55 protein-coding genes, 2 pseudogenes and 1 riboswitch (2 of these 58 cut by a window edge) are annotated in these 57671 nt (G+C 40.1%); of the genes and pseudogenes, 35 read left to right on the plus strand and 22 right to left on the minus strand.

What is annotated here, in order from left to right; translation table 11 throughout:
* The 6 genes from QI031_RS30635 to QI031_RS30660 all read right to left on the minus strand — a co-directional run.
* On the minus strand, positions 1–713 hold the 5' portion of the coding sequence (locus QI031_RS30635; protein WP_281486358.1) for a class I SAM-dependent methyltransferase. 148 nt of this gene lie to the left of the window's left edge; only the first 713 of its 861 coding nucleotides appear in the window; the start codon lies at positions 711–713; the stop codon falls past the left edge of the window.
* A gap of 185 nt (positions 714–898) precedes the next feature.
* On the minus strand, positions 899–1324 hold the full coding sequence (locus QI031_RS30640) for a QcrA and Rieske domain-containing protein (protein WP_281486359.1): 426 nt from the start codon (positions 1322–1324) through the stop codon (positions 899–901).
* 138 nt (positions 1325–1462) lie between these two features.
* Positions 1463–1852: a hypothetical protein gene (locus QI031_RS30645; protein WP_281486360.1), complete on the minus strand. Its 390-nt coding sequence runs from the start codon at positions 1850–1852 to the stop codon at positions 1463–1465.
* A gap of 341 nt (positions 1853–2193) precedes the next feature.
* Entirely contained in the window at positions 2194–2658 is a 465-nt protein-coding gene (locus tag QI031_RS30650) for a hypothetical protein (protein WP_281486361.1), read from the minus strand.
* Entirely contained in the window at positions 2642–3700 is a 1059-nt protein-coding gene (gene cobW, locus QI031_RS30655; protein WP_281486362.1) for a cobalamin biosynthesis protein CobW, read from the minus strand. The genes QI031_RS30650 and cobW overlap by 17 nt, the downstream gene beginning before the upstream one ends.
* Positions 3701–3814: 114 nt before the next feature.
* Positions 3815–4804, minus strand: coding sequence for a methyltransferase domain-containing protein (locus tag QI031_RS30660; protein WP_281486418.1), 990 nt, complete (start codon positions 4802–4804; stop codon positions 3815–3817).
* A 92-nt stretch (positions 4805–4896) separates the two neighbouring features.
* Between QI031_RS30660 and QI031_RS30665 the strand changes: the two genes are divergently transcribed.
* Complete coding sequence (locus QI031_RS30665; protein ID WP_281481729.1) at positions 4897–6237, plus strand: transposase; 1341 nt, start codon at positions 4897–4899, stop codon at positions 6235–6237.
* A gap of 59 nt (positions 6238–6296) precedes the next feature.
* Here the strand turns inward: QI031_RS30665 and QI031_RS30670 are convergent, their stop codons facing one another.
* From QI031_RS30670 to QI031_RS30690, 5 genes are all read right to left on the minus strand, one after another.
* On the minus strand, positions 6297–6551 hold the full coding sequence (locus QI031_RS30670; RefSeq protein ID WP_281486363.1) for a hypothetical protein: 255 nt from the start codon (positions 6549–6551) through the stop codon (positions 6297–6299).
* Positions 6552–6990: 439 nt separating this feature from the next.
* Positions 6991–7133: riboswitch (cobalamin riboswitch) on the minus strand.
* A gap of 208 nt (positions 7134–7341) precedes the next feature.
* The gene (locus QI031_RS30675; protein ID WP_281486364.1) at positions 7342–7581 is read right to left on the minus strand and encodes a hypothetical protein; all 240 of its coding nucleotides are present in this window, start codon (positions 7579–7581) and stop codon (positions 7342–7344) included.
* A gap of 62 nt (positions 7582–7643) precedes the next feature.
* Positions 7644–7856, minus strand: coding sequence for a chlorophyll a/b-binding protein (locus QI031_RS30680; RefSeq protein WP_281486365.1), 213 nt, complete (start codon positions 7854–7856; stop codon positions 7644–7646).
* 254 nt (positions 7857–8110) lie between these two features.
* Complete coding sequence (locus QI031_RS30685; RefSeq protein ID WP_281486366.1) at positions 8111–9292, minus strand: MFS transporter; 1182 nt, start codon at positions 9290–9292, stop codon at positions 8111–8113.
* 78 nt (positions 9293–9370) lie between these two features.
* Positions 9371–11878 carry a TonB-dependent siderophore receptor gene (locus QI031_RS30690; RefSeq protein WP_281486367.1) on the minus strand — a complete coding sequence of 836 codons (2508 nt, stop codon included), beginning with the start codon at positions 11876–11878 and terminating at the stop codon, positions 9371–9373.
* Positions 11879–12850: 972 nt separating this feature from the next.
* Here QI031_RS30690 and QI031_RS30695 point away from each other — a divergent pair.
* The 7 genes from QI031_RS30695 (at position 12851) to QI031_RS30725 (ending at position 26667) form a co-directional block, all read left to right on the plus strand.
* Positions 12851–14428, plus strand: coding sequence for a long-chain-fatty-acid--CoA ligase (locus QI031_RS30695; RefSeq protein ID WP_281486368.1), 1578 nt, complete (start codon positions 12851–12853; stop codon positions 14426–14428).
* Between the two features lie 93 nt (positions 14429–14521).
* The gene (locus tag QI031_RS30700) at positions 14522–15778 is read left to right on the plus strand and encodes an MFS transporter (RefSeq protein ID WP_281486369.1); all 1257 of its coding nucleotides are present in this window, start codon (positions 14522–14524) and stop codon (positions 15776–15778) included.
* A 54-nt stretch (positions 15779–15832) separates the two neighbouring features.
* Complete coding sequence (gene scoE, locus QI031_RS30705; protein ID WP_281486370.1) at positions 15833–16711, plus strand: (3R)-3-[(carboxymethyl)amino]fatty acid oxygenase/decarboxylase; 879 nt, start codon at positions 15833–15835, stop codon at positions 16709–16711.
* Between the two features lie 173 nt (positions 16712–16884).
* Complete coding sequence (locus QI031_RS30710; protein ID WP_281486371.1) at positions 16885–17442, plus strand: FcoT family thioesterase; 558 nt, start codon at positions 16885–16887, stop codon at positions 17440–17442.
* Between the two features lie 81 nt (positions 17443–17523).
* Positions 17524–17814 carry an acyl carrier protein gene (locus QI031_RS30715; RefSeq protein ID WP_281486372.1) on the plus strand — a complete coding sequence of 97 codons (291 nt, stop codon included), beginning with the start codon at positions 17524–17526 and terminating at the stop codon, positions 17812–17814.
* Complete coding sequence (locus QI031_RS30720; RefSeq protein ID WP_281486373.1) at positions 17811–25154, plus strand: non-ribosomal peptide synthetase; 7344 nt, start codon at positions 17811–17813, stop codon at positions 25152–25154. Before QI031_RS30715 ends, QI031_RS30720 begins: the two co-directional genes overlap by 4 nt.
* 235 nt (positions 25155–25389) lie before the next feature.
* Positions 25390–26667, plus strand: a complete 1278-nt coding sequence (locus tag QI031_RS30725; protein ID WP_281486374.1) for a condensation domain-containing protein — start codon at positions 25390–25392, stop codon at positions 26665–26667.
* Between the two features lie 7 nt (positions 26668–26674).
* On the opposite strand, the gene QI031_RS30730 is transcribed toward QI031_RS30725, so the two are convergent.
* Positions 26675–27940 (minus strand): IS701 family transposase, encoded by a 1266-nt coding sequence (locus tag QI031_RS30730; RefSeq protein WP_281480781.1) that lies wholly within the window; start codon positions 27938–27940, stop codon positions 26675–26677.
* Between the two features lie 94 nt (positions 27941–28034).
* Between QI031_RS30730 and QI031_RS30735 the strand changes: the two genes are divergently transcribed.
* From QI031_RS30735 to QI031_RS30745, 3 genes and pseudogenes are all read left to right on the plus strand, one after another.
* On the plus strand, positions 28035–30908 hold the full coding sequence (locus tag QI031_RS30735; RefSeq protein ID WP_281486375.1) for a non-ribosomal peptide synthetase: 2874 nt from the start codon (positions 28035–28037) through the stop codon (positions 30906–30908).
* 30 nt (positions 30909–30938) lie between these two features.
* On the plus strand, positions 30939–31538 hold the full coding sequence (locus tag QI031_RS30740) for a hypothetical protein (protein WP_281486376.1): 600 nt from the start codon (positions 30939–30941) through the stop codon (positions 31536–31538).
* 39 nt (positions 31539–31577) lie between these two features.
* Positions 31578–32162, plus strand: a pseudogene (locus tag QI031_RS30745) (transposase); the annotation flags it as partial.
* Here QI031_RS30745 and QI031_RS30750 read toward each other — a convergent pair.
* The 5 genes from QI031_RS30750 to QI031_RS30770 all read right to left on the minus strand — a co-directional run bounded on the left by QI031_RS30750 (position 32158) and on the right by QI031_RS30770 (position 38149).
* Positions 32158–32484 carry a helix-turn-helix domain-containing protein gene (locus QI031_RS30750; RefSeq protein ID WP_281486419.1) on the minus strand — a complete coding sequence of 109 codons (327 nt, stop codon included), beginning with the start codon at positions 32482–32484 and terminating at the stop codon, positions 32158–32160. The pseudogene QI031_RS30745 and the gene QI031_RS30750 sit on opposite strands and share 5 nt — an antisense overlap.
* Before the next feature lie 177 nt (positions 32485–32661).
* The gene (locus QI031_RS30755) at positions 32662–33531 is read right to left on the minus strand and encodes a choice-of-anchor A family protein (protein WP_281486377.1); all 870 of its coding nucleotides are present in this window, start codon (positions 33529–33531) and stop codon (positions 32662–32664) included.
* Between the two features lie 953 nt (positions 33532–34484).
* Positions 34485–35561, minus strand: coding sequence for a hypothetical protein (locus QI031_RS30760; protein ID WP_281486378.1), 1077 nt, complete (start codon positions 35559–35561; stop codon positions 34485–34487).
* Between the two features lie 32 nt (positions 35562–35593).
* Complete coding sequence (locus QI031_RS30765; RefSeq protein WP_281486379.1) at positions 35594–36397, minus strand: hypothetical protein; 804 nt, start codon at positions 36395–36397, stop codon at positions 35594–35596.
* Positions 36398–36493: 96 nt separating this feature from the next.
* The gene (locus QI031_RS30770; RefSeq protein WP_281486380.1) at positions 36494–38149 is read right to left on the minus strand and encodes a hypothetical protein; all 1656 of its coding nucleotides are present in this window, start codon (positions 38147–38149) and stop codon (positions 36494–36496) included.
* On the opposite strand from QI031_RS30770, the gene QI031_RS30775 reads away from it, so the two are divergent.
* Positions 38148–38345: a hypothetical protein gene (locus QI031_RS30775; protein WP_281486381.1), complete on the plus strand. Its 198-nt coding sequence runs from the start codon at positions 38148–38150 to the stop codon at positions 38343–38345. The genes QI031_RS30770 and QI031_RS30775 overlap by 2 nt on opposite strands.
* 125 nt (positions 38346–38470) lie before the next feature.
* On the opposite strand, the gene QI031_RS30780 is transcribed toward QI031_RS30775, so the two are convergent.
* Positions 38471–38725, minus strand: coding sequence for a helix-turn-helix domain-containing protein (locus tag QI031_RS30780; protein ID WP_281486382.1), 255 nt, complete (start codon positions 38723–38725; stop codon positions 38471–38473).
* A gap of 525 nt (positions 38726–39250) precedes the next feature.
* On the opposite strand from QI031_RS30780, the gene QI031_RS30785 reads away from it, so the two are divergent.
* On the plus strand, positions 39251–39820 hold the full coding sequence (locus QI031_RS30785) for a hypothetical protein (RefSeq protein WP_281486383.1): 570 nt from the start codon (positions 39251–39253) through the stop codon (positions 39818–39820).
* A gap of 493 nt (positions 39821–40313) precedes the next feature.
* Positions 40314–41585 carry an RNA-guided endonuclease IscB gene (gene iscB / locus QI031_RS30790; protein ID WP_281486384.1) on the plus strand — a complete coding sequence of 424 codons (1272 nt, stop codon included), beginning with the start codon at positions 40314–40316 and terminating at the stop codon, positions 41583–41585.
* A 187-nt stretch (positions 41586–41772) separates the two neighbouring features.
* On the opposite strand, the gene QI031_RS30795 is transcribed toward iscB, so the two are convergent.
* Entirely contained in the window at positions 41773–42564 is a 792-nt protein-coding gene (locus QI031_RS30795; protein ID WP_281486385.1) for an Rpn family recombination-promoting nuclease/putative transposase, read from the minus strand.
* A gap of 216 nt (positions 42565–42780) precedes the next feature.
* Here QI031_RS30795 and QI031_RS30800 point away from each other — a divergent pair, with 216 nt between their 5' ends.
* From QI031_RS30800 to QI031_RS30850, 11 genes are all read left to right on the plus strand, one after another.
* On the plus strand, positions 42781–42984 hold the full coding sequence (locus QI031_RS30800; RefSeq protein ID WP_281486386.1) for a hypothetical protein: 204 nt from the start codon (positions 42781–42783) through the stop codon (positions 42982–42984).
* A gap of 28 nt (positions 42985–43012) precedes the next feature.
* Positions 43013–43486 (plus strand): hypothetical protein, encoded by a 474-nt coding sequence (locus tag QI031_RS30805; RefSeq protein WP_281486387.1) that lies wholly within the window; start codon positions 43013–43015, stop codon positions 43484–43486.
* A gap of 78 nt (positions 43487–43564) precedes the next feature.
* Positions 43565–44446, plus strand: a complete 882-nt coding sequence (locus QI031_RS30810) for a hypothetical protein (protein ID WP_281486388.1) — start codon at positions 43565–43567, stop codon at positions 44444–44446.
* A gap of 366 nt (positions 44447–44812) precedes the next feature.
* Complete coding sequence (locus tag QI031_RS30815; RefSeq protein ID WP_281486389.1) at positions 44813–45775, plus strand: DUF5895 domain-containing protein; 963 nt, start codon at positions 44813–44815, stop codon at positions 45773–45775.
* A gap of 78 nt (positions 45776–45853) precedes the next feature.
* The gene (locus QI031_RS30820; RefSeq protein ID WP_281486390.1) at positions 45854–46294 is read left to right on the plus strand and encodes a hypothetical protein; all 441 of its coding nucleotides are present in this window, start codon (positions 45854–45856) and stop codon (positions 46292–46294) included.
* A gap of 67 nt (positions 46295–46361) precedes the next feature.
* Positions 46362–46592 (plus strand): hypothetical protein, encoded by a 231-nt coding sequence (locus QI031_RS30825; RefSeq protein WP_281486391.1) that lies wholly within the window; start codon positions 46362–46364, stop codon positions 46590–46592.
* A gap of 137 nt (positions 46593–46729) precedes the next feature.
* Positions 46730–47020 (plus strand): hypothetical protein, encoded by a 291-nt coding sequence (locus QI031_RS30830; RefSeq protein WP_281486392.1) that lies wholly within the window; start codon positions 46730–46732, stop codon positions 47018–47020.
* 9 nt (positions 47021–47029) lie between these two features.
* On the plus strand, positions 47030–47410 hold the full coding sequence (locus tag QI031_RS30835; protein ID WP_281486393.1) for a hypothetical protein: 381 nt from the start codon (positions 47030–47032) through the stop codon (positions 47408–47410).
* 381 nt (positions 47411–47791) lie between these two features.
* Positions 47792–48067: a hypothetical protein gene (locus QI031_RS30840; RefSeq protein ID WP_281486394.1), complete on the plus strand. Its 276-nt coding sequence runs from the start codon at positions 47792–47794 to the stop codon at positions 48065–48067.
* A complete protein-coding gene (locus QI031_RS30845) occupies positions 48068–48325 on the plus strand; it encodes a hypothetical protein (RefSeq protein ID WP_281486395.1) in 258 nt (85 codons plus the stop codon).
* Between the two features lie 5 nt (positions 48326–48330).
* Positions 48331–48642 (plus strand): hypothetical protein, encoded by a 312-nt coding sequence (locus QI031_RS30850; RefSeq protein WP_281486396.1) that lies wholly within the window; start codon positions 48331–48333, stop codon positions 48640–48642.
* Positions 48643–49036: 394 nt separating this feature from the next.
* On the opposite strand, the gene QI031_RS30855 is transcribed toward QI031_RS30850, so the two are convergent.
* Positions 49037–49486, minus strand: a complete 450-nt coding sequence (locus tag QI031_RS30855) for a hypothetical protein (RefSeq protein WP_281486397.1) — start codon at positions 49484–49486, stop codon at positions 49037–49039.
* Between the two features lie 6 nt (positions 49487–49492).
* Positions 49493–49819, minus strand: a complete 327-nt coding sequence (locus QI031_RS30860; RefSeq protein WP_281486398.1) for a hypothetical protein — start codon at positions 49817–49819, stop codon at positions 49493–49495.
* Between the two features lie 122 nt (positions 49820–49941).
* Between QI031_RS30860 and QI031_RS30865 the strand changes: the two genes are divergently transcribed.
* Positions 49942–50364, plus strand: coding sequence for a hypothetical protein (locus QI031_RS30865; RefSeq protein ID WP_281486399.1), 423 nt, complete (start codon positions 49942–49944; stop codon positions 50362–50364).
* Here QI031_RS30865 and QI031_RS30870 read toward each other — a convergent pair.
* Positions 50317–51786: pseudogene (locus QI031_RS30870) on the minus strand (ISLre2-like element ISCst1 family transposase). The gene QI031_RS30865 and the pseudogene QI031_RS30870 sit on opposite strands and share 48 nt — an antisense overlap.
* A gap of 127 nt (positions 51787–51913) precedes the next feature.
* Here QI031_RS30870 and QI031_RS30875 point away from each other — a divergent pair.
* The 9 genes from QI031_RS30875 to QI031_RS30915 form a co-directional block, all read left to right on the plus strand.
* Positions 51914–52066 (plus strand): hypothetical protein, encoded by a 153-nt coding sequence (locus tag QI031_RS30875; RefSeq protein WP_281486400.1) that lies wholly within the window; start codon positions 51914–51916, stop codon positions 52064–52066.
* A gap of 65 nt (positions 52067–52131) precedes the next feature.
* Complete coding sequence (locus QI031_RS30880) at positions 52132–52446, plus strand: hypothetical protein (RefSeq protein ID WP_281486401.1); 315 nt, start codon at positions 52132–52134, stop codon at positions 52444–52446.
* The gene (locus QI031_RS30885) at positions 52440–52880 is read left to right on the plus strand and encodes a hypothetical protein (protein ID WP_281486402.1); all 441 of its coding nucleotides are present in this window, start codon (positions 52440–52442) and stop codon (positions 52878–52880) included. Before QI031_RS30880 ends, QI031_RS30885 begins: the two co-directional genes overlap by 7 nt.
* Before the next feature lie 8 nt (positions 52881–52888).
* Entirely contained in the window at positions 52889–53074 is a 186-nt protein-coding gene (locus QI031_RS30890) for a hypothetical protein (protein ID WP_281486403.1), read from the plus strand.
* Positions 53075–53350: 276 nt separating this feature from the next.
* Positions 53351–54886 (plus strand): hypothetical protein, encoded by a 1536-nt coding sequence (locus QI031_RS30895; RefSeq protein WP_281486404.1) that lies wholly within the window; start codon positions 53351–53353, stop codon positions 54884–54886.
* Positions 54887–55208: 322 nt separating this feature from the next.
* Positions 55209–55520 carry a hypothetical protein gene (locus tag QI031_RS30900; RefSeq protein WP_281486405.1) on the plus strand — a complete coding sequence of 104 codons (312 nt, stop codon included), beginning with the start codon at positions 55209–55211 and terminating at the stop codon, positions 55518–55520.
* Entirely contained in the window at positions 55513–55806 is a 294-nt protein-coding gene (locus tag QI031_RS30905; protein WP_281486406.1) for a hypothetical protein, read from the plus strand. The genes QI031_RS30900 and QI031_RS30905 overlap by 8 nt, the downstream gene beginning before the upstream one ends.
* A 181-nt stretch (positions 55807–55987) precedes the next feature.
* Positions 55988–56620: a hypothetical protein gene (locus QI031_RS30910; RefSeq protein WP_281486422.1), complete on the plus strand. Its 633-nt coding sequence runs from the start codon at positions 55988–55990 to the stop codon at positions 56618–56620.
* A gap of 185 nt (positions 56621–56805) precedes the next feature.
* Positions 56806–57671: the 5' portion of a hypothetical protein gene (locus QI031_RS30915; RefSeq protein WP_281486407.1), read on the plus strand. It continues 1 nt past the right edge of the window; the window shows 866 of its 867 coding nt (coding positions 1–866); its start codon is at positions 56806–56808; its stop codon straddles the right edge of the window (only 2 of its three bases are visible, at positions 57670–57671).

Below are 57671 nucleotides of genomic sequence, written 5' to 3' on the forward strand. Positions count from 1 at the left end.
ATCGCCACCAAATCTGCAATATATTTGATGGTAGTTAGCCCAAAAGTACCGAATTTTTCAACACACAAATCAATTGTTGGTGCAATATGGGTGGAGATGTCCTCAGTCTTGATTAACTCGAACCCAGCTTTTAGTAAAGCCGCTTGGAGTTCACCAGCGACATGACAATTGGAAAAGATACCCTTTTGGTATTCAGCATGAGAACGCATCATATCTGCAAGCAGCAGGTAGCCACCGCTATGTAGTAAACGAGCCGCACCTTCGGCTAAATCGTCAACAGCAATATATTGACTGCTTTCACTCAACAGAACTAAATCGTAGGAGTTTGAGGTGTGAAAATCTTCAAATCTCGTTAAATAGAAAGCTACTTGAAAGTTGGTATTCTTGATAAACTTTTCTTGCTGGAGTGTGTCAGGTGCTAATCCCTCAACAATGAAACCGCGATCGCGTAAATACACTGCATTCCCACCAATCCCGCAGCCGACATCCAGCACAGTTTTTATACCCTCTGGAATAAAACTAAAAAGCTTGGCTGCATAAGCTTCCTGCGCCGCACGCAGACGAGTTAGAGTCAATTCCTCACCCACAGTAGGTAGTGGCTCCCAATACCCGTAATGGAGATAGGAGGAATTTGTAAGTCCCATGTAATAATCTATCGCCGCATTTTGGTAGCGAGTCGATTTGGGAATATTGATTAGTTTTGGTTTTTGCATTTATAAAATGGTAGAAACAGTGACCGAAGCCCCGTTGGGGTGGGAGTAGGGAGTAGGGAAAGAGATAGCCCAAATATTGGAGTGGATCTTTGATTAACTAACGTATTACTATTAGCAAATTGCCACATAATAATTTTATTAAAAACTTAAAGCCACAAATAAAAACTGAGATTATTAATTACGAATTACGAATTACGTTTCACAATAACTAAATTGCCTTCTATTTTTGTCTCGTAATTTGATAGTGGTTTTGTAGCTGGCCCCATTTGCACATTACCATTGGCAGCAAATTCAGAAGCATGACAAGGGCATAAAAATATCTTTTCTTCTGCAAGCCACTCTAATGTGCAACCCATGTGAGTGCAGGTAGGGTTCACAGCCACTAGATTTTTGCTTTTAGAAGTACCAATTACCAATACTGAACCAACAGATGAGTTTTCATTTAATAGCTGACCAGTTTTATCCAATTCGGCAACTGTTCCTACTGGTTGCCAATCTCCAGATGTTGATGATATTGCTGTAGTTTCTGGAGCATAAGCCACAACTTTTTCAGGTAGGCTACTTGCCAAATAACCTAAACCAAAGCAAGTAATAAAGTCACGACGTTTCATATTATTTAAGTTTTATAGAAACAATTTATTGCACTCTGAAACTTCTAAACACAAAACTGTAAAACAGTGAGGGAAGAGAGAAAAACTCTTCCCCTATCCCCTACTTTTGGAAAGATAAAAAACCAAGGAAATTAAATTCTACGGGAGGCTATTCCGCAGACGGCGTAAACAATTTATCGATGCAGCACAATCACAACCAAACATAGCTACAGCAGCATCACTTTCTGCATCCGTAACCCCAAGCAGAGCCTTTTCACTGTCATCCGATGTAACATCAATTTCTGCTACGCCTTTTTGCAAATGAGATAATTCTTCAGCATGAGCGCAGAAAAACTTACCGAGTTTCGGATGTCTTACACAAGCTTTTTGGTCTGATGCTGATACTGGTGTAGTAGCAGCATCAGGACGGTCTACTGGTTGCGGATTTACTGGTTCACCAGCTGTGGTCACTTTACTGGTCATTACCAATGATGCTAGGGACATCAAAGCTGCGGATTTGGTAGTTAAAGTTATTAAAACTTTCTTCATACAATTGTCCTAGAAGTAGGTTGACAATTAAGGTTAATGTTCTCTCAGCTTGGTAGGGGAATGATGTTTTCTAAAAACCTAGATCCTCGAAGCAATTCACCCATAATATACACCAGAAAATAAATTGCTATCTAAGATTCACATATTCTTGAAAAAGTAGTTGTAAAAAATCCAAGTAAAATCTTTTATTTTTCACTTTGTATCTCTTACATTGATTTATTTCCCAAACAGGAAGTTTTCCTGTTTTATATACTTAATAGCTACTTGGTAGAGAGATAGCAATCGATTATACTCCAACTTTCACGCATCGCAACTATATATGTTGATATCCTGTATATCTTCTATGGCGTTAAACTTGGTTTAAATTCTGACCAACGCTTGCGAACTTGTTCGTAGCAATCGGGTGGAGTAATTTTTAGTTGGTGTAAAAAATTCACCTCAAATTGAGGATCTGCCTTTAGCACCAAAAGAATATCTTGATGGGGATTGTATGTTGCAACTGCTGGGGAAATTGATGAAATCATGGATGAGCAGATTGATTGCGATATAAATCCGCAATCCTGAAACGAACGCAAGTAAAACCCAATCAGATCGGAGGGGAGAAATTGCAGGGTGAAGGGAACTGTATCAAGACTTGTATTTGTAGGGTGAGTAACTTTAGTATCCACATCACAAATGACAACTCCTCGCCCAAATGACTGAAATCCCTTCCATCCGGTGTAACCGATTACCAGTAGATTATTATGAATAAAGTTGTTTTGCCAGTAGCCGAAATTTCCTTGCCAAACACTATTGGATGGTCGCACTTACTTCCTCCCCCAACACCAATGATTCAATGCGAACCTGATTGAGTTCCTGTCCAATGAATACTAATCTTGTTTGACGGAGTTCGTCGGGTTTCCAAAGACGATCGTAAAAGTAGTCAAATCGATTACCAACACCCTGTAATACCAGACGCATGGCTTTGTTTGGAACTACTACAAATCCCTTAATTCGATAAATTTCTTGCTGCTGCACCAATGTTTGCAAGCGTTTTACTAGGACAGTTGGCTCAAATGCTTGGTCTAGCAGTAGTTGTACTGCATTAATTCCTTCATCATGTTCGTGGTCTTCTTCAGTATCGTGATGACTAGGACGACTATCTAAGTTGTCTTCTACCGCAGCGTTGAAACCGAGTAACAAATCGCCACTGATTTTACCATCCTGGCAAGGAATGATTTTTACACCAGGGGATAAGTTCTGCTTTAACCAATCCTGTACTCTAACCTGCGTTTCTTCATCAACGCGATCGCTCTTAGTCAGCAATACTAGATCAGCACAAGCCAGTTGATCTTCAAACAGTTCCTCAATGGGTGTTTCGTGTTCTAGACTAGAGTCGGCTTGTCTCTGTGCTAAAACGGCTGCTAAATCACCTACATATTGATTAGTTGCCAAAGCTTCACAGTCAACCACAGTAATTACGCTGTCTACGGTAGCGCCTGTGCGAATCTCCGGCCAACGAAATGCTTGCACCAATGGTTTTGGTAGTGCTAGTCCAGAGGTTTCAATCAACATACAATCAAGGCTCGCGCGTCGCTTCAACAATTCTTGCATCGCTGGGAGGAATTCTTCTTGCACCGTACAGCACAGACAACCGTTGGTGAGTTCAACAATATTACTGTTGGAGTCTTCTTCATCGTCACATACTTGGCAATCACGTAAAAGTTCGCCATCAATTCCGATTTCTCCAAATTCATTCACCAAAACAGCAATGCGTCGTCCTTCATTGTTTTGGAGTAAATGGCGAATTAACGTCGTTTTGCCTGCGCCGAGAAATCCTGTAATTACTGTGACGGGAATTTTTTGCATATAAAGTGTGTCGTTTGTTGATTAATTTTGCGATGTGCAGAAAGAAGTTTTAATCGCAGATATCACGCAGTCAGTTGGTGTTAAAATCCAAATATTTATCACTAGCTGCGATCGCTACCTAACCAAGCTTGAGGGATTTTGGTTGGCAAAGTTTCTGTCCATCAATTCTGTGTGTGAGTTTGCCCGCACAGCCCGGAACATTCCAAATCGACATAGCCCTGCACCAAACGCCAAACGCATCAGTAAAAGCGTTGGCACTTCGCGCACAGACTTGACAAAACCAGACAGCCCAAAACGCACTAATCCCTGTGGTCGAGCTATCCCTTGCCAAATCGAATCGAACCAAGAAGGAAGGGTTTCTTGAGTCCAGTCTGCCGTAATTACCTCCCCCTCAACTAATTCTGTCTCCGCCAAAAGCTCAGAAAAGCCTTCAATACTGGAAAAAGCTGGATGAGACCACTGTTCGAGCAGTTGCCGCATTACTGGTTTCTCCCAAAAATTTAGGGGTTTTTGGCGGTCATCTCTCTGATTCCAGTCAGCTACAACCAAGACCCCACCAGGCTTTAGCACCCGCATTAGTTCTCTAGCAAAAACGGTTTTATCTGGCATGTGGGGGCCTGCTTCGATTGACCAGACTACATCAAAACTGGCATCTGGAAACGACAATGCCATCGCATCATCGACCGCAAACTGGGCATTTAGCCCAAGGGGTGTTAACTCCTGGGCGCGGTTAACCTGAATAGGACTAATGGTAATCCCTGTGACAGCAAATCCATAATCTCGCGCTAAAATCCGGCTGCTACCCCCGATCCCACAGCCAACATCTAAGACGGTAGTACCAGGAGGTAATTTTTCTAAACCTCCCCATTTAACCATTTCATGCACAAAATCAGATTTAGCAGTCAAAAAATCCTTTCGTCGTGGCGGCGAACCGTAATGACCGAGGTGAATGTGTTCCCCCCAATAAAACTCTAGGATGCCGTCAAGCGTCCATTGGTCGTAGGAATTGGCGACTGTGGCTGAGGATTCATACTTGCGGGCAGTTAGGAAATAAGCCGCAATTCCAATCACCAAAATCAGAAGAAAACCAATTACAGAATCAATACCTTCGCCAAAAAAAGAGTATGAAGAGAGAGGGCGCTTTGTAGTAGAGTTGTTGTCTTCCCAAACGACAACTCAAAAGCTACAATTCGCCCATGTTGGACATCCTATCACTGTTACAATGCCTGCTACCGCAGATCAACGCTACGACGATGCGCCGAATGAACCAGATCATCATGGCCATGTTAGCAATGAGCGGCCGAGCCACCATGTTGGGAATTTCTCGTTGGACAGACATTGGTGGTAGTTATCGGACAATGTTGAGATTTTTTCATACAGTAATACCTTGGGCAACATTGTTTTGGCTGTTTTTTCGTAAACATTTATGGCGAAAGGATGAAGTATATTTGCTTGCCGGAGATGAAGTTGTAGTCAGCAAGTCGGGTAAACAGACTTATGGGTTGGATAGATTCTTCTCTAGCCTAGTAAACAAACCTATATCAGGGCTATCTTTCTTTGTCTTGTCGTTAGTAAGTGTTGAGCAAAGACAGTCATTTCCGATTCAAATAGAACAAGTAATCAAGAGTAATACTAAAACAAATATTCAGTTGTCAAGCGAAAAAATAAAAACCAAAGAAAAACGTGGACGTGGACGACCAAAAGGGAGTAAAAACAAAAATAAAACCGAAGTGATATTCACATCTGAACTATTGCTAATTAAAAAGATGATTAATTCACTATTCAAGTTAGTAGCTAATTTTATTCCCCTAACATACTTGGTAGTAGATGGTCATTTTGGTAACAACAACGCTTTACAGATGGCACGACAAGTGAACTTGCACATAATTTCCAAGTTGCGCCACGATTCAGCATTATATATCCCTTATGAAAATCCTGACTATCATAAACGCTCTCGTCGTAAATACGGTGACAAACTAGACTATAGTAATATACCTGACAAATATTTATCTAAAAGTAGCATTGAGGATGAGATTCAAAGTGATATTTATCAAGCCACTCTCCTTCACAAAGAATTTGCCCAAGCTCTAAATGTAGTGATTTTAGTCAAAACCAATCTTAAGACTAATGTTCGTAGCCATGTAGTTCTATTCTCCAGTGACCTGGAATTATCATTTGAAAAAATAATTGATTATTACAAACTCCGCTTTCAAATCGAGTTTAACTTCCGTGATGCAAAGCAGTTTTGGGGGTTGGAAGATTTTATGAATCTGAGGCAAACTGCGGTAACTAACGCTGCTAATTTCGCATTTTTTATGGTTAATTTATCTCATCATCTTCTCGCTGATTTTCGCCTCATTAATCCCGGCTCCGGCATTATTGACCTTAAGGCTCATTATCGTGGCTTTCGATATATCCATGAAATTTTAAAAATGCTTCCAGAAATCCCTGAGCCTATTTTATTAAACCAGATTTTTGCCAAGCTTACTTCTTTAGGACGCATTCATCCCGTTTCTACGGGCGTTGAACCCTCGTAATTTGGCAGAGGTATTGAGAATATAATAAAGTTGACATTTTTTTGAATGCTCCTATACACCTATTTGAGTCGAGCTAATGGTTTACTCATGGCTGCTCGTCCTGAATCAGACGAGCGATGTCGTAACCGCCCGACGGATGCAATCGCAATATAAATCATCCGATACATCGACATTGCAATGTTTTGAACATCTTGAATAATTTTCCCTTGAGGTAGACTGGGCTTGTGTTTATCTTGGAGGAGGGCCGTTTGTTTGACAAAGGGATGAATAGCAGTAGGAATCTTCCCAGTTCGGTGAAGATAGAATTTCGGCATGATGATTAACCGAGTCAGAATTTAACTAAAATACAGAGAAGTTATGCACGCCAGAGATAGCGATGAAAAGTTAGTGCCATACCTCGTTGAAAATATTTCTCTTTATCAAAGTAAAAGAAATACCTGAATACTCACAAAGTAATTACTGTAAGACTTACACAAATAAAGGCTTCGTCATTGCGACCATAGGGAAGCAATGACGAAAATAAGTTAGTTTTGCGTAAGTCCTGTACTAATTGAAATTTAATATTAAAGCTTCGGATACCTCGGCTACGCTCGGTACAAGTTCTTTCAGCTTTAACGTTGAGCAAAGTTGAGACATTAATTACTTATTTCGTGGAAAGCCGCCACTTGTAGCGTTTTTATGTGCAGTGCTTTCAAAATATCAAACCTAGCGATCGCCATGTAATAAACCATCCGTGCCTCGCAGATGTACAAAATTTACAAGTCAACTTCGGCGGGCATTCTGACTCACAAGGTAAACCTTGATTACAGCTGCGGGACAATGCCGGATTCGCACCGGACTTTCCCCCTTACCTCTAGTGGCTGACCCCCACTAGAACCGAGTTGCTATTGAGAAAATAGTACCACAGCAATGATGCTGAAATTCAGCAGCTACTTAAAACGTAAAGTAATCCCCACCGTACCAAAATCAGCAAAAGCTAGGACGATCGCATAATTAAGAATGAAAGCTAATCACCAGACATACCCAAATACTAAAAGAAGTCTTGGTTATAGCAACCAAGACTAAAGAGCGAATTTATTCAATTGAACACGCTTACACAATTGCTTATCCCAAATTACTGAAGAAAGTCCCCCAAATGGTTCCTGTTACTCCCACAGCAATTAAAAGGTTAGTGAAAAACTTGCCTAATTCAGTTGATTCTCCCAGTACTTTATCATCTTGACCTGCACTGAAAAATAATGACCAGGCTTGGTTAACGTTAATTGTTTCAAAGTTGTTGAAATCGGGTCTAAAAACAACGGGGCCAATTAAATCTTTTTTAGGGAAATCAAAATCAGTTTTCATAGCAATCCTCTGGTAATTTTTTATCGGTTAATTGAGTGAAATTCTTAAATATTCAGATTTAGTTATAGGTTTGTCAGCCATCCAATCAAGCCGTGTCCTGTGACAACTTCTACAGCTATGAGTGAGACAAAACCAATCATCGCCAAACGTCCATTGAGTTTCTCGGCGTACTCGGTAAAACCTGCTCTTGGGGTTTTATCTACATAAACCTTTGGTTCAATTGCAAAGTTGTTGAGTTGACCGAGTTCGTTCATGGTAAAGCCTTTGCTTGTCATGTCTTTTTTCCTTTACTTGCTTATGTAACTAAATATAACAATATGTAAATATTTTTTGCAAGCGCTTGACACGAATAAAAATGACGGTTATCCGTACTAAAAGAAATCGAAGATACCGTAACTTTCGCGTAGCGTCTCCGTTGTGGGAGAATCGCCTCTGACAATTTAAAGAACATGATTAGTAGGACTTTGGTCAGGTTTTTTAACCAATCCGATGTAGCGAGAGGGCTGTATACCTTGTAAATGTGTTGCTTCTATGACCGCAAGTTGATTATTAGTAATACGCTCAATAAACTCAAGGCTGCACTAATGATAAACATAAACGTATATCCCGTAGCACTGGCGATCGCACCACTCAAAACTGAAGCAGCAATTCCGCCAATGTATACTACTGACACCTGAAATGTATAATCAGTAGCGGCTGTTGCAGGTTCGCATTTATCCATCATGGCACTTAGTAATGCAGTATATGCCATACTTTGGGCTGCATTGACTGTGATACTAACAGCATACAACACAGGTAAACTACTGATACCAATTGCAGGTATGATATACAAAAGTGTCACCATGCTTGCAGCAAAGCCAAATAGAGCTAGAGAACGTAATCTTCCCCAGTGGGTAATCAAAACTCCTGCAATTAAAGCACTAACAATACGGACACTGTAACTGACAATACCCAACATTAAGCCAATATCTGAGAGCGACAAACCTCTATCAACAAAAAGTGGACGGAGCATTGTACCTGACATCATTTCGCCTCCCATATATAGCAATACTACGAAAAGCCACGGTAATGCTTTGGGACGCGAGAGAAAGTTGATAAAAGGTTGAAAATAAGATTTAAAAAATTTTGATTTCTGAGATTTATTACTAATTTTTTCTTTATATAATATTACTGGAATTAAAGTCAGAAAAATTACAACTGACATGATTATCAAGCTATACCGCCAGCCGATTCTATCTAGTAAAATCAGCGCTCCACCTCCACCAATAATAGCGCCAAAAACATTTCCCCCAGCTTGAATAGCGTTTCCTAGTCCTCTTTCTCGCGGTTCGAGTAAATTTACTGCTAACGCATCAGTTGCAATGTCTTGGCTGGCGGAGAATAAAAAAGCGAGAAACATACAAAAAACTAAGATATTGAAATTCTCTTGAATATCAATAAATCCACATCCAAATGTTACAAGTGCTAACAAAACTTGAAAACAGATAATCCAACCGCGATAACGTCCTAACCTTGGCAAATGGTAGCGGTCAATAAAAGGCGACCACAGAAATTTTAAGGCTGAGGGAAGAATGAGAAAACTTAACAACCCGATAGCATCCAGCGACATATTTTGTTGTCGCATAAAAACAGGTACGGTTTGGATAAAAAAGGTTGTCGGAATGAATTGAGTAGTATAAAGTGTGGCGAGTAAAATTAATTTAGTAAGCATAGCAATATGCAGAGGATAACAAATCAAACAAAAATAGCGACATAAAAAATAATCTTTCCCATCGCTACAACAATTAAATTAGAAATTAGCTTTAACTTGCACGCCATAGGTCACGGGATCGCCAAATCCTGCGGTTCCATCTGGTACTGGGAATAAGTATCCAGAGGTAATATAACGAGTATCAAACAAGTTATTTGCATAGAGGTAAATGCCATATTTCTCAGCTTCGTAACCGATGCGGGCATTAACTAAGGCATAAGGTTCTTGCTTGATTTGGTTCGCATCATCAAAATAAGTAATCCCATAACCACGCAATTCTGCACGAGCAAATAAGCCGGACTGACTGCGATATTGAGCAGCTAAATTGTAAGTAAATTGTGGAGAAAGGGGAACTTGATTATTGCTTAAGTCTACACCTGTATCGGAATTTAGGTAGTTTTTGTATATACTATCTACATAACCAACTGATGCAGTTAAATCGAATCCTTTAGCTGGTTTTGCTTTCAGTTCCAATTCTACTCCTGTAGCTTCCAGGTCAACGTTGTTAACTCTGCCAAAAAAACCACTCTCGTCATATTGCAAAACTTGATAATTATTTACGTCATTGTGAAAGACTGATAGGTTAGCAATTAAACGATTATCAAGCCAAGAAGATTTCAAACCCACTTCATAACTCCAGGTTTTTTCTTCTCCAAATCGCAGTTCTGCTTCGCTATTAGCGCGATAGTTTAATCCCCCCGGTCTATAACCTTTGGCAATAGTCACGTATCCCATTAAATTAGGATTGAATTGATATTTCAAACCAAAGCGAGGGATCAATTCATTGTTGCTGATTTCATCTTTAAATTCTGGACGCTGGGGAGTTCGAGTTCCGTCAGCGTTTATAGATTCATAAGTACTATCTGAAGATGCATCACTAGATTCGTAACGCAAACCAGCAAATACAGTTAATGGTTCTATCAGCTGATAATCTACTTGTCCAAATACCGCGTATGTTTGACGATAATCGTCTCCAGTACGTCTAAATCTTCCAAATCCAGGAAAGTCGGTTTGAGCATTGCCAACGTTAAAGTCACGAGATTCGTAGTAACTACCTAACAACCATTGAAAACGCTGAGCTGTTTCTGGAGATTGGAAACGTAATTCTTGCGTCCATAATGTGGAGTCAATACCATCAATAATTTGTATGGCTCCTGTGCTTCCCGGAACAACGTTTTCTTGACGGGTAAAACGACGTGCGGTGATAGATGTGGCTCGGAAACCCTCGCCGTTGTAACCGATTTTTAAAGCTTGGGTATTTGTATCTAGCTTACTATATCCTTCGGTTTGTAAATTAACCTCGAATGGGTCACTAGGATTTAGCTTGTTGTAGGTTGGATTACCGTCATCTGTAAAGCTGTTATAGCTATTAAAAGATACTGTCCAATCCGGTGTAGGTGTCCATAAAAGTTGCGCTCGTGCAGCTAGGCGCGATCGCTCGCCTATTTCATTACCTGTAGCTAGGTTCCTAATAAATCCATCCTGTCCTCTGTAAGCTCCCGCAATTCGCAGTGATAGTTTATCGTCAACCAAAGCATCGTTGAGAGAAAATTGGAATTCGCGGCTGTTAAATCTACCGTAACTTGCACTAAGTCGTGTTTCTGGTTCTGGCGTTGCTTGTCTGGAAGTGATATTGACGACCCCACCAGAACTATTTCGGCCGTATAGCGTACTTTGAGGGCCTCTTAGCACTTCTATTTGTTCTAGATCGACTAAAGCCAAGTCTAAAAAGCCGTTATAGTCAATTGGAATATCATCGATGTAAAAGGCTACGCTATCCTGAGCGGTAAGAAAATTTTGATTGTTCAAACCCCGCAAACTGTAATTACTAAACTCTGTACCACCGGAAGATGTGGGAAGAAAGTTAAAGTTAGGCGTTTGATTGGCAATATCAATCAAAGAATCGATTTGAGCATCTTCTATTTCCTGACGAGGGATTACCGTAACACTAATAGGTACATTCTGTGCATTTTCCGGTCGTTTTTGGGCGGTAACAGTTAGTTCAATATCTGGTTCATTAGGTTTTTGGCTATCGGCTGAAGGTTGAGTTTCAGGTATTGTTGGTGTCACCCCTAAAACTAAACCTTCATCGCTGTCAAATAGTTCTACTTTTGGAGCTTGTGTTGTCCCCATTATAGTAATTTGGATACTATTTGCATCCTGGTTTGCCGCTAATACTTCTGTAATTCCTGCAACTGGCTTTTCTTGACGGAAGGTATTACCACTTGCTAAACGCAGTTGTGCATTGGGAATATTTGCAATAAAGCTATTACCTTCTATTTTAGTTGTGGCTTGTAGCTTGTCAGATACAGATGTTTCTAAAACAACTTCTAACCCACTAGCCGTCTGATTCAACTTTATCCCTGTTACTAGAATAGTAGACTGTTGTTGAGCTAACCATTCCTTCACACTTGTATTAGTCAGTTGAATATCTGAAAGTTGGAAAATTTGACGATCTTCTTTTGTTACAGCTAAAGCTTGTTGATTTATAAATATGACAAGTATGATAGCTAGTCCTGAATTTCCCAGTAGATACAGTTTCCTCATTTAATCCTCACACCAAAAAAGTCATCTAAAATTGTCAACAAAAGTTAATAAAAATAAAGCTGTCAGTAGTAAATCAACTAAAGCGTTTATGTGCTAAATTGTTTGGCTTTGTGGTAAATGTGTCAAATGACAACCTGTCAAACTTCTAAATCGCGTTCTAGCTTGAAAATTACTTATTGATTAATTATTCTTATAGTCGAGACAAGTTGATTGAGATACCTTTAAAACTCTTAACAAACAAGCATTTAAGATTAATTTGACTTATTGTCAAATATCAAAATTTTTTTATAGAAAAATAAAAATATATAAGATCAATTATCAACAAATACGCTAACAATAGACAGTAGTATTTAATACTATAGTTTTTTTATACGTATCAAAGCTTGAAAACAGATTATAAACAACACACCTAATCTCTGAATTTTTTGCTGGACAAGGATATTGATGAAAAAACAACCTAAATTTTGAACTACCAAACGCTTGCTATTGAGGGATTATTATACTCTAAATACGTTGGAATGGATAAATGGTTAAAGTATATTTTTTAACTTCTAATTAATTTGAAGAAAAAAATCAAATAGTCAAAGCTAATATGTACTACTTTATACTCATTGTGATAAACAGATTTTAGATTGACAATACTCTAAAATCTGTATTAGCTTAAGCTACATTGTTTTAAAAATGAAATAAAAGCGGTGAAATTATTAGACAATTTTAGTGTTCTAATTTAGTAATGTTAGTAGAAAATAGTTGATATTATGCACACGATACTAGCTTTAAAGTTAAAAGTTGTGTATAAGATAATGCTTTAAAACTTGAAATCGCAGAATTTCTTTCAGTCGATTTGCGGAACTTAGTTGAGTATCTGATATAAAAAAGCAAATTTTTTACTTTTTACTGCTGCTAGCAATAGATTCACATAGCTTGTTACGACTACACAAAAAAACCTAAGCAATTTTCTGAGAAATGTCGATGATGTATAACAGTGAAATAGCAACGTTGGCAGATTTACCGCGCGTGCAAGCACGTAAACTTGCAAACGCTAGGGCATTGATATTTAAGGATAAGTCACTTACATATATACAATTAGATAGGCGAAGTAATCAGGTTGCAAATTCACTATTAACTCAAGGAATTAAACCAGGTGCGCGAGTAGCATTTTTAGCTAAAGATTCACTTAAAAGTTATGAAATTTTATTTGCTTGTTGCAAAATAAAAGTTGTTTTTGTACCGATTAATTGGCGTTTAGCTGCTGGGGAAGTCAGCTATATTCTTAGGGATGCTAATGTTGAAATTCTGTTTGTTGGGGCGGAATTTTATCAGTTAGTAGAATCGATTAGAAATGAGATTGATAGTGTTAAAACCATTATTGCTTTAGAAAAAGTTGACAGCAATTACCTAAGTTACGATATCTGGTCTCAGGAACATAGTGACGAGTCACTAAACATTGTTGTTACAGCCAATGATGTAGCTGTACAAATGTATACTAGTGGCACTACAGGAAGACCTAAAGGTGTCCAACTAGGACATTATAGTTTTTTTGCGATCGCTAAAGAATTTGCTCAACGAAATCAAACTTGGATAAATTGGAACGAAACTAACAACAGTTTGCTAACCTTATCTTTATTCCATATCGGTAGTTTATGGTGGGCTATTCGTGGTTTAGCAGCAGGAGCCGAAAATATTGTCTTAGAAAATTTTATCGGGGTTGAGGTTCTCGAAGCAATTGAAAAGTACCGCATCACTAAGACATTTATGGTTCCAGCCATGATTCAAGTTTTGTTGAACGAACCATTATGCCAAAAAACAGATTTTTCATCACTAGAATACGTTATTTATGGCGGTTCTCCTATAGCTGAATCATCTCTCAAAAATGCGATCGCCACATTTGGTTGTAATTTTGTACAAATATATGGAATGACCGAAACTGGTAATTGTGCCGTCTCTTTACCTGCACAAGACCATACATCTACAAATAAAAATATCCTCAAAGCTGCGGGTAAACCCTTTCCTGGTGTATCAATAGCCATCATCAACAGTGAAGGTAAAAAACTATCTTGCTTTGAAGTGGGTGAAGTTTGTATCAAATCTCCTGCAAATATGATTGGTTATTGGAAATTACCTGAAGCTACAGCAAAAACCTTAGTCGATGGCTGGATTCATACTGGTGATGCTGGTTATGTTGACGAAGAAGGCTACGTTTATATTTGCGATCGCTTTAAAGACATGATTCTTTATGGTGGTGAAAATGTCTATCCAGCAGAAATTGAAAATATTTTATACGAACATCCAGCTATTAGAGAGGTAGCAGTCATTGGTGTTCCAGATGAAGATTTTGGAGAAGCAATCAAAGCGATTGTGGTTTTAAAAACAGGAATGAAAGCAACCGCATTAGATATTATTAATTTTGTCCGGGGGAAAATTGCTGATTTTAAGTTACCGAGAAGCGTTGAGTTTACTGAATCTTTGCCAAGAACGCCTAGTGGTAAATTACAAAAGGCTAAGATCCGAGAGAAATATTGGCAAGGCTATGAACGTCGTGTGAATTAAAGGGAGCATCCCAAATGTTTGGGTTTATTTGTAAACGCCCAGGAGCGCAAAGCAGGGGATGCCCAATGACCAATGACCAATGACAAATGACTAATGACCAATTCTAAAATTCCGCTTTGGAAACCGTTAACTGTACGCAACTTTTTACTTCTGTACATTGGTGAAACTGTTTCGCTTCTGGGCGACCAGTTTTACATAGTTGCATTGCCTTGGTTAACGATACAGTTAACTAACTCTGGGATTGCGTTAGGTACTGTGTTAATGAGTGCAGCAGTTCCCCGTGCTGTTTTGATGCTGTTTGGTGGTGTAGTGAGCGATCGCTTTTCACCACGATTAGTGATGTTGGTTTCCAATGCTTTACGTGGGTTACTAGTCGTTTTATTTGCAACCATCGTTGCGTTGAAAATGACTCAACTATGGCATATTTACTTTTTTGCTGCGGGCTTCGGCATATTTGATGGCTTTTTTATACCTGCATCTAAATCAATTATCCCCAGTTTGGTTTCAAAAGAACAGTTAATAGCAAGTAATACCTTGAGCCAAGGAACTTCCCAACTGATTTTGCTGATTGGGCCGGCTTTGGGTGGGTTGCTGATTGCAACTGCTGGGATTGAAATAGCATTTGTCATTGATGGGATAACTTTCGCCATCACAACTATGACGCTTTTGCTGATGAAGGGAACAACAGCAAAAGTCACAGCATTGAATGGGGAATTAAATCAAAATTCTACGTCAACTAAAAAAACTATGAATTTGATTGCTGGTATGCGTGAGGGATTTTACTACGCATGGCGCAATCAGCCTCTGAGAATCTTTTTGCTGGTAATGGTAATCCTCAATTTTCTCTTTATTGGGCCATTACAAGTTGGGATGACTTCACTAGCTCATAGTCGCTTCCCAGGTGGTGCAGTAGCTTTAGGAATATTGCAATCAGCTTGGGGTGGTGGTGGGTTAATTGGGACACTCACACCTCAATTTGTCAAAAATCTTCCCAACATCGGAGTTTTACTGCTGACTATTGCGAGTGTTCAAGGCTTTGGTTTATTTTTACTTGGCTTTATTGGCAATATAGGACTAGCTAGTATCACAATTGCAGTGCTGGGATTTTGCAGTTGTATTTTTACTGTGGTAGGAATTACTTGGATTCAGAAACAAACCCAACCTGAAATGTTAGGAAGAGTGATGAGTTTGGGAATGTTTTCTGCTTTTGGTGTTGCTCCTATTTCCTTTGCTTTAGCTGGTTTCTTAGTTAATTTAAATCTGACAATTATGTTTACTGTTGCGGGTAGTATCATGCTACTTACAAGTCTTTGTTTGGTAGCAAATTCATCAGTACGTAAGATTAGTTAACTGTATAAATCCGGTTTGATTTATTAATTTTCCCGTGAAGCGAGTGAGAAAAATATGAAAGTTCAATATCAAGACAATCAGCGAATGGGAGTCGTTGTTTATGACTTTAATTACAAAACTGCTTCAGATGGAGATATTGAGGATCTTAAGCAACTGATATATGAATACAAAATTGTGGTAATCAAGGAGCAAGATTTATCACCTGATGAGTATTGCGATTTTGGGTATCGTCTTGGGGAGGTAGAAAAATACTATCAGCCGATGTATCACCATCCAGAAAGGGAAGAAATTTTTGTTTCCTCCAATGTTTCTGAGAATGGTCAGCAAGTGGGAGTTCCCAAGACTGGGAAATTTTGGCACGCTGATTATGCGTTTATGCCAAGGCCATTTGCATTTTCAATGGTATATCCTCAAATCCTTCCTAGTAAGGAGCGTGGCACTTACTTTATTAATATGTCCAAAGTATATCAAAGTTTATCAGATGACCTGAAAGCGATCGCCAATGAGTCGAGTTGTTATCACAGTGTCAGACGTTTTTTTAAAATTCGTCCTGAAGATGTTTATCGTCCGATTTCGGAAATATTGGATGAGATTGAACGAGTCACTCCTCCCGCAAAGCATCCAACGACTTTTACTCATCCCGTTACAGGAGAAACCATCCTCTACATTACTGAGGGGTTTACTTATCGCATAGATGATTCAGAGGGAAAACCGCAAGATATAAATATTCTCCAAAGGTTGTTGACTCATTCCGGTCAGTTAGACAAAAGTTTTAAATATCCATTAATCGAACACCATGAATTTGAATTAGGGGATGTGCGGATTTGGGATAATCGCTCTCTAGTACATTGCGCCCACTATGCGTCAAATTCAGAACCAGCCATTACATTTCGATTAACCCTACACGATAGCTATCCATTTTATCAGTTATAGAGCAATTGCATTCTCACTACTCAATTTCAGTCCTAATTTTCGCATTATTCTTTGCGTCTTTGCCTGAGCTTTTCAACCGAATACTCAACAACGCCAAAATATTTGCAAAAAGTCTAATCCAGAGGTTTGTAACCTGCTCATAATTATTGGTCATTCAATCAGGATAAAATATCATGTTAAAGTTTCAAGATTCAAGTCAACAAAGCATCCAAGAAAATAGTATCCACTTCAACAATGATGATATCTTACTAGCACAAGTCCTCAAACCTTATAAAGCTAATTGTCAGTATCTTAAATCTGCTGAAGTAATTAAAGAGAGCGATCCTCAGCATGGGGGACGTGTAATCGGACGATGTGAATTCTCGATTTCAGAATCATGTTATATCGATGACACTGGTCATTTTAATTCGGTGGAGTTCAATATTTGCTACAACCAAATGATGTATTATGTCATAGCTAAATCCGTAAAAGAAAGACTGATGGCATCATTTCAGTCGTGGACTATGGCAGATTATTGGAATAAACAGCTACCGGATGTTTATATTGTGAATTTTGAAAGTTCCTTTCGACGTGCTATGCAGTCTTCTAAGTTTTGGGGTGAGATTGAGTTTACTAATATTCGGATTAAATCTGGGATGATGTATATAGTTACTAAATGTCGTTATTGGGATGATAAAGATGGTAATTGCAGTGGTAATGTGAAATTAGTTATTGTAAATTCTCCGCAATAGTTTAACTCTAATTAATCCATTTTTCACGTTCTAGGCGCAGAGAATATAACGCAAATAAGGACTATATTTTGCTTAAATAGTATGTCTAAAATTGCATTTTTTACAACTTATATTCAAGACGAAATATCTAAAATAGTTGGGATAGACACATCTGATTTGGATGTGGAAATGTCCTTAAATTATTTGGGGCTTGATTCATTAATTGCTGTCAAGCTGAGAAATAAGTTTAGAAAAGAGTTGGAAGTAGATGTTCCAGCAGTAAAGTTTTTAGAGGATACTAATGTTGCAAGTTTGGCAATATTAGTCGATGAATTGAGTGCAAATGCTGAATCAAAAATAGATGATGATGAGTGGTTGGAGGGAGAATTATGAATTTAGTTGAGTTTCTCACACAACTCTCGCAACAAAATATAGAATTGTGGGTTGAAGATAGTAAACTGCGTTATCGGGGTCGCAAAGAAGTATTAACTTCCACAGTTTTAAATCAAATTAAGCAGCATAAAACAGAAATTATCGATTTGCTGCGCCAAGGTTTTCACACTTCTAAATCCTACCCTCTGACGCATGGTCAGCAAGGTCTATGGTTTTTGTATAAACTTGCGCCCACAAGTGCAGCTTATAACGTTGCTTTTACAGCTCGCATCTGCTCTCATTTAAATATTCCGGCTTTACAACGAGCGTTTCAGAAGTTAGTAAATCGTCATGCAACTCTCCGCACAACATTTGCACAAAAAGATGGCGAACCTTTTCAACAGGTTGATGAATACCAAGAAGTTGATTTTGAAAATATTGACGCTTCAGTTTGGAATGAAGATGAGTTGAAAAGCCAAGTCATAGCAGCATATCAGCGTCCATTTAATTTGGAAAAGGGTAATTTATTGCGAGTAAATTTATTTACTTGTTCTGACTATAATTATGTAATATTACTAACAATACATCATATTGTTATTGATGGTTTTTCTCTGGGAATTATTCTTGATGAATTGCGATCGCTCTACGAAGCAGAAAATACAGGTCGAGTTATATCTTTACCTGCTATTAAGTACCAATATCAAGACTTTGTACAGTGGCAGAGAAATACTTTAGCAAGTTCTGTGGGCGACGAATTATGGAATTACTGGCGCGAACAATTAGCGGGTGAGTTACCCATCTTAAAATTACCAACAGATCGATCGCGGCCACCAATTCAAAGCTATCGGGGAGCTTCCCATACTTTTGAGTTGAATCCAGAGTTGACTTCTGCGCTGCGAGGAATGGCGAAAGCTCAAGGAGCAACCCTTTACATGACTTTGTTAACCGCCTTTCAAGTGTTACTTTACCGCTTGTCAGGTCAGGAAGATATAATTGTGGGTGCGCCTATTGAGGGGAGAAGTCAGCCGGGATTTGCCGAAACTGTAGGCTTTTTCGTGAATATGTTGGCTTTACGGGTAAATTTGGCTGGTAATCCGACATTTTCTCAGCTTTTAACTCAAGCACGCCAAACTGTATTGGATGCGATCGCTCATCAAGATTATCCCTCTACTTTACTAATTGAGCGATCGCAACTCAACCGCGATCCGAGTCTTCCTGGTCTTTTTCGCGTTTCCTTTAATTTGTTAAAGCTCAGTGAAATTGCTCAAGATTATGAATTGTCTGTATCTGATAAAACCAAAAGCAGAGAAAATTGGGGTGGGTTAACTTTAGAACCTTTTGTGATTCCCCAGCAGGAAGGACAGAATGATTTAGTGTTCGACATGATGGAGACGACTGAATCATTAATTGGTATTTTAAGATACAACACCGATTTATTTGATGCTACGACAATTACCAGAATAGCGAATCATTTTCAAACTTTACTCACAGGGATTATTGCTAATCCCCAACAGCAAATTGCTTCCTTACCTCTGCTAACGGAAGCTGAAGAAAATCATTTGTTGTGGGAGTGGAACAACAACCAAGTTGATTATCCCCAAGATAGAGTTACTCATCAGTTGTTTGAGAACTGTGTGAACCAGCAACCAAACGCGGTTGCGGTGGTATTTCCAAATGTAGAGACGTTTCATGAAACGTCTTTACAACTAACCTATCAACAATTAAACAGCAAAGCCAATCAACTCGCACACTACCTGCGTTCTTTGGGAATAGGTAAAAATCAGCTTGTGGGAATTTGTGTGGAACGTTCCCTAGAAATGATTATTGCATTATTGGGAGTTCTGAAAGCAGGTGGAGCTTATTTACCTTTAGATCCTGCGTATCCCGAAGAACGTTTGAGCTTCATGCTGCGTGATTCTCAAGTATCGATATTGCTGACTCAACAAAAATTAGTAGCGAGTTTAGCAATTGAGGATTTAGCTGTAGTTTGTTTAGATCGAGATTGGGAAGATATTTCCCAGGAAAGTGAAGAGAATCTAGTAATTAATACTACATCTCAAGATTTAGCCTACGTGATTTACACATCAGGTTCTACAGGTAAATCCAAGGGAGTGGCGATCGCTCATCGCAGTTTAGTAAATGCGTTTTATGCTTGGGAAAAAGCTTATCAACTCCAGTCTTTGACTAGTCATCTACAAATGGCGAGTTTTGCTTTTGATGTGTTTTCAGGGGATGTAATTCGCGCTCTTTGTAGTGGTGCTAAGTTGGTTTTATGTCCGCGTGAGTGGCTGTTAGAACCGGACAAGCTGTATAAACTGATGCTTGTGGAGAAAATTGATAGCGCGGAGTTTGTTCCAGCTGTGTTGAGAAACTTGGTTGAGTATTTACAAAGAACTCAGCAAAATCTCAACTTTATGAAATTGTTGGTAGTCGGTTCAGATAGTTTGTATGTGCAAGAATATCAAGAATTTCAGCGTTTTTGTGGTGAGCAGACACGTTTGATTAATTCCTATGGGGTAACGGAAGCGTGTATTGATAGCACTTATTTTGAATTGGGGATTGAGAAATTAGGAAGTGGGTTAGTTCCTATTGGTCGTCCATTTGCGAACACGCAAGTTTATATTTTAGATCGATATCTGCAATTAGTTCCCATTGGGGTTGCGGGTGAATTATATATTGGTGGTGCTGGTTTAGCTCAAGGTTATTTAAACCGTCCTGATTTAACCAAAGAAAAATTCATCCCTAATCCCTTTGTACAGACGCGATTAATCGCGTCTCTCCACACCCCTATCTTCTACAAAACGGGAGATTTAGCGCGTTATCTTCCTGACGGTAATATTGAATTACTCGGTCGAATTGACGATCAAGTGAAGATTCGGGGTTTCCGAATTGAACTAGGGGAAATTGAAGCGGTTTTGAGTAGTCATCCGCAAGTACAAGCAGCAGTGGTGATGCTTCGAGAACTGCAAACCGACAATAAATCTATAGTTGCATATATTGTTTCTGGACAACAGTCATTAACAACTAGTGAATTGCGTAACTTTCTCAAACAGAAGTTACCTGATTATATGATTCCAAGTGCGATCGCCATTCTGGAAACTTTACCTTTAACCCCCAACGGGAAAGTAGATCGGCGTGCTTTACCAATTCCAGATATGGAACAGAGTCGAGAAATAGATTTTGTTCCACCGCGCACACCAACGGAAGAAGCGATCGCTAATATTATCGCTGCTGTTTTGGGACTCACACAAGTAGGCATTCACGATAACTTTTTTGAATTGGGGGGACATTCCCTACTTGCGACTCAAGTGATTGCGCGATTACAACAAACCTTAAATATTGAGTTACCGTTACGCTCTTTGTTAGCATCTCCCACTGTGGCTGGATTGAGTGAAGCAGTGACATCTTCAACAAAGACAGAATCTTCAGTTAATTTACCAACAATTGTCCCAAATCCACAACAGTTATATCAACCTTTTCCCCTCACCGATATTCAACAAGCTTATTGGTTAGGACGCAATGAAGCTTTTGAATTAGGAAATATTGCTGCTCATGGTTATTTAGAATTAGATTGCCATCATTTAGATTTAACAAGATTAAATCAAGCTTGGCAACAACTTATTTTGCGTCACGATATGCTGCGTGCTGTTATTTTACCAGATGGTCAACAGCAAATTCTCTCAACAGTACCGGCTTATGAAATCGAAGTTTTGGATTTGCAAAATTTAGAGGTGATGCGTGAGCAGATGTCCCATGAAGTTTTACCTGCGGAACAATGGCCTTTATTTAGAATTCGAGCTACACCTATAGATGAACAGCGTACCAGACTCCACCTGAGTTTTGATGCTTTGATTGCTGATGCTTGGAGTGTGTTTATGCTGATGCGAGAGTGGTTAGATTTATATAATAATTCTGAGTTTGTATTACCACCCTTAGAACTTTCCTTCCGCGATTATGTGCTTGGGGAATCAACTTTAAAAAATACACCCCAATATCAACGTTCTCAAGAATATTGGTTTAACCGACTAGATACCTTACCACCAGCACCAGAATTACCCCTAGCGAAAAATCCGAATTCCATTACCAATCCTCGGTTTCAACGTCGCAGTTCTCAACTGTCTCCAGAACAATGGCGCAAATTACAAAATCGCGCACAGCAATTTCATTTAACTCCTTCGGGAGTTTTATTAGCTGCTTTTGCAGAAGTCCTCAGTCAATGGAGCAGAAATCCCAAGTTTACGATTAATCTCACCCTGTTTAAGCGTTTACCTTTACATCCCCAAGTAAATGAAATTGTCGGAGACTTCACTTCTTTGACACTTTTAGAAGTCGATCGCTCAATTCCTCAAAGCTTTAGCAACCACGCTCAACAATTACAGCAACAACTGTGGCAAGATTTAGATCACGGTTATATCAGTGGTTTACAGGTACAGCGAGAACTTAGCCGTCAACGTCAAAGTTACCAATTTATGCCAGTGATATTTACTAGTACACTAGGTTTAGAATCACTTGGTCAGGATACATCAATATTAAGTCAGTTAGGCGAACTCGTTTACAGTATCAGTCAAACCCCGCAAGTTTGGTTAGATAATCAACTGAGAGAGCAGAACGGAACTTTAATATTTAATTGGGATGCGGTGGAAGAACTTTTTCCCGCAGGTTTGCTAGATGAGATGTTTGCTGCTTACTGCGATTTACTTCAACAACTAATTACCTCAGATGCGATTTGGAGCAAGATTCAGAGAGAATTACCACAACCTACAATTGCAAATTATCCCACCGCAGACATTTCTGAGGAAACTTTGCACAGTTTGTTTATTAAGCAAGTGCAAATCCAAGCTGACTCTCTAGCAGTTATTACTCCAGAGCGTACCCTAACTTATCAGGAATTGTACCAACACGCTCTGCAATTGGCATCTCAGCTGCGAGAATTGGGAGCAAGCAACAACAATGCGATCGCTGTTGTCATGGAAAAAGGTTGGGAGCAAGTTGTCGCTGTACTAGGAATTTTAATCGCTGGTGCGGCTTATCTCCCCATCGATCCCGAATTACCAGCAGAACGACAATGGTATTTACTCACCCAAGGACAAGTTAAATTCATTGTCACTCAACCTCATCTTCACCTATCTTTGCCATCAGGTGTTCAACAAGTATGTGTGGAAAGTCAACTTAGAGGAGATGGGAAAGATATTAAACTAGTCCAAACTCCCGATGATTTAGCTTACATCATCTACACTTCCGGTTCCACGGGTTCACCCAAAGGCGTGATGATTAATCATCGGGGTGCGGTAAATACGATTTTGGATATTAACCGCCGCTTTGGGGTTAGATCGAGCGATCGCATCTTAGCTTTATCAGCATTAAACTTCGACCTTTCAGTTTACGACATCTTCGGCATATTAGCGGCGGGAGGAACGATAGTTATTCCCTCAGCAGAGCAAACCAAAGATCCCGCACACTGGTTAGAGTTAATAGTATCTCAGCAAATTACCCTGTGGAACTCAGTTCCAGCTTTGATGCAAATGTTGGTAGAATATCTTACCAACCAACCACAACAACCTTCATCTCTGCGTTTAGCTTTGTTGAGTGGAGATTGGCTACCTCTAAATTTACCAAATCAAATCCAAACATTGTGGTCAAATATCCAAGTTGTGAGTTTGGGAGGAGCAACAGAAGCTTCGATTTGGTCAATTTACTATCCAATTACCCAAGTAGATCCTAACTGGAAAAGTATTCCCTACGGCAAACCACTCGATAATCAACAAGTATATGTATTCAATCATAATTTGCAGCAAACTCCTGTTTGGGTAACGGGACAACTATATATTGGCGGTATCGGTTTAGCAAAAGGTTACTGGAAAGACGAACAAAAAACAAACGCCAGCTTTATTACTCATCCAGTTACCAAAGAAAAGTTATATAAAACAGGGGACTTGGGACGTTATTTACCCGATGGGAATATAGAGTTTTTAGGAAGAGAAGATTTTCAAGTGAAAATCAATGGTTATAGAATTGAACTTGGTGAAATTGAAGCCATATTAAAACAGCATCCCACCGTCAAAGAAGCAGTAGTCACCACAGTAGAACAAACACAACAGTTAGTTGCTTATATCGTTAGCGATACACCAACTCCCAATTTAGCAGAAGCTTACCAACCAACTCAACAACCAAGAGTATTAACCGATGCTGGAGAACGCATCGAATTTAAACTCCAACAACCAGGAATCCGCAAATCGAAATCATCGCCAATTACTATTAACTTACCCAAATCTGAACTTGAGCCAACAGCTTATCTCCAACGCCAAAGTTATAGACAATTTCTAACCCAAAAAATATCCTTAGAACGATTTAGCAAATTTCTCAACTGTCTCCAACAAATGCAACTGGGTGATTATCCCCTTCCCAAATATCGCTATCCTTCTGCTGGGAGTCTTTATCCTGTACAAACTTACTTATTCATCAAACCCAACAGCATCGAAACCCTTCCAGCAGGAATATATTATTATCATCCCAGCGACCACAATTTAATCTTACTCCACAGCACCAACGAAATAGACAGCAGCGTTTACCTTGAGAATCAAGTACTTTTTGAACAATCCGCCTTTACGATATATTTGATTGGGAAACTAAGTGCGATCGCACCGATGTATGGAGAAATTGCTAGAGACTTCTGTCTTTTAGAAGCAGGACACATCGGACAATTACTCATGAACAGCGCACCGACTCAAGAAATTGGTCTTTGTCCCCTTGGTTATTTAGAATTTCCCCAAATTCAAGATTTATTTCAATTAAAAGCCAATCAAATTCTCCTTTATAGCTTTGTTGGTGGAAAAATATACCCAACAGATTCTCAGCAATGGTCAATACTTAAAAATCCTCAAACCACCAAATCAAATTCTACCCAATTTAGAGAATATCTACAGCAGAAACTTCCACAATACATGATACCTGCTGAATATATTTTCATTGACACCTTACCCCTAACCACCAACGGAAAAATAGATAGAAAAGCCTTACCAACTCCCAATCTCGCAACAGCCACATCAGCAACTTTAGTTCCTCCGCAAACCCAAACCGAAAAAAAAATCGCCGAATTCATCCAACAACTGCTGCAAATTGAAGTAGTGGGAATACAGAATAATTTCTTTGAATTAGGAATAGATTCGCTCAAACTCGTGCAGTTGAAAAATCACTTACAAAATCAATTCCAAGTTAACATTCCCATGCGCCAATTATTAGTGGAAACAACAAATATTCAACAACTAGCATTAGCCATTGACGAACAATTAATTATCGCCAAAATCACACAAAAACCCCTAACCACAGAACAAGACGACGATAAAGAAATCATCCAAATTTGAATGTATTCCGCATAGACCTCTTGCAAAATTTCTTTATTTTGTCTTCTTCTTTGCGCCTTTGCGTGAGATAAAAATAGTATGGTTCATTTACCTGAAAATTGCTGTAAATGAGGTACAAATTTTTGAAACGCAAAGAACGCAAAGTTAAGAAAATTAAAGAGGGTTTTTGCATTATCAAGTGAATATTATTATCCGTGCCATCGGTGTTCGTTAATCAAAAATGAAGAAAAACATTATGAACAAAAACCAACTTTTAATCGAACTCGAAAAACGAGGAATCAAACTCTGGTTAGAAAGTGACCTATTAAACATCGAAGCACCAAAAGGAACATTAACACCAGAACTACGCGATTCTCTCAAAGAACATAAACCAGAAATTATCAAACTCCTAAATCTCAACAATATCAAAACAACCTCCCTACCAATTATTAAACCAAATCCTCAACAACTTCACCAACCATTTCCCCTCACCGACATTCAACAAGCGCATTGGTTGGGACGCAATCAAGTATTTGAATTAAGCCATGTCAGCAATCATGTTTACATAGAATTTGAGACTAATAATTTAGACATATCCCGCCTGACAGCAGCTTGGCAAAAACTCATTCAACGTCATGATATGCTACGAGCGATAGTATTACCCACGGGAGAGCAACAAATCTTAGATCAAGTTCCCAATTATCAAATTACTATCCTAGATTTACAAGAATCAGAAACCCAAAAACTCGAAACTGAATTAATAGCAATCCGCGAAAAACTATCTCAACAAAACTCACCTTCACATCAATGGCCTTGGTTTGATATTCGAGCCACTTATTTAAATCAAGAACAAATTCGGCTACATCTCAGCATGGATTTATTACTGATAGATGCTGCGAGTATTCGGATTTTATTTCACGAATGGAATCAACTTTATCAAAATCTCGAATTATCATTACCACCATTAGAACTATCATTTCGAGATTATGTCATTGCTAAAAATTCTCTCCAAGACTCAGAATTAGTCAAGCGATCGCAAACTTACTGGTTCAATCGTTTAGATACTCTCCCACCAGCACCGGAACTACCTCTAGCTTGTTTTCCTAGTGAATTAAAAGAGTATACATTCAAACGCTATGCTGGAAAACTAGAACCCCATATATGGCAAAGATTAAAACAGCGCGGTCAAAAAGCTGGTTTAACTCCTTCTATCATTTTGTTAACCGCTTTTACAGAAATTCTAACTTTGTGGAGTAAAAATCCTTCCTTTACTCTCAATTTAACTGTCCTAGAACGTCTACCACTCCATCCTCAAATCAATCAAATTATTGGCGATTTTACCAACACAAATCTCTTAGCAATAGACAATTCATCCCCAAATACATTTACAAATCTAGCTCTAAAAATACAACAACAATTACTCCAAGATTTAGACCATATTTATATTAGTGGAGTAGAAGTATTGCGGAAATTGCTCAATCAAAAGCAAACAGAATTGACCGCAGCTATGCCTATAGTATTTAGCGGGACTTAAGGAAAAATCAAGCCCAAATAAAGCCGAAACTGGCTTTATGAGCGGCAAATACGTCACGATTAACAGTCAACCACTCAATAAATCGGAAAGAAATAGCAGTTCTAAAGGCTTCTAAAGCCTCAGTAAAAGTGTTCAACGGTTTAGTTGCCCACCTACGTCTAAAACCACCAGTCAACTGATGCCAAAGGACAAAAGTATAGGCACAAAATACCAAGATAAAATGTCGCATGAGACTGGTTTTATCTCGGACTTGATATTCTTTCAATCCTAAAAAACCCTTGGCTTCTCTATAAAAGACCTCTACCCAATTGCGTTGAGAATAGGTGTTTACTATCCATTCTGAAGTTACAACAGATGTAGAAACATTGGTAATAAAGTAGTCGATATCTGTGGCATCAGAAAAAGTAGCAGCATTCATGACGATAGCTATACTTCGTTTACCTTCCAGACGTGATATCTCTACTTCAAAAGTTGCTACCCATACTTTTCTAGGTTTATCTAAATTGAGTTGAGTTTCGCTAAAAGCCTCTTGGGGTATAGACTTTGCTAACTCATCTATCCTAATTGTTCGTTGATTATTCTCTTGCTCACTAATTGTGACTTTCCGATTTTTGGCTATTCCTCCTAAATACTTTAATTTGCGATTTTCTAGTTCTAATAGGAATGATGTATTGTTACCATATCCGGCATCTACAATCACTATTCCTGGTTGATATCCTCGCTCTCTTGTTTGGTCTATTAACTTAATTGCTATCTCTGTTTTTTTCTCAAATAGAGGGTCTTGTTTTCCTTCGGGTAATGAATCAGCGTGTTGATATAACTCTATATCTAATGGTAGGCTTTTTCTCCCATCATATAAATGAGTTGTTACCACCACTATTCCATTATCTGTCTTGCCAATTTCTCCGATATATTGTCTTCCCACACCTTCGGTAAAGTTACCACTTTTCCTATGCCCTGAATCATCAATTATCAAGCTAAATCCCCTACTGATTTTAGTCTGACTACACTTGTTCATTACCTCTAAGCGTCGTTCATTCACCTTTGTGGCCGACCAAGGGGAATCTGTCAAAAAGTGGTGTAATCGGTGGTAATTTACTCCTACGGCATTTTCTGCGAGCTGGAACAAGTTTTTCCGTTCGCTTTCTCCTAACAACCCCCCTAAATAATGTCTAAACTCCCTTTTTTGCGCTTTATGACCAAATACATCGTCAAACCTTTGACACCATTTTTCAAAGCATGGGGGCATAGCTGTGGGAGTTGTCTCTTTCATGGGGGTTAGTTTGACGTAAAACCTATGCTAATTCTGCATTATAGCCTTTTTTATTCTCTTTTTTTGCCTAAGTCCCGTTAGTAGTGTGTTAGGTTTGGGTAATTTTTCTCAAGCAGATTTAGAATATAACTTTTTAGGAGAGGTGGTGTATGGTATTAGCCAAACCCCGCAAGTTTCCTTAGAACATCAAGTTGCAGAACACAACGGAAGCTTAATTTTTAACTGGGATGCAGTAGAAGCACTCTTCCCTATAGGGATGTTGGATGAAATGTTTACAGTTTACTGCAATTTGCTGGAGCGTTTAGCCCAGGAAGATGAATTGTGGACAGTACCCATAGAATTATTAACATCAATCCCAATTCATCCTCATCCACCAATCCCGCAAACAGCTTTACTCCACACTTTGTTTTTTGCACAAGTATCTCAACGTCCACAACAACAAGCTGTAATTAGCAGCGATCGCATTCTCACCTATCAAGAGTTAAGCGATCGCGTCACTGAATTAGCACGACAACTAGGCGATCGTTCTGAAGTGGCGATCGCTATCATTATGGAAAAAGGCTGGAAACAGGTTGTTGCTGCTTTGGCTATCCTTGCTACTGGTGGTATCTATGTCCCCATCGATCCAGGATTACCCAAGGAACGTATATGGTATTGTTTACAACAAGCACAAGTCAAACTGATACTAACTGAAACTAGCCTTGTTCATAGTCTGGAATATCCAGAGAACATCCCAACTTTGTGTATAGATTCATTACAAACTTCACCATCTCAACAGCCATTCCAGCAAATCCCAAAACCCACAGACTTAGCCTATATCATCTACACCTCTGGTTCTACAGGAACACCCAAAGGTGTGATGATTACGCATGAAAGTGCAGTCAACACGATTTTAGATATCAACGAACGCTTTCGGATCGATTCAGGCGATCGCATCTTAGCTATTTCTGCTTTCAGCTTTGACCTCTCAGTTTACGACATCTTCGGCACTTTAGCAGCAGGAGGAACAATAGTCATTCCTGATGCTGCAAACATTAAAGAACCATCTCATTGGAGTGAATTAATTGCCAAACACCAAATCACAATTTGGAACTCAGTTCCCGCTTTCATGCAGATGTTAATTGAGTATAATTTAAATCATTCTCAAGTTATATTTAATACTTTCAGACTAGTTTTATTGAGTGGTGATTGGATACCCTTGAATTTACCTGCTCAAATCCAAAAATTATCTCCACAAGCCGAAATCATTAGTTTAGGAGGAGCAACAGAAGCCGCTATCTGGTCAATTTATTATCCAATTACCCAACTTGACCCCAACTGGAAAAGTATTCCCTACGGAAAACCACTTAAAAATCAATATATTTATGTTTTAAATACATCTATGAAAAAATGTCCTGTTTGGGTGACAGGAGAATTATATATTGGGGGAATGGGATTAGCAAAAGGTTATTGGCAAGACGAAGAAAAAACAAATGCTAGTTTTATTATTCATTCAGTTACCAAAGAAAAATTATATAAAACAGGTGATTTGGGACGTTATTTACCCGACGGCAATATTGAATTTTTAGGAAGAGAAGATTTTCAAGTTAAAATCAATGGTTATCGCATTGAACTCGGTGAAATTGAAGCCACATTAAAACAGCATCCCACCGTTAAAGAAGTTGTAGTTACAACAATCTCAAAAACACAACAACTAATCGCTTACATTGTTCTACAACTAGAGTTAAACATCACTACTCAAGAAATACGTTCTTTTCTCCAAACCAAATTACCAGCATACATGATCCCCTCTAATTTTGTGCTGTTAGCATCTTTCCCGCTCACAGAAAATGGTAAAGTGGATCGTCAGGCGCTATCTATTCCTAAAGGTACGCAACCAGAATTAACACAAACTTTTACCCCGCCTCGTAACCAAGTAGAAGAACTATTAATTACAACTTGGATGGAATTATTTCAACTTCAGCAAATTAGCATTTATGACAACTTCTTTGCATTGGGTGGACACTCATTTTTAGCACTACAATTAATATCCAAAATTAATCATAAATTTCAGACCAATATACCTCTCAGTACGCTTTTTTATTATCCCACTGTAGCAGAATTAGGAAATTCTCTCATCCAAAATCATCACACTTCGTTAATACCTATAACTTTAATCCCCATTCAACCACAGGGAACTCAACCACCATTATTCTGTATTCATCCCATAGGAGGACAAGTAATGGTGTATCAACATCTTGCCACCTGTTTAGGAACAGATCAACCTGTATACGCTCTCCAGTCTCGCGCTCTCAACAACTCACTTGATGAGCATAATAGCATTGAAAATATGGCTGTCGAATACGCCAAAATCATTCGCCAACATCAACCTCATGGTTCTTATCATCTCATGGGTTGGTCTATGGGTGGAGTCATTGCTGTTAGTGTTACCAAAGAATTAGAACAGCAAGGATGTAAAGTTGATTTTCTTGGACTTGTAGATGCATTCTTATTTCCAGATAGTACACCAACTTTTACACCCAATCCTTTATATGAATTAGCATTAGTGTTTGGTGGTACTTTTGTAGATGCTTTGATGACGCTAGATACTGTTCAACAACAGCAACTACGAGAGCAACTCATAAATTTAATTTCTGTTGAACGTCTGCAATTAATGATGAATTGGGGAAAATCACAAAATTTACTTCCAAAAGAACTATCAGAAGTATCAATTGAAATATTGCAAAAACAACTAGAATTAACCGAAATTCACCAAAAACTCTTAAAAAACCACCAACCACCTCAAATCCAAGCTCAAATCTCCATCTGGTGGGCTGCACAACAACTCACACCTAAGTTAACCCGTAGCAACTGGAGTCAATATACTATCAACGCAACTTACACAAAAATCTTAGATGGCAACCATTTTACCATCATGCTTCCCCCCTGCACTACAATACTCGCCCAGCAATTACAAGAGTACATTTAATTACATACCAGGCTTGTTTATTGAGATTGGATGGATGTATGGGATGGAGAAGTTGGGTTAGCGACTGACCCAGAAGTGTTGAATGTTAAGAAAAATCCGATAAAAATAGCTAGAACTAGCCCTTTCAAGGTGTTGTGTAATGGACTGATTTGTAGTTTCGTAAAAAGAGGTGCAAATCTGTTGGGTGGGAAAAAAATGTTACTAGGGCAGGTGTTTGAGCGTTTTGTAAAAGAAAGTCCAGTATCCGTGATGGTTCGTGGGCTTTTAGAGAAAGCATTATGTCCCCAAATCCTGGATGAACTATTTGAACGTAGTGCCAAAACCCAGTACACTCGTGAGCTATTATTCTCTACGGTAGTTAATTTGATGAGCCTTGTCGTCTGTGGAGTTCATCCATCAGTACACGCAGCACACCAAGCATCAGTTGAAGAAATAGGTGTTTCAGTGACTTCGGTCTACAACAAAATCAATGGCATCGAACCGAGTACTAGTGGTGAACTAGTCAGAGAGGTTGCTGGTCAAATGGAAGCTAAGATTCGACACCTCAATGCAACAATACCTGATTTGCTACCAGGATATCGAGTAAAAATTATTGATGGGAATGCGATCGCTAGTTACCAGAGGCGTTAAAAACAGATAATTTACTTGACTGTGTTTAGGGTTCGGACAATCAGAGTAATTACTAAACCATCAACCGCTAAATGTGACTTGAACACTTATACTCTGTTTCTATTGGCAAAATTCAAGTATCCAGGTTGCACACGTCTGGCAGAGATAATGGAAAATTTATCTCATGATAGCGTCAATAGATTTTTGCTACGTGAACGGTATGAACCCAAGGACTTATTTGAAGAAATCAAGCCCAATATCAATCTAGTTGGAGGTACATTAAGCGGAGATGATACGGTAATTGATAAACCTCATAGTGACCTCCAATTGACAGAATTAATTGGTTATTACTATTCAGGTAGACATCATCGTGCCGTCAAGGGAGTTCAGTTAATTACCTTGTATTACACCGAATTATCAGGTAAATCTATACCTGTAAATTATCGCATTTATAACAAACAAGACCAGAAGACTAAAAATGATTATTTACGAGAAATGATTACTGAGGTAATGGATTGGGGTTTAAAGTCTAAAAATGTGACTACTGACGCTTGGTATTCCAGTAAAGAAAACCTGAAGTTACTGAAAAACAAGGGACTAGGGTTTTTAACTGGTGTGGCTAAAAATCGCTCATGCTCGGTTAACCAAGGTTTAATTTCGTTTTTTTTAAATAGGAGCGAACAGTTTCTTTAAAAACCGAATCTACTATATTTAAACTCACCATACGCTCTGCTAATAGTTTCATCGTCCAACGATTTCTTCCTTCTGGTGCATCAGAGCAAGCTGTCGCAATCAGAAATGCTTCTTGTTGACCATCTAATTTTCTTTGTTTTGGCGGATGAGGGCGGTCTTGCACCGCTAATTCAATGCCCCCTTCTACATATCTGGCACGGGTACGCTCTACGGTTGAAACGTTTACTCTTAAATATTGTGCGATCGCTTTATCAATTTCTCCCTCCCAGTCCATCAACAGTATATGGGCGCGAGTTATACTCCTTGCTTTACTCTTGCCTGTTTTGATTAGCGATCGCTACCCTTTACAAAATTTATTAGCAGCGGTAGAACAAGCGATCGCTCCGACATCAGAAACCTACAAGATATTAATTTATCCCCAGTGATAGGATTTAGGTTTCCGAGGTTATGTCTACTGGATTGTATCAACTATTCTAGAACGGCGGAAAAATCCTGCTAAAGTTCCTAAGATAAATAGCCCTAAAACAGCACCTGGTTCGGGTACTTTGGTTGCACTAGGTGGCTCAGTAGGAGGATGCCATTGATTGGTAGGAGGTTCTGGCTGTGGTACGTTAGGAAGATTACCTGTGAATTGAGTGTTGTGAAATTCGCCGCTACCAGATAATGAAGAAGCAATTAAAGTTCCTTCCACATTACCATTAGAAAAATTAAAGTTAGCATTGGTAGCAAGTACACTGCCTTGGAATGAGAAACCAGTGGTTGTTACTTGAGTTGCATCCACAAAATTAAACAAGACATTTTGCTTATTAACACCATTAAGATTTAACCCAAAATTCTTGATATTGACACTATTTCCCAGAACATTAAACACCACAGTAGAATTACTACCAACCCCACTCAAATTTAAGTAACTAGTGTTAGAAAACTGGGAACCATCAATTGTAAAGACATTCAAATCACTATTGTTTCCTTGGAGGTAAATTCCACCCCATTTATACTCTGTAGTATTTGTAGAAGCTAATCCACCCAAGTAATCAGAAAGATTATTCAACTCTTGGCGTGCAGCATCAAAATCAATCGGCTTACCTGAACTAACACCACAATTAGGAGAGCAATTGAAATAGACAGGAGTTTTAACAGTACCGCCAACAACAGCATTACCACCAAAAATCTGACCGTTATTGTAGGTTAAATTACCACCTACAACAAGTCGAGTATCTGTACCATTAGAATTACTTAGACGATCAGCAACTCCAAAATTAGTCAATGTGGCATTACCACCAACAGCTACACGACCTTCGGAATCTGAACTTTGATTCATATCTCCAAATACGAAGACATTATAGTTTTGCGCGATTCCTAAATTAACAGCCATAGCTGGTTGTATTAAACCCGTTATAGCAATTGTTCCCAATGATAAAGGAATCAATGCAAATGTCGTTTTAAATCTTTTAAACATAGACGTAGTATCATCAAAAGCTACGATACTAATTTACTATTTATTAAATTAATAGCGGGAAAAGATCGTATAAACTTTTTCATAAAATATCAGCTTTAAAATGAATTAGATTACTGTATTTTTGCTGATTTCATCAAAATGAATAGATAATCAAGTATTTTATAAAGTATATTTTGTTTAAATTAATTCGGTATTTTCCACACAATCTGTAAATACTTATTAAAGTATGCAGACACTATCCTTATTTTTCATCTGTTTTAATCCACAGCATTGCTGAATCAAGGGATGGAATTTATGTATTAAAATCTAAAATTCCTTATCCTATCTGCATCTCTATGTGTTAGCGTAGTGGGGCAATTTATCCCATATTTACATAACACTTAATCTACAATATATTATCACTGATGCAGCAAAAACCATTTGTATAATATCAGGTTTACTTGATTAAACCTCGTCCGTTTTGAAAGCTGGAGTTTTATGTAAGGGCTTATAAATTGCTTGTAGCTTGAGTTATGAGCTTTACCTTAATTAGAAAAAAACTACGGTTCTCAATGTAGACGTGGTTTATAATTTCTGCGGGATTCATCAAAAATAAACTTACCGGATTATTACTATTCAGCGTGCTAATTATTTTATTTCAGCAACATCCTATTTTGGTAGCACCAATTTAATCTCCACTGTAAAAACCTTGCTTGTCAATAATCGTTTGATTGTAATCAATACTTGCAGAGTCATTGCCTCGGTAATCTATTCATTTTAATCTTATGGTGATTATTTCAATCGAATATTTCAGAATTTTGGCTAGAAGCATCACCTTACCTCTGCACCGGAAACCGCCGCATCATCTGGGCTAACGCCGCCGCCTCCCCATCCGGCGTGTACACAACCTCACCTGACATAGCAATCACAATCCGCTTCTGTCTCGCCCACTCGAACCAATCCTTTACACCAGACTTAGCCTGCTTTGCCTCCGGCTTCCTACCTTCTTTACAAGCGGCCACAAACACAGCCTCTGGTGATTTAACGCCTTTCCAAGTTCGCAGTGCTTCTTTGAGATAAGCGATCGCTCCAGGTACATTCTCCCAATAACGCTTCACTGTGCGCTGAATCTCTGCATTGAGCCGAAACTGGGGAGTACAAGGAATGTCTCGTAATTGCTGCAATACGAACTGAACCTCTTGGTTGCTGGGCTGTATTGATTTTTCTACAGGTTCGGCGTAATCATCACCAGAGTCTTCATCACAAAAATCTGACCCAACCGGGGCGGCGGAAGAATGGCCATCATGATGGTCTGTCTCGCTAGTCGAGTCAACCTGTTCTGGTTCATTAACGTAGCAACTAGTCTGGGGCAACTCTAACTCTGCGGTTTGACAAACCCCTTCCTGGTCGCAGTTAGAAATCTCGGTTTTTACTTCCTCACTTTTTTCAAGCTCAACAGCAGGGTGTTGTTGTGAAGCGAACTCTTTGAAAGGAAACTCTTTGATATGATCTGTCGCCTTTGAACAGTTCGATGTATTCAAATCGCTCATATCGATTTGCTGATTTTCGCAAATCCGATTCCATAGGGCTTGGACGTTCTCGACGTTAACAGTAAACCAGTTAGCCTGATACCAAGTTTTTTCACTGTGTCGGCAAACATCAATCAACTTGAAATTATCCCTCAAGTTGGCGATCGCCCGTCTGATTGCAGAAACTTTGAGAAAGGGTAGAGTTTGACCCCAATCCTTGAGCGTCTTCCAAAACCAGCGTCTACCGTCACGCTTGATGTGCTTGGAAATCTGACAATAGTAATGAATCTGCTGGAGTATCACTGCTTCTTCTAAACCAATCTCTGCGGCCAACAAAGGAGGAACCAACAGAGGGGATTCTGGGGTGATTAATTTACTAGTCATATTTTTTACTCAATATCTAAATTACTCAAGGTCTAAAACGGCATATTTTGTTGGTCTTCTTCTGGGGCTTGTGACCAAAACTCTCTAAGCGCTTGGAGTTTCGCCGCTTGAAATTGCTGTTTCTCTTGGGGCGACACTTCCTTAACCAAACGCTCAACCTCAGCCTGTTGCTTCTGCGTCATCTGTTGGGTGGTCATAGCAGGTAAGGCCAACGGTTCATTTTTTGTAGATGGTTGGAAGTTACGGCGACGGAACAAAAACCGAAAATGGCGTTTATCTTGTGGTGGTAGCGATCGCCATACGTCCTCACCCCAGCCTGGAGGGATAAAGTCAGATGACGGGGGCAACAAGGCTTGAATTTGGACTTGCAACTGGGCTAGAGCCTGTTGCATTGTAGGAATAGCTTGGAGCAATGCTAACTGTTCAGTGCTAAGTGATTGCGGAGTATAGCCAGTTTGTGACCAGATAAATACCCTTGTCCCGGCTCTGGCTACCATACGGTAGTTGTTGGCTGCGATTTGTTTACCTTTATATTTCCGGGCATCCATCGCGTAGTATTCCAGCACTGCATGACAAAGTTCGTCAATTACGAACAAGCTATTTTGGCTATCGTTCGTTATGAGCCTCCAGTCATTACCAGCTAAATGTTTCAGCGATTCTGATAAATCATTCGTTATGGGGTCAGAATCACGAATCTTGTTTAGTAATTGGGTGATGGCGGGTTGGTCTACACCGCAGAAATTAGCTAAAGCTGTGACAGTCATTCCGCTTACGCCGTCGTTGGTGCGGGTGCAAAATCCTAATTCGTCCTGAATCTGAAACGTAATCGCATCCATATTCATCTTGACTCCAATTTTTGACGCATCAGAATATCGGCAGCAGTTGAGCCATGCTGCATTCAGTTCTTGTAGAGATGTGAGCGCGAGTTTTATTTACTGGTTTGTTTCTTGCCAGAACCGCAGGTCATCCTTGAAACATCTGTCAGTTTTTTTGGGTCTATCCTTCCAATGCTCCCAAGCCACCCAGACCTCATCCCCTAAGTCTTCGATAACTTCACCTTTGGCGTTATATAAAGCGCAGTAGATATCAGCGTGGGCAACGATAGAACCCAGCCCAATCACTTCATCATCAGAAGAGCCAGATTTGGCAGGGTTTTCGTGAGGAACCACTGGTTCCGTAATTTGCGAGGATTCGGCTTTCTCCAAAGCGGTGATTAACTCCGTTTCTTCGGTGGTTAACTCTACCCAGTAGTCATTTTTGATAGCCTCATACTCAGTAGCCACACTCAAATAGTCACACCAACTACAATCAAGCTTTGACAGCACTCCCCGAATATCGCTAACCGCCTGGGGAAGCAGTTGTAACTGTTCTGCTCGATGTGCGATCGCGCTTTGTGTTGGCTCACTACCAAGTATGATTGCAGCTGCCTGGAGTGCGTGGGTGTTGTTCATCGCACAAGCCATATTGCTCAATGCTATGCCCATCAGCCGTAAGCACTCCTGAGCGTTTTCTTTCGGTGGTTCCTCGGCAAGCGATCGCAGGTCGATTGTTTTATCTAGAGCTTGCTTGACTTCCTTATTCAGTGCCTTGGTTGCTTGCTTAGTAAGAGTATTGCCCCATTCTTGGGTAGGGCGTTCTTGTACAGCGTTTTCTAGTTCCTGAATACGTCGTTGTAATCGTTGGTTCTCAAGTTCTAGCTGCCTCAAGTCTTCCAACTCGAAAAGCCGATGCTGTAACTTGATGTTTTCTTCCTTTTGTTGCTGAAACAGGTTTTGTAAAGCGGTCAGTTGTTCTTGTACTTGCTGTTGGGCTTGGGTTGTAGCTTCTGTTTGTAACCCAATCCTTAATTCTTGCTCCAGGCGTTCAAGCTCCTGCTGGTGCTGCTGTTTCAGTGCGGAGATCGCTTCGGCGTATTCTTTGGGGTAGGTTCTTTCGGTGGGGAATGGAATGCTTGGGGCATCTAAATCGGCATTGTTAACCAGTTCCCTGCTACCATCAGCAAATGTGACAATCTGTTGCCAGTGATTCGGGGGGTCAGCTTGGATGGTTCCCGATTCCCCGTGTTGAGTATGAGTTGGTGACGTAACTGTGACTGTGGCAGACTGGGGAACCAGTGGTTCTTCAATTTTAGGAACCAATGGTTCCTGAGTTTTTTGGCGTGGCAGGCGAGGAACCACTTTTTGAGCCGCAGCTGCAAAGTCTGATTCGCTAGGGGAGGGATTATCTTGCAGTGCGATCGCAACAGCAACCTTTAGCTTTTCTGGTTCTTTAACCAAACGCAGCAGTGAACGGGCTTGACGCTCGTTTTTGATGTGTTCACCCAACTCCTGGGCTGCATCAATAACTTTTTTGGCTCCCAGTAGTTGGTTGATTCGTCGGTATCCACCCCAGGCAGATAATTCGCCTTGGCAGTATTCCTCAAAAGATTTATAGCCAGCTTCACGGTAAAGTTGTTGCTCCCGCATTTGCATAATTTCGTCTATTGCCTGCCACTCGAAACGGTCTATGGCGGCGAAGGTTTCATGGATGCTGATGTTGAGATTGCTGTAGTCAAGGGTTGAGGTTATTTCTGGTTCTAGTGTCAGCATGTTTGTTGCCCACTATGGTAAATGCTGGAAACAGTTAGGGTTTCATGAGCGCCAAAGTGAGTATTTAGCTGATATGGAAGTCATACCAAAAGTATGCCAACATTTAATTAGCTCACTTTGTCGTAAACGGATTGAGCAGGCGATCGTCTTGCTTGCCGGCCGGCGATCGCTTTCAATTTTTACTCTACTTTGCTAAACAACATTTCAGTAGTTCTCCATTGTGAGTTATAAATAATACAAAAAGTAAAATTAATACTAATGAAACATTTTTGTTTCATTTATACCAACTGCATCATTAGTAGAAAGACCGTTTTATCCATTTCATTGAATCTCTTGTACTAAAGCAGCTTTAACTTCAGCATCAAAATTTACGCCAAGTGCTTCAGAAAGTTTACGTAAAGTTTCGCGCGGCAAAGACTTTGCATCTTCAGTTTCTATCCGGTAGAGATTCCCGACACTCATGCCAGCTTGAGCTGCTACCCAAGTAGGGGATAGTCCCTTGGACTCCCTAATCTCTCTAATTCGAGTGCCTAGACCAGGCAAATCAACCGATAAAGTAACTTGCATTAAGTTCATAACTTGACTTCTCCATTAATGTAAGCAAATCATAGCGCTTCTTTCCTCTGTTATCAAGCCTTACTCATTTAGTGTTACTTATTCAGTGTGACTTTACAAGCAAAACTTTACAAGCTATACTATAAGATATAAGGGAGGAAACAAGCGCAACGCCTCCTAGTAAGTAAAGAAGCGCTCACTACAGAACCTTGACAAGAGAACCGGAAGTACCGATTGAGGGGTAGCCGAGGCACTGGCACAACCAGAGAAGGGGAGAGGTACACATCGGGAAAACGGATTCGGTTAATAAAAAATTACTAACAGGACGACTTACTTCTGAAGTTGTTGAAGCCGTCGCCTGACATTATTGCTCTCCTGCTTGGTAATGCTCCTCGTCACTGGCTAGGAGTAATAAAGAGAAGCTGCGCTTAAATTCTTTGAGAGTGTTGTGGTCAACCACAACGTTGTTTCGTGTAAATCAAAAGGCGATCGCCCACCTGGAAAGTATGCGATCGCCTTTTATCCAAATCAATGGAGATTTTCATTATGGCTTACATAACCCAAACACAGCAAGCATTAGATCAACAAGCGATTGCCCAACAGGAACTCGATAGTCTTCTTGAAGCCCAGGCGCAAACTGTAGCCCCATCAAAAGACCCATTGACCGACCGTGATCGCACGATCATTGCAACCATCGTCAACCAGTCCGATTATCCCCACGATTGCCAGCCGCAGAATGTAGTCACCATCTGGATTAACGAGGATAATATCGTGTGGGTGAAGATGACCCACGGTTTCGCTCGTTTCAACAAAGAACCGTTTAAGGCAGCAGTGGCGCAGGTCAAAGCAAGCCTACCTGAAACACCACGAGAACGCAACGAACGATTAAGCGCGGAACTCGAAACAGCTTGTAGTAAGTTCGGGCTGTGGCATGGACAGGTTGACTGGTTGTCATTTAGCACGAAAGTCTTTCGAGGCAAAGATTTAGTGGGCTTCGTCGGATGTACTGACGAGGGTTGGTACGGCAGACGTTATCAATACAGCCCCAACCAACAAGCTGATAGTGCAGAAGCAGCACTGACATCATTAAGAGTGCGGGTGGCAGTAGCGGCGTAGTTTTATACACAAAAAGGCGATTGCATACCAAGAGAATTGCAATCGCCTGTGAACCAAGTAATCGCTCACAACTGAATAATGGCATATCATACAGCAAATAGGCACTTATTTGAAGAAGATGGGGTAGAAGAATCTCAGGACAAGATTCTGCTGCCCCCAAGCGATCCTGATGCAGAGGTGTTGCAGGTTTCAGGTTATAAACTGGTGTATGTGAAAGGCGCTTGTCCGAAGATATACCGCGTATACAGGGATGATTCAATGGTCAGCACCCCGCACTGAAGTAACGGGGCTTCATGCCTCAACTTCAGTTAGCTGACCAGCCTTAGTTTCACTGACTACGTTTTTAAGGTTATGACACCGACGAATACTTTCCAGTTTGTCGCTCTGTCGTCAGTCGTTAAACAGCTTTACGAGGGGTAAGGCAGTGCGGCTGACCTAACAAGCCTTGAAAACATTGGCGAGGAACACGTTACCCGTTTTACGGAGATTTCCAATGTCCAACTTTGTCTTTGTTCTTGATACCGACAGACGACCGCTAAACCCAACTCATCCGGGTGCAGCGCGTCATCTGCTCAATACTGGAAAAGCTGCGGTATTTCGTCGTTATCCGTTTACCATCATCCTGAAAGAAGCTTGTCCCGACGTGCCCGTACAAGATTTAGAACTCAAACTAGATCCAGGCTCAAAGGTTACGGGCATCGCAATTAAGCAAGGCAACAAAGTCATCTTTGGAGCCGAACTGCAACATCGGGGACAACAAATTAAGAATGCGCTGCTATCTCGTCGCCAATTGCGACGAAGTAGACGGAATCGCAAAACTCGCTATCGGCAGGCGAGGTTTCTCAATCGCACCCGTCCTGATGGCTGGCTGGCTCCGAGTCTTCAGCATCGGGTTGATACCATTCTCACCTGGGTTAACCGACTCCGTAGGTTTGCACCAATTAGCAGTATTACTCAAGAGTTGGTGCGGTTTGACCCGCAACTGATGCAGAACCCTGAGATTTCAGGCGTTCAATATCAGCAGGGAGAGTTGCAAGGATACGAAGTGAGAGAGTACCTTCTGGAAAAATGGAATCGGAGATGTGCTTATTGCTCAATCGAGAACGTCCCTTTTGAGATTGAACACATTCAACCCAAATCAAGGGGCGGTTCTGATCGAGTTTCTAACCTTACGATTGCTTGCCATGCCTGCAATCAAAGCAAAGGGAATCAAGATATACGAGATTTTCTTTTCTGCAAACCTGATTTACTCAATCGTATTCTCAAGCAGGCAAAATCCCCACTCAAAGACGCTGCCGCCGTTAATTCAACCCGTTGGGCATTGTTTCACGCGTTGAAAGAAACAGGCTTGCTAGTCACAACTGGGACAGGCGGACAAACCAAGTTCAATCGCACTCGATTATATCTGCCTAAATCTCATTGGCTAGATGCGGCTTGTGTCGGTCAAGTCGAATCGCTTGAAGTGTTGACCTCAAATCCGTTGCTGATTACGGCAAAAGGACACGGAACGCGGCAGATGTGCGGCACTGACAAGTTTGGATTTCCAAATAGACATCGCACTAACCAGAAAAGCTGGTTTGGCTTTCAGACGGGCGACTTAGTACGCGCTGTTGTTGCGTCAGGTAAATTTGCAGGGCGATGGGTAGGGCGAATCAGTGTTCGTTCTCGACCGAGTTTTAAGCTAGCGTCCAGCAAGATTTTCGATGTTCATCCAAGATATCTACAGGTGATTCACCATGCTGATGGTTATAGCTATACAGCTTAGGCGACTAAAGTCGCTGTTCGTTTTTCCTCCTTACTCTAAAGAGACAAGGCTCCCAAACTTATCAAGAGTTTTATGTGGGTTTGGTGTTTCAGCACATCACCCATTGGTCAAATGAAGTGGGCGAAATCAGGTACGCCAAACCAGGGGATGCAGTAGTCGGGCTGGAGGATTTGGAACTGGAAGCGGCTTAATCTTGATTGTCGGGTTCTTGCTGTTGCAACTGTTGCACCATTTCTACTGATAATCCAGTTATCCGTGCGATTGCGTCAACAGTCATGCCTTCTGCTAGCAAGTTGAGGGCAATTTGACGAGCCTTTTGTTGACTTCCTTCTTCTCGCCCTTCTTCTTTACCTTCGCTCAGAATTGACTGATAAATGATTGATTCGCGCATAATGTCCTTCCTGAATAAACGCCCAATTACTTCTTGTTCTAATACTAACCCAGCCAGAATTGCGGCAGCAGCAGAAATATTACTTTGTGTCCTTCTTTCACTAATTTTATCAACAGAGTTAGCCACTTGTTGTAGTGTACTAGCCTTGTCGTTGGTCGCACTTAATACAGCAAATGGCAATAATCCTGGGGTGTTCAGGAATATTTCTAGTGGTTGTTCCCACAGGCGAATTACTGAAAATTCATGCCGCATTTTTTCTGTTGTAAATGTGGTTTGATGCACTTTGTTAGATGTAGTTTCATCTAAATAAATCACAACCTGATGTATTTGTTTATTGGGAAAACGACGATATATCCGCAAATAATAATCAGCCATCCGAAATGACATATTTTCATCAGGCTCAGTCTGAAACTCTATATGTAGAACAACCTCATCTGATTGCAGCAAAATTAAAGAATCAGCACGAATTGGTTCTATTGATAATTCTGTTGGGCTTAACTTAGTCAAAGTTATTGGTTCTCCTAATAACCAAGTGGCGAAATCAGGAGAATACAGTTCAGCAATGAATTTACAAGTGTTATCAAACATTGCTCATAAATTAGTGGAGTTATTTGGTGAAGTTTTTGATTTTCTTCTCATTGACTATTGTATGAAAAACTGAAGAATAAAACCATGCCTAAAAAACAAAACTGCTCTGAATTAACAGCAGTTAATTTGCTGTGTTCGTTTATCGCTGATAAGTTTGATTGTGAGTTCACACAACTTTTTTGCTAATTGATAAGAATGCAATTGAAGAGACAAAAGATGATACAAGATTTTCGATTACAGCCAAACATTAGTATTTGGCATGACGGCGAAAGCTTCAAAGCTCAGGTTTGTTGGGATAATACAGATACTTCAAAGCCAGAATTATCTGCTATAACCGAGACACATTTAGCTGCAATAATTGCAAATGTAATTCAAACATACATTGTTGAAGAGATTGAATACAACTTATTTGTCAACTAGAACAAACAAAGGAAAAGTATTAAATATTATGAAAACCAAACTCGAAAATATCGATCTTTATTCTCCTAGCTTAACATTGGATACCCTCTTCGTTTGGAAAGGTGGGGGGCATGAATTACATCAAAGGAATCCCAAGTGTTGGGATAGTAAATGTCGGCTGCGGATTTATCAAGCTTATTTAATGCCAAATATAATAATCTGTTCAGATTTAGACGAATCAGACACGGGTACAAGTATCACAAATTCTGTAGAGAATCTTGCTACTTTAATTTGGCAGAAATATAGCAAAGAAGAATTGTCACCTAGTTCTGGACATTTGGGAAATCAATTCGTCTTTATTGAGCATTATCCCTACCATAATAAAGAAGACTGGGATGATAAAGAAGAAACATTTTGTTTAGTGCAGTTTAACTGGGATGGACAGAGATTTTCAAAACCCCGACGGAGTCCTCTGACATCTAATGCTGTGTTTGCGCTGATTAATCAGCCTCCAAGTAAGTAAGTAAGTGAGTGGAGGCACTCACGACCAATAAATAGTAAAGCAATTCCCGTATCATACATTACAGTTCATACTGGTAACATGACCCGTAAACCTCACGATCAATTTGCAAAGCAGTTTTTAGAGGAGCTATTGTCGCCTTTGGGTAAGGTGGAACCGAACAAGGAAGTCATAGATGAAGCACGTTTTGTAGATGTGTTGTTTTCACCAGCACCTCAAGCTCAAGCGCCAAATCTAGGACTACTTGGAAGGATTGCACTGCTAAATACGGCTTTACTAGAGCCGTTCCGCAATCAACCCAGCAGAACAGAAGTACGCAACTGCTTAACAAAGCTGTTCACGGTGATTGCAGACTCACAACGTAAAGCTAAAAGAGAGGACACAACTATACCAGAGGATGATCTAGCGCGGTTGTGGATTTTATCGCCGTCAGCTTCCCCAGGACTATTGGAAAGTTTTGGGGCTAAACTAGACTTAGAAACTTGGATGATCGGGGTGTACTTTCTGCCAGATTCTTTTAGAACGGCAATACTGGCGATTAACCAGTTACCTGTTACGGATGAAACCCTTTGGTTAAGGATTTTAGGTAAAGGACAAACGCAACGCCAAGCTGTGAATGAATTGTTGGCACTTCCTGAAAGTAATTTGTTACGACAAAATACTTTAAAGTTAATTACAAACTGGCGCATTGTTTTAATTCAACAAACAGACAATTTAACTGAAGATGAGCAGGAATTGATTATGAACTTGTCGCAAGCCTATCAGCAATGGGAAGATACTACTAAACAACAGGCAAGATTAGAAGGACAGCGCCAAGTTGTAGAGAATTTGTTGAGATACAGGTTTGGTTCTGTGGACGAAGAATTGTCAAGAATTGTCGATAGTTTATTACAGCTACCTCCAGAAGAGTTTACGCCTTTGTGCTTGCAATTAACTCGTGAAGAACTATTAACTAGGTTCTAAATTGCGGGATAGTAAAAGTAATCCCGAAGTCATTACAACTTATCAAAAAATTATCAAGCACTTTGTTAACAGCAGAGCGCTTCTTTTTATGTCTAAAAAATTGAAGGATAAAACCATGCCTAAAAAACAAAATTGCTCTGAATTAACAGCAGCCAGTCTACTGCATTTGCTTCGATGTCGTGGTGATTATAGCTAAAAAATTAGGAGTCAGAAAAATTGAAAAATCAAGAAATAACTTAATGGATGTATCAATCATCTGGGATTAGTTCACTCATTCTGACTTCTGAGTACTGGCTCGTGACTTCTAATTAGAAAAGCTGCGCTTGGAATATTTGAGATTAGGTAAATCATTTAATTGGTAAAATCATGACAATTACACTAGACACATTCAAATCCCCTGAGTTTCGTGGTAGTTTCTCTAAATTGCCTATCTGTCAATTATTGAATGGGAAAAATATCTTATTCATCAAGTCAGATAATATTAAACTATCAGGTTGGATTAAGCGAGGAGAAGTTGAGAATTTAATAACTCAATTGCAAGCCACGCCCAAAGGAAAGAAATTTACATTACCTGAAGGATACGATGTTGCTTGTGGTATTCCATTTATTCACACTTACCGCAATGGAAATAGTGAATCAGGATTAGCTTTTGAATGTCCCAGACTTCATGTTTTAGCTTCTAGTCCTAGAATGATTGAGGTAAACGACAAAGGTGCTGAAGCCGGGATTGGACGCAAGGGAGACATCCTTGGTAACTTTGAGACTTGGCACGGTCAATCAGTTAGGGAATCACACCCGAAAGAGTTCACTACGTTACGGACATTACATCTAATTTATTTGGTTGATACAAACGGTAACTTTCTCCACAAAGTTCCTTTAGTCTTGACAGTTCATGGTGGTGCTGCGGCATTCTTTGGGCAACAGTTAGAGAATTTCTACAAGCTTGTGGAGATAGCTTACTCTGACTCTCAAGGTGATTCATTTTATACCTTAAACGAGCAAGCAAGAGCCGTTACTATATTTCAGCCAACATTTGATACAGAACTTGTTGGTAGTGAAGCTCGTGCTGAAGTTTGCGCTGTCGTGGGATTTAATGAGCCAACAGCAGAGAATGTTCAAGAGTTTTTTAATCTTGCCAATGCTGAGAAGATTTGGGGAACACAGCGGTCATTATCGGGATTTGCTTCTAGGTATTTGAAGCAGTTTGAGAAGTTTCATCAGATTGCGCCTGGGGTAGAAGTTGATGAGTTTCCAGAAGAACAATTTGGTAAAACTATGCCGATGAATCAAGTTGATGAGATAGAAGATAATGACCCCGATAATTTCTAGCTAATGCTAAGTAATTCGTAATTACTTGTTTAATTACGAATTACTTCAACACAGAGTTAATTGTGCAAAAGGATAATTATGTTTGAAACTCATACTACCAAAGATGGTCAATCAATGCTTATCTGCCAAATGGAGGATAGACATTTAAGCAATACAATCAAGTCGTTCTGCCGTGAGATAGAAAAGTGTCGCAAGATATTAACTCAACCCACCGCCGAAAATCAGTTGATTGCAGTTTTTAATCCTACATACAGTCAAGCTAACCTCAAATCACAAGCTGAAAAGCAACTAAAAAACTATCACCAAAAATTGCAGCCTTATTTAGCAGAAGCTTTCTTGCGGAGATTGAATTTAGTTAACGAGGTGCGTATAGCTTACGGCAGAACAGAACGAGTTTTTAATTCATTCAATATAATTCTTGAGTTGCCTGTTGACAATGATGATGATTACGAAGACGAGATCGACGGTGAATCTGATGATTCTCATCCTGGTCATTCATTTCATTACAGTGACAGTTAAAACTTGAGATTTAAGAAAGGCAGGTTATCGCTGCTTTTCTTTTTCAACAATTAATAGGAGAAAAACAATGTCTAACGATACAACAGAAAAACTACATTACGATTACGCACGGGAAGAAAAGGAAGCAGAAAGCTGGCTTTGGATAGCCCGGATGAGTGAGCCAGGATTACCTGAGCCTGACTGTTATTCGTTGCTTTTTAGTGCCGACGGGAAAGAAGCGGTAACGCTAATCAATAACTTTCAATTATTATCTGGTATTAAGGCACAAGAGTATGCCAAAAAGTTAGCTTTTGGATGATTGTTTGTCAAGAAAGGTAGCTTCAAACTGCTTTTCTTTTTTTTCACACGTATTAAGGAACCAACATGACTAGTAAAGAACTTATTCAAGTTACACAAAAAAGACAAATTGAGTACAGAGAGCAAAGGAGAATAATTGTGCGTGATCGACGTACCATCAAACGTCACAAAATACTCAAGGTTATCGACAAAACCATAGAAGCAATATTGATTGGATCATTGCTGACGACTGGTTTTTTAGGGGTAGCAGCGTTGGGCTGTTACGGGATTGCGATTATCGACGCGAACTCGGAACCGACGATACTTCGCTTACATGATTGGAAGGCGCAGACAAATGTTTGTCTGGGAGGAATGACAGTAGCATTTTCAGTATTTTTAGGGAGTGCAATTCTAGGCGGAATGTTGAGCGATGATGTTGATTATAAATAGGAAGAAGAAATGCTAAACCTGAAATATCTCAACATTTGTGCTGGAGTGCTAGGACTGACAGCAGCAATCATCGGAGGCACGATTTTATTTAGAGGGGCGAGTGCTAAAAGTTTATTCACTGGTTCTTGCTTGTTTTCCGGTGGAAGTCTTGTCGTTGTAACAAGTCTGTATCGAAGACAGATCGACAAAGAAATCGAATTGGACATTGACCAAATATTAGAAAAAAGACGCAAGGCAGTTCCCAAAACTTGCAGGGGGTGCAAGAACTATCACGGTGTTAAATATGGGGGAGTGATGCTAGTGTGTGCAATTCATACAAATGGCGTAGATGGCGATTATTGCCCAGATTTTGAAAGTTTCAGTCAGAAAGGGGGAACGAAATGGAAATAATACTAACCACAGCAGAAATTAGAGCAATTCTCAAGGGCTGTCAACAAACTTTGAGGCTGATTAGAAGTACTACAGAGTATCGGCAGATCGAACGTTGCGAGTACTTTTCAACGACAAATGAGGTTGTGCTTGGGGATGCGATTAGCGTTCTTAATGAGATAGACGAGGCAATTGAAAAGTACCAATCTATCACACAACAAGTGAAGGTCTAGATGGAGCAACAAATCACAGAAGCACTGGGTCTGGGTAGTCCTCAACTGCAACCGGAACCAAGACCGGAGCCAATGCCGCAGGTCGCTACATCTATCTACGATTTTGCGAAAGTATTGGCGGAAAACGAACCACCGAAAAAGTCAAAGTAAACTTACAAAAGAGAAGACTGTGACATTAGCTTTAGACAAACCTACAAAAAGCAAGGAATCTACTCTAACAAAAGCATTGCGAGAAGTAGATCAACTAAAGTTCAAGATTCACGAATTAGAGAATCAGCATCAAGATTATGTGCGATCGCAGCAGGATCTGATTACTGTAATTGCCGAAATTTGCCCCTCTTTGATACAAGAAGTTGAAGCCCTTCGTATTCTGATATACAAAGGCGAGGCGGATTGTCGGCGGTACTTGCGTTCATTGTTAATTAATCAGAGGAAAGTGAGTTAAGTGGGGAATGATGTTGCGTTGACTACGGGCAAGCTCTATCTATTCCGTGGTGTGCAATTGCGCTATAGCCACGAGCGTCAACATCCAGAGCAAGCCCGATATGTATTCACGGATTCCAAAGGGCAGCGGCGGGAGTTAAGAGCGCAAATTGTGCGGCGGGAAGTTCAGGAGATTCGGGAGTTTGGCGCAGGGTTGTATCTGGGTCAGATTCTGGACAAGAAGAAGATGCAACAACCAGCAGTCAAACTAAACAGATAAAGCAGATGGAAACCTCAAAAATCATTACTATTCCGAATCACTGGACATCCCCAAAATATTCATTAGGGCAACACACCAAACAGGGAATAATCGTTGGGGTTCAGTATTACCTATTTGAAAACTTGCTAGCTCCTGAGCGTGATGGTTCATGGCGATATGCGGTGTTAGTTAGCAGTGAAGACGAACAGGTGGATTACATACCGGAGTCTCAGATTCGATTACTTTCATCTCCAGAATTGCGCTTAGAGATGGAAAGTGAGATTGACTTTTGTCAGCGCAAAATTCAGAACCTTCAACAGCATTTAGAGACGATGTGAAAATTAGCCGATTAATCAAAAATAGCCCCATCAGCCGTTTTTCCAATTCTTGTCCCAGGTGTGCCGCTTTGAGTTGTGACATCTCTAATCCATGCTAGGAGTGAATTGTAGGCATTTTTTGTTAGACCAAATTAGTACTTGAAAATGAAAGCGGCACGGAAAGCGGCCAAAAAAGGGATAAAAATAGCTCTAACTGTTGCGATGAGAGAGTTTGAGAAAATAGGGGCTGTGACACTAGAAATATAAGGGTTTCAAGAAAAGCGGCACACTGTCACAACGAGAGAATCAGAGTTTTGGGCGATAAAAAATGTCACGGCACACTAAATTTGTGACATTTGAATTTAAAAACAAAAAAAAGGAGCGATTGCCCCTAGTCGTTCGTTTTTTGTAGTGTTTAAGCCGCAGCCAATCGTATCCATTGCTCAACTTCTGGGCGAGTTAACCGTTTAGAAGCCTTAAATGCAACTTGCTGTTTTTGCGCCCAACGGTAAAGTGTTCTAAGTGTGACTTGTTTGCCTGTGACTCTAAGAATAATTTCTGGTAAGTCTTTTCCGACTGCGTTGGTGAAACAAGCGTTATAAATGGCTTCAGCTAAATGCAATTCAGCATAAGGATTACCTGAGAGCTTGAACTTAATTTGAAACAGTGTAATTTTTTTATTAGGCTCAAGCTTTTTCATATAAGCCAAAGTCAAAAGCCATAATGCTTGCTGCTTTTCAACTTCACGAGCATATTGTTGAACCTCACATAACCTTAACCATTTACGCCAAGTACGCTCTGCTATAGGACGGCAGTGAACTTGTTCGCAAGAGGTTTTTAGCCAGTCTAAAGGATATTTTTCCATCGTCACCTAGCTTGTCTCATCGGGTGGTAAAGCTGATTCATCTACTAAAAAGTTGTCCCAATCAACAGCATCAACCTCAAAAACATCATCTAATCCGTTGTTAGTGAGTATGTCTGTAATCAATTCTTTGACAGTACGTTGATTGATTGCAGCTTCTTGACGTAAATCCTGACAAACTTCTTCCCAGTTTCCGTCATTGGAAACTCGATCAATCAAAATTGCTTCGGCCATTCGGGTTTTACTAACTCCTCTAGTGTGACCCCAGAGAATCAAGCGAATTTCTTTGACTAAGGGGAGGTTAACTGAGAATCTTCTATCGCGCTTATTAGCCATAAATAGGATGCCAAAATGATTCCATAATTATAAGTTTTCGCGTCACATTCTTTAATTCTAAGGTAATAGATGCCACATAGATGCTAAAATAACACCAATCATTGTATTAATGGAAGCATATTATGGAGAAAATTGAGCAACTTTTACAGCCTTACAACATTGAAGTAAGTGTTGAAGAAGTTACTAAGCTCTGCGCTCAAGTTGATGCAGACATTGAGCAGTTGACTGATACTCAAGCACAAGCGATCGCACAGCATATTATTGAGCAGCGTTCATCCTCTGGGAAATTAGCCACCAATAGCAAGTCTAAGAATGGCAATGGGAAATTAGGCAAAAACTCCCCGCGCCGTAAATCCGTTCCGCCATTGCAAGGAGCGATCGCTAAAGCGTCCCAAGTTTCTAATCAAGAAATTCAATCTTTGGAGGATGTTCTAAACGTAGGGATTGACGCTTATACGACTGATAAAGCAGACCGGGTGCAACGCGAAAAAGTTGGGTCAAGCAGGGTAAAGTCTAGCAGTCAAAATGGAATCACAAAAAGTTGACCAACTTCCCGCAGCCCATTGACATCGAGCGTGCAATATTGCTTCAGCATTTTCTAGCAACCAGAACTTGCCATTACCTTTAAGCCGTAGATTGACCACTTGGCGAATTAAACTCTCGATGGCACCACTGCCAATAGGCATCTTCATTGCCGCTAGTTGAGAATAGCTCAATCGCCCTTGTTCAGAGGATTTTTGGAGATACCGAATTTGTGAGTTCATGATTGAGCGTTGCTCATGACTGGCATTTTGACTCAAAACCTGCATTTGTTGAATCAACTCCTGTGCTTGTCCTCTTTTGAGAGTAGAGCGTGCAGTTTTAAACCAAGCAATTCGTTCTTTTGGTTGAGTAAAAGCAGTGTCGGCAAACGATTGTAAATATTCTGTGGCATGGTAGAAGTCAAGTAACTGGTGTATGGATTCTGGTGGACAACCCAGACGTTGCAGTAACGGTGGAATGTGTTTCCAAATCCACTCAGCCCCGTCCGCAATTAGTAACACTTGAGATGCGAGATTAATTCCTAAACGTACCAGATGCATTTCTAATAGTGACAAAAAGGGCTGAAGTTTACCATAGGTACCATCGTTAGTTACAGGAATCTCAGTAGTATTAATGCGTTTGCCATGTTGGTCTACTGCATAAATAGTCAGTAGTTTCGGTTCCGTCCATTCACCTTGATAACCATGACGATGACTATGCTGACGACGTTTACCCGCCTTGTTTTTCCGAATTCAAGTCCGTCCTCCATCTACAGAAACTACTACTCGATGGGCTTTTAAGACAGGTGTAGTTTCTAAAGTTCCTTGTTTTAATTGGAACAATTGAGAGTCACGCACACTCAATCCCTGTTTGTTGAAATGATAAGTTAGACGCTCAATTCGTTTAATGCTGATGCTTATTCCCCAATCTTGAAGTACTTGGCCAGCGATCGCAAATGAACCACTTACTGACCCGATTTCTGCCACAGTAGACCAAACTAAAGGCGTGATCCCTTCTTCCATGCTTAACCATCTTAAAAACGGACAAAACCCCTGTCCTCTGGTTTTTCGGTGTTTAGAGTTTGGTTTCTTTGACCGTTCTACCACATATGGTAATCGCAGAGATACTGCGACATTACCTAAACATAAGACTTGTCGTTCAACTCGCCCGTTCCCCTGGCTTTTAGGGTGTCGCCATCCCTGGGTTTGTTTTTTCGCCGTCTTTACTGCTTCAGGTGATTGTGACAAATTGTGCAACAGCAAAGCAATACATTCTCCCGCCAATATTAAAGCCGCTTGTCTAATTTTCTGTTCTTTCTCACGTAATGTCCGCCCATCCCATTGGGAAATATCAGACATTGAAATTAGCTCAGTAATTGTTTGAGAAAAATTTTTCAGGGATTGAGCTAGGTCTAGTGTTGCGGGTATAGTGTTATTACTTTTCAATGTAGGAAACTCCTGGTTGCTTGGGTATCAGCCCAAACATCTTGTCCAGGCATCCTACTTTTTTTTGTGCCTTTCACGCTACCCTTCATTACCCAACTTTTTCGCGTTGCACCCAGCAGACCAGTTGTTGTCAACGATTCGGAATGCGCCCAAGGAGGTGGTGAGTAAATTTGTAGAAAGAGCGATGGAGGAGGAAGCGGATGTAGAAGGCTTTCGTGAAGTCGGTGAACAACTCGTTGCGGGTATTTTCAGCATTAGCGCAACAAATGCAGCCGAGTAAATTGATATCAATAGCAGCAGTAGCAAATATGTTGCTGCTCACTATCATTTTGGTAGTGACGATATATGGAGCAGCAAACAGAATGGACAAAGCCAAGGATCAACATCCAACTGAAGACAGATGGAGAGTTGAATCTGTCAGGGATATCAGAAAACCTCAGTTACGAAGAGTTTCTGATAGTCCAGCAACTGATTGATCAATCAAAACAGCGATCCCAAAATGCCAGCAGAGTTCAAGAATTAATGCAGCGAGGGATGATGGCTCAAACAGCGATCGCTGCTTTTAGTGTATTGATGTTTTCGTTCATGGGGATATACGGCTTAACCCGTTTTATTGGTTCACAAGTAAAACAAGTAGAGGAGAGTTATAGCAATTGTTAGGGAAGTGGCTCCCCGGTTTATTCGGTAGTAAAAATGACGGTGTAGTATCAACAGACTTGAGAGTTGGTGATGCTACCCAAATAGAGGGAAATATCCCAGGAACAATTCGAGATCGCTACAGCTTACCAGCTTATGCCACAGCACAGCAGGTATTGGATGAGGCAGAAGTAGCGGGAACCTTAAAAGCACAGAAATGGTTGCATACAAAGTTTTCTCGGCACAAACTTAAACAGATGCAATCATTAGCTGAGATGTATAAAAACCAACTGACATATTCTCAAGAAGCGATGAATGTCGAAGAGGATTTGCAGCGAACCAGGGCATTACATGGGGAAGCGGTGATTCGTCATGCGTTTGGTTCCCAAGAACAACAACGGCAACTTGGGGGATATGAAAAGGCATTTGATGAAGTAGGAGATTCGTTTAGATTTTAGGAGGTAATATGTTACGTAAGAAATTTGGAGATTACATCAGAATATGCGCCAATAGTGGCAGTTTGTTACCTTACATTGCACAACAGGATAGTCCAGAAAAAAGCAGAGCTTACGAAAGATTTAGGCTATTAAATGCCGTTGCTGAGATTTTTTATCCTTGGAACGAGTACGAGGACGACAACTGTGAATATTAAATTATCCTTTGTAGGCTATGCGGTTTGCGGGATTGGCTTATCCATGTTTATGGGATATTTATCAGTTGCCAGTCCTATTAGTCGCTTCGTGTTGTGGATTATTGGGATGGTCTGCATTTGCTGTATAGCTTTGGGACTGTTCAACTTTGCAGGGCTTGTTGGTAAAGGGTATAGCTTCAATCGTAAGACGTTCATGATTGGGTTAATGCCTGGGGTGATCTTTGCATTTATATTTCTCATGTTAGTTAGTGCAGGAGTTTCCTTGGGGGTTAGGTGATGACGTTTGAATTAGAGAGGATAACATCAAGTCCTGTAATCAATGCAGAGCGAACCATTCTTTGTTCTTTGGGAGTATCAGCGCTAATGTGCTTGTCTGCTCCCTTTTTCTTGAATACTGACAAAGTAACAACAGGGATACTGCTTTGTGCTGGAACTATAACTGCTGGTTTGTTTGGAGTATCTGCTCAAATCAGCGAAAGTAAACAAAAGATTTATCGGGCTTTAGAAGAGGCTGATTTAAAATCCTTGAAACAAACTTTGCAAGGTGAAGCAGCTTACGATTATGTCACTACTGCGATCGCTGCCAAACGGCGAGTAGCAGATTTTGTCAATCGTCTACCTGTGCAAGAACGTCCTCGCTGGATTGCGGAGTACGGTTTGCAAGGATTGGTAACGCTACCAGAACCACCAGCACGACAGTTGCCACCACGCCCTGGTATTCCTAATCCTGATATTGCAGATATTGATGAAGAGTCAGTACAGTCGGTAATCAACCCTGGTGCATTGCAAGTTTTACAAGCTTTTGCTGCCAATTATTCTGAATATATTCGTTTGGATGCTGCTTGGCTAAATGAATTATGTGATGCAGCATCCAATCAGGATATGACAAAACGCAGCAACCATCATTTTTATCTATCAGGAGGAACCCAATCTGGTAAGTCTACTTTAGCGGGTATCATTATTAACAAGATTGCTGCCAAGTCTCAAGCTCCAGCAATTGTGATTGGTAGCGATCCTAAAGATGAAGTGACACGCTGGCTGTGCAAGTTTACTCGTAAATTCGATGGCATGAAAACTTTGTCGAGTTGGATTACCTTTGCTACTTCGCAAATTGACAAGCAAAAGGCAAGGGTCGCTGCTGTTGGTGGTGATTGTCACGGAGTCCCGGAATTATTTCTTGCCCAGGATGAAGTAGATAGTGTTTATGGTGGTGGCAAAGGACTTCCAGGAATGGTTGATACTGACACTGCCAAAGACCTGCAAGGATTCTGGAACTATATCATTAAATTTACCGCTGGACTTAAAGGCCACGGGGTATTCATGGGCCAGTCTCCATTGTCTGGAGAAACAGGATTTAGTCGTCCATCTCTGAAAAACGTTTGTTTTATTGCCACAGGACAGACATCCTCTTATATTCTTGAGCATCCCCAAGATTTTGTAAATGTCAAGAAAGAGATTTTGGAGATGTTACGTCAAGCTTGCGAACTCTTGGATAAAGCTGGTATACGTTATGCCTTAGTAATTCCAACTCGTGGTAATCCCTTTGTTGCTCTAATTCCTGAATTTGATATCAAAGGAATGGAGCAAAAGCAGGATAAAGACAAGACTGATTTTAAAAGTGCTACACCTACACAAAATAACCCACACCAGCATGTTGATTGGTATGAAGAAATTAGAAAATGGGCAACCGAATTAGGCAGAAAACCTCAGTATCAAGAACTAAAACAGAAGTGGCAGGAGCTAACGGGGCAAGAATTAAACGAAAAAGGCGTGACTCTACTACAAGAATTTCTCGGCTACCCGGACAATTAGATTGGGATGCCAGATATGGCAACATCAAAAAGTACAAGAAACAAGTAGCCATTGCACACCGAAAGCATAGACAAGCTCACAGTAAATGCTGTTGTTGTTTAGTAGATAAAGCTACGCAAATGCACCACACAGAGTACCGAAAGCAGGAAAAGCTAGGGGTTAACTGGTTTCCATTGTGTGATGGTTGTCATCATGCAATAGCACATTCAAAAATCAACTGGGTTAAAAGTAAAATCAATCCAGTTTGGAATAATTGAAATACGCCAGAGTTTATTAAGCGATTACAGCTTGGGTTTCAATTATTATATGGAGGTATTATTTGGTGATTAAGTTTTTAATTAGGTTATTGCCTGATTCAATTCTTGAGTTGGTGAATGCTTTTTCATTAGCAGAATTAGACAAGCGAAAATTAATCATCTGGGCAGAAGATGTACCCACTATAGAACCAGAAGTTGAATATTTGGCATTTAATTTAGCTTCTCATTTTACTGAATTAACATCTGAGAATATGCCAGAGATTTTGAAAATAATTGCTGAAATTTATACAAAATATGGTGATTGTTTGGCTTTCACCTATTTGATGGAAATTTCTGCTGAGTACTTTGGATTAATTGAAGAGGCGGAAAATGTATAACGATTATGATGGCTTGAGTTTTAATCAGCACCTACAACTAACAGAAGAGCAAATCAGGCGACGGCATCAGCAACGAATGTTCATGCGAAGGAATGCTGAATTGTTACAGCAAGAGTTAGAGATAGAAGCAGAATTGCTTGAAGAAAATCCTGAACTGGCGCAAGTGATTCATGAGCTAAATACGTTAGAAATTCAAGCCGGACAGCAAGGATTAAGGGGCGCTGTTCAGGGTAAATCGTCGCCAAAGTCTCGAAGTTTGTGGAGTGGTTTCTTTCCAGGATCATGAGAAATCATGATATCTTTGCTAACCTAACTTCACTAGTTAAACAAGTGGCTCAAGTTGGAATTGGGCTTTTAATAATGCTGCTGATAACTAAAGGTCGTCTATCAGGCTTTGTAGTTGGTTCGACTGTCTGTTTGAGTATTATTTTTGTTGCCTGAAGTGAAAACAATAAAAAGGGGAAATCATGGATTCAGAACAAGACTTTTTATTCTGTAACGAAAGGATAGCTGATAGATTTAATCCCTTTTATGAAGGGGAATATCTCATAATCCAAACTTACCCTAGTGAGAAAAAATTAGTAATTAATAAGCGATGTTTGAACTACGAATCAGCTAAAGATCACTGCAATCTAGAGAACCTAGCTCACGACTATACCTCATTTGCAGTGAGAATTTTTCATGAAGGAAGGCTTTGGGATATTGACTTTTTGGGTAATCCGTCGAGGTTATCTAAACAGCAGGATTGGAAGATTGTCCAGGAATATTTAGATGTAGATTACGATGGGGAAACTAACGAAGCGCTTATATGTTCATGCAGCTATCCCTACATTGAGAGGTTGATAAACGATCGCTGGAGTTCTTTCACTTCTCTTTTTGATGACAAAGGGCGAAGTATTGAATATTGTCCCAACTGCAATGTTACATTAATCGAACAAGTTGACTGCGATGGAGACTTTAGTTTTTATGAACAACCTAGACCAGTTTCTTGTGTAGGTTGCGATAACTACCACGGTCAATTTTATGGAGAAAATTTGTTAACTTGTGCAATACATCCTCATGGATGGAATGATGATATTTGTCCTGATTTCTTTAACTAATAGTTTTTGGTTGCAATCATTAGCCACTCAAACTTTGGAAACAATTCATGATACTCATTGGGTAGTTAGGGTAGCAACTGCTGTTTCCCGCTAACCCTTTCGTGTGTGAAGAGTTTTTTAAGAAAGTTGTGCTAACCGCTTATGTTCTAGTAAACTTTACTAGAATAATGGCGCGAGAAAACCCTATGAGCGACACCAACAACTCAGCACCGCCAGGGAGAATTAACCCTATAGTATTGCCCTCTGTTTTGCTAGGCGATCGCGCTGCACTTCCATCTGTGCCAGCTATTTATTTTTGTATAGATGTATACGACAGAATTTTATACATAGATGCCACATTGAATCTAAATCAAAGGTGGATTGCTCATCAGCAACACGCTTCGCTTGCGGCAATCCTTGATGTTCGGATCGCGTGGTTGGTAGTAGATGAACCCGAAGTATTGCAGGGCATTAAGCAGACCATGATTGAATACTGGGAACCTAAACTTAATGACTGGCGGTATAAACTACAACTAATTCAAGATTTAAGTATTGATGGCTGGCATGATTTTCAAAAGGTAGATTTGCAAATTTGGGCAATGTATAGAGATGCAGTAATGCCTACGCCTGTACCAGCAGAAATTGATACGGCCTATCGTGATGTGATGCGGGAAAAGGTGAAGGAATTCAAAAAAGTTGAAGCCCAAGAGCGCCGCCAGCGACTAGAACAGCTACAAGCTCAGGTGGAGGATTTAGAAAATAATGGGTTTGTCCCGCCGCCCGGTTGCTACCTCAGTACTTATAAAGTCAAAAAAATTTATGGGGTTTATGAATATTGGAAGCTTTGGAGCCACAAGCCAGTATTCCCAGCGCGGATGAACCAAAAGCAAAAATCGTTCTGGTTGAGTCAGGGTAAAGATTACCAGAAGACTGGCAAAGTTAAAACCATGCACTTGGGCAAAGCCGACACCCTGACATATAACCTAGCCATCGAGGGTTTGCAGAAACGTAGACGCATTGAGGGGTTAAAACGAGAGATCGAGATTTTGCTGATGAGTTTGGATGATGGGTA

Origin of the sequence: Halotia branconii CENA392 (assembly GCF_029953635.1) — a bacterium.
GTDB lineage: Bacteria > Cyanobacteriota > Cyanobacteriia > Cyanobacteriales > Nostocaceae > Halotia > Halotia branconii.

Excerpts from the sequence above, each read along its gene's own strand:
- QI031_RS30775 (WP_281486381.1), top strand. The coding sequence starts at position 38,148 with ATGTTTGTTGCCCACTATGGTAAATGCTGGAAACAGTTAGGGTTTCAT.
- QI031_RS30695 (WP_281486368.1), top strand. The coding sequence starts at position 12,851 with ATGATGTATAACAGTGAAATAGCAACGTTGGCAGATTTACCGCGCGTG.
- QI031_RS30865 (WP_281486399.1), top strand. The coding sequence starts at position 49,942 with ATGGAGAAAATTGAGCAACTTTTACAGCCTTACAACATTGAAGTAAGT.
- QI031_RS30750 (WP_281486419.1), bottom strand. The coding sequence starts at position 32,484 with ATGGACTGGGAGGGAGAAATTGATAAAGCGATCGCACAATATTTAAGA.
- QI031_RS30815 (WP_281486389.1), top strand. The coding sequence starts at position 44,813 with ATGACAATTACACTAGACACATTCAAATCCCCTGAGTTTCGTGGTAGT.
- QI031_RS30665 (WP_281481729.1), top strand. The coding sequence starts at position 4,897 with ATGTTGGACATCCTATCACTGTTACAATGCCTGCTACCGCAGATCAAC.
- QI031_RS30715 (WP_281486372.1), top strand. The coding sequence starts at position 17,524 with ATGTCTAAAATTGCATTTTTTACAACTTATATTCAAGACGAAATATCT.
- QI031_RS30725 (WP_281486374.1), top strand. The coding sequence starts at position 25,390 with ATGAACAAAAACCAACTTTTAATCGAACTCGAAAAACGAGGAATCAAA.
- QI031_RS30690 (WP_281486367.1), bottom strand. The coding sequence starts at position 11,878 with ATGAGGAAACTGTATCTACTGGGAAATTCAGGACTAGCTATCATACTT.
- QI031_RS30740 (WP_281486376.1), top strand. The coding sequence starts at position 30,939 with ATGGATGTATGGGATGGAGAAGTTGGGTTAGCGACTGACCCAGAAGTG.
- QI031_RS30795 (WP_281486385.1), bottom strand. The coding sequence starts at position 42,564 with ATGTTTGATAACACTTGTAAATTCATTGCTGAACTGTATTCTCCTGAT.
- QI031_RS30785 (WP_281486383.1), top strand. The coding sequence starts at position 39,251 with ATGGCTTACATAACCCAAACACAGCAAGCATTAGATCAACAAGCGATT.
- QI031_RS30645 (WP_281486360.1), bottom strand. The coding sequence starts at position 1,852 with ATGAAGAAAGTTTTAATAACTTTAACTACCAAATCCGCAGCTTTGATG.
- QI031_RS30820 (WP_281486390.1), top strand. The coding sequence starts at position 45,854 with ATGTTTGAAACTCATACTACCAAAGATGGTCAATCAATGCTTATCTGC.
- QI031_RS30860 (WP_281486398.1), bottom strand. The coding sequence starts at position 49,819 with ATGGCTAATAAGCGCGATAGAAGATTCTCAGTTAACCTCCCCTTAGTC.
- QI031_RS30905 (WP_281486406.1), top strand. The coding sequence starts at position 55,513 with ATGTATAACGATTATGATGGCTTGAGTTTTAATCAGCACCTACAACTA.
- QI031_RS30805 (WP_281486387.1), top strand. The coding sequence starts at position 43,013 with ATGAAAACCAAACTCGAAAATATCGATCTTTATTCTCCTAGCTTAACA.
- QI031_RS30680 (WP_281486365.1), bottom strand. The coding sequence starts at position 7,856 with ATGACAAGCAAAGGCTTTACCATGAACGAACTCGGTCAACTCAACAAC.
- QI031_RS30910 (WP_281486422.1), top strand. The coding sequence starts at position 55,988 with ATGGATTCAGAACAAGACTTTTTATTCTGTAACGAAAGGATAGCTGAT.
- QI031_RS30850 (WP_281486396.1), top strand. The coding sequence starts at position 48,331 with ATGGAAACCTCAAAAATCATTACTATTCCGAATCACTGGACATCCCCA.
- QI031_RS30755 (WP_281486377.1), bottom strand. The coding sequence starts at position 33,531 with ATGAATCAAAGTTCAGATTCCGAAGGTCGTGTAGCTGTTGGTGGTAAT.
- cobW (WP_281486362.1), bottom strand. The coding sequence starts at position 3,700 with ATGCAAAAAATTCCCGTCACAGTAATTACAGGATTTCTCGGCGCAGGC.
- QI031_RS30770 (WP_281486380.1), bottom strand. The coding sequence starts at position 38,149 with ATGCTGACACTAGAACCAGAAATAACCTCAACCCTTGACTACAGCAAT.
- QI031_RS30685 (WP_281486366.1), bottom strand. The coding sequence starts at position 9,292 with ATGCTTACTAAATTAATTTTACTCGCCACACTTTATACTACTCAATTC.
- QI031_RS30700 (WP_281486369.1), top strand. The coding sequence starts at position 14,522 with ATGACCAATTCTAAAATTCCGCTTTGGAAACCGTTAACTGTACGCAAC.
- QI031_RS30730 (WP_281480781.1), bottom strand. The coding sequence starts at position 27,940 with ATGAAAGAGACAACTCCCACAGCTATGCCCCCATGCTTTGAAAAATGG.
- QI031_RS30675 (WP_281486364.1), bottom strand. The coding sequence starts at position 7,581 with ATGAAAACTGATTTTGATTTCCCTAAAAAAGATTTAATTGGCCCCGTT.
- QI031_RS30825 (WP_281486391.1), top strand. The coding sequence starts at position 46,362 with ATGTCTAACGATACAACAGAAAAACTACATTACGATTACGCACGGGAA.
- QI031_RS30640 (WP_281486359.1), bottom strand. The coding sequence starts at position 1,324 with ATGAAACGTCGTGACTTTATTACTTGCTTTGGTTTAGGTTATTTGGCA.
- QI031_RS30880 (WP_281486401.1), top strand. The coding sequence starts at position 52,132 with ATGGAGCAGCAAACAGAATGGACAAAGCCAAGGATCAACATCCAACTG.
- QI031_RS30720 (WP_281486373.1), top strand. The coding sequence starts at position 17,811 with ATGAATTTAGTTGAGTTTCTCACACAACTCTCGCAACAAAATATAGAA.
- QI031_RS30800 (WP_281486386.1), top strand. The coding sequence starts at position 42,781 with ATGATACAAGATTTTCGATTACAGCCAAACATTAGTATTTGGCATGAC.
- QI031_RS30670 (WP_281486363.1), bottom strand. The coding sequence starts at position 6,551 with ATGCCGAAATTCTATCTTCACCGAACTGGGAAGATTCCTACTGCTATT.
- QI031_RS30890 (WP_281486403.1), top strand. The coding sequence starts at position 52,889 with ATGTTACGTAAGAAATTTGGAGATTACATCAGAATATGCGCCAATAGT.
- scoE (WP_281486370.1), top strand. The coding sequence starts at position 15,833 with ATGAAAGTTCAATATCAAGACAATCAGCGAATGGGAGTCGTTGTTTAT.
- QI031_RS30765 (WP_281486379.1), bottom strand. The coding sequence starts at position 36,397 with ATGGATGCGATTACGTTTCAGATTCAGGACGAATTAGGATTTTGCACC.
- QI031_RS30895 (WP_281486404.1), top strand. The coding sequence starts at position 53,351 with ATGACGTTTGAATTAGAGAGGATAACATCAAGTCCTGTAATCAATGCA.
- QI031_RS30855 (WP_281486397.1), bottom strand. The coding sequence starts at position 49,486 with ATGGAAAAATATCCTTTAGACTGGCTAAAAACCTCTTGCGAACAAGTT.
- QI031_RS30710 (WP_281486371.1), top strand. The coding sequence starts at position 16,885 with ATGTTAAAGTTTCAAGATTCAAGTCAACAAAGCATCCAAGAAAATAGT.
- QI031_RS30780 (WP_281486382.1), bottom strand. The coding sequence starts at position 38,725 with ATGAACTTAATGCAAGTTACTTTATCGGTTGATTTGCCTGGTCTAGGC.
- iscB (WP_281486384.1), top strand. The coding sequence starts at position 40,314 with ATGTCCAACTTTGTCTTTGTTCTTGATACCGACAGACGACCGCTAAAC.
- QI031_RS30760 (WP_281486378.1), bottom strand. The coding sequence starts at position 35,561 with ATGACTAGTAAATTAATCACCCCAGAATCCCCTCTGTTGGTTCCTCCT.
- QI031_RS30810 (WP_281486388.1), top strand. The coding sequence starts at position 43,565 with ATGACCCGTAAACCTCACGATCAATTTGCAAAGCAGTTTTTAGAGGAG.
- QI031_RS30835 (WP_281486393.1), top strand. The coding sequence starts at position 47,030 with ATGCTAAACCTGAAATATCTCAACATTTGTGCTGGAGTGCTAGGACTG.